A 57,671-nucleotide genomic window follows, 5' to 3' on the forward strand; every position below is an offset into this window, starting at 1 on the left:
ATCGAAATTAGGAATTGCGGCCAGCAGGCCGCTGCTATCGGAAAGCTGGAGATGCTGGGGATACCAGAGATCCCGCAGGCAGAAGGTAGAATTAAAGCCCCGGAGGATACAGGTTTTGGCCGCCCAAAAGCAGAGCAATTTTAAGGTAGAAGTGCGACAATGAAGTTTGGCACATCTGCGGTGGCGGTAGCGGACAAGTCGCAGCATAAAATTCGATCGACCAAAAACTATATTAAGCAAATCTACCTAATTAAACGTAAAATACGGAGCGCTAAAAAAATTTCTGTGTAGATATTTTTCCTTCTTCCTTCTTCCTTCTTCCTGATGACCAATGACGGCAGGACCAATGACCTGTTTGACCAATGACCTGCGCAGGCCAATGACCTGTTTGACCAATGACCTGCGCAGGCCAATGCCCAATGACGGCCCGACGGCAGGACCAATGACGGCAGGACCAATGACTAATGACTTCTACTTAATCTTGCTTTTAATATTTAACTGGTGAACTGCTCAAATGCTGGCCATACTAAACAAAATCGGAGAAATTATTGCCCGCTGGTGGTCGGATTTTACCCTCCAGACTCGCCTCATGGCCGGTGCTACTCTCGTAGTGTCGTTAATTATGAGCGGCCTGACATTCTGGGCTGTGAATACTATTCAGCTAGACGCCCGACTTAACGATACTCGCTACGGCCGCGACCTCGGCCTGCTGTTAGCGGCAAATGTGGCGCCACTGATTGCGAACAACGATCGCTCCGAAGTGGCCCGTTTTTCCCGCCAATTTTACAGCAGCACCTCCAGCGTCCGCTATATGCTGTACGCCGACGATGCAGGGGATATTTTCCTGGGGATACCCTTCTCGGAATCGGAGGTGCGCACTTCCCTGACACTGCGCCGCCAAATTAAACTCCCGGATAATTTTATCGCCGACATTGAGGCGAGAAATTTAACTTCTTTACCTTTGGTGCGGCAGCATTTGACGCCAGACGGAGAAGTTACTGACGTATTTGTGCCGCTAATTCACGAAGACAAATATTTGGGGGTGCTGGCGATCGGCATTAACCCCAATCCCGCAGCAGTTATCTCTTCAAATCTAACCAGGGATGTCACTTTAGCAGTATTTGTCACCATTTGGGTGATGGTGATTTTGGGCGCTGTATTTAATGCGCTGACAATTACTCACCCGATCAAACAATTAGTATTTGGGGTCAAAAATATCGCGGGCGGGAATTTTAAGCAGCGAGTTGACCTGCCTTTAGGGGGAGAATTGGGCGAGTTGATTGGCAGTTTTAACGAGATGGCCGAGAAATTAGAAAGTTATGAAGAACAAAATATTGAAGAGTTGACAGCGGAAAAAGCGAAGTTAGAAACTTTAGTTTCCACAATTGCTGATGGTGCACTTTTGCTGGATGCAAATTTGCAGGTGATTTTAGTTAATCCGACTGGGCGACGAATTTTTGGATGGGAAGGTAAAAATGCGATCGGCATTAACGTCGTAAATATTTTACCAGCCGAAGTGCAGCGCGAGTTGGCAAGACCCCTGCACGAAATAGCTGCGGGCGATCGCGAAGGAGGCGAATTTCGCATTACTCTGAGCGAACCTGTCAACCGTACAATTCGGATTCTGCTAACCACCGTAATTCTCCACAAAGCCCCGGGCGCCGAACCTCTGTGCAAAAGCTGCGTGCGCGACGAGGAAGATACCTGCACCGAGTCGCAACGCCCGATCGCGATCGAGTGTACTTTCTACGAGCAAACCTCAAAGCATCAAGGTTCTGAACAGTATCGAGAAAGTCTCAAAGGCATTGCAATGACAGTGCAGGACATCACTCGCGAAGTAGAACTAAATGAGGCTAAAAGTAATTTTATCAGCAATGTTTCTCACGAATTGAGAACCCCTTTATTTAATATCAAATCTTTTATCGAGACTCTCCACGAATACGGAGAAGACCTTCTAGAAAGCGAACGCCGGGAATTCCTAGAAATTGCCAATCGAGAAACCGATCGCCTCACCCGTTTAGTCAACGATGTATTAGACTTATCGCGCCTAGAATCCTGCCGAATTTATCAATTAGACGCGGTTGACCTCCCACAAGCAGTGGAACAAACCCTGCGGACTTATCAGTTGAATGCCAAGGATAAAGGCATCGAATTAGAGCAAGAAGTTGACCCCTGTTTGCCGCCTGCATTAGGTCATTACGATTTGCTGCTGCAAGTATTTGCAAATTTAGTAGGAAATGCCTTAAAATTTACGGAGTCCGGCGGTAAGGTGGCAATTCGAGCCTATTTGCTAGAGTCGGATGCTCATCCACGCAAAGACGGCGCATCCGGAACCCACAAATTTCCACCAAATACCAGCCATTTTCCGGTGGTGCGGATCGAAATTTCTGATACTGGGATTGGCATAGATCCCGAAGATCAGCAGGCAATTTTCGATCGCTTTTTCCGGGTAGAAAACCGAGTCCACACTCTAGAAGGCACGGGATTAGGTCTTTCGATTGTCAGAAACATTATTGACAAGCACCACACTAAAATTAATTTAGTTAGCGAAGTTAATGTGGGCACCACTTTCTGGTTTGACTTACCAGTTTATCAGCACAAACAATCATTAGATATGGAAAATGCTTGGCTGGTGGAAGCACAGGTGGAGACTGAAACAAGTTCGACGGCGGCTAAAACTGTTTAATGAAAATGATGGTTTGTAGTAAAGGCGAATATTCCTAAATCCCCGAAATTATCAGGACTGAAGTCCGAACGATCGAACCTGGGAGAAGGACGCTTTGTCCTCACTACGAACTTATATAACCCATTTTTCCCTCGTTTACTCGTTTCCAGAATTGCGTGAAAACGAGTAAACGAGTAAAATTGTCAAGGTCTAAGAAAGAGTTTTTCGAGCACGTTCCGATCGCTCTTCTGCGGTATCCATGACATCCGCCATTTTCTCCACCATTTCCCCTGGATAATTTTCGAGTACCCGAGTAGAAAGCGAAATCCGGCCGCGACTTTGATCGAGGTCAAGCACCACGGCTTTCAGGGGTTGGCCAGGGGCAAAAACTTGTCCGAGGTTCTCAATATATTTTTGGCTGACTTGCTTGATGTGTAGCAAACCGCTAACTCCTTCCAAGTCCACAAACACGCCAAAAGGCTTGATGCTGCTGACTTTTCCTTCAACTAACTGACCGATTTGTAACTGAGTGAAGGCATTCGATTGAGTCGCCATCCGCTGGGAAAGCACGAGTTTTTCTCGTTCGCGATCGACTTCCAAGAAATTCACGGTCAAAGATTGACCGATCAGCGATTCTATGTTATCGCGTTGGGCTAAGTGCGATCGGGGAATAAAACCGCGCATCCCCTCAACATCCACCGTCACGCCGCCCTTATTCGCCCCAGAAACCCGCACCTGAAGCACTTTACCAGTTTCCTGCAAAGCAACCAAATCTTCCCAAGCTTGCTGAATTTGTAACTGTTTCAGAGACAGAGTAACTTGACCGTCTGCATCTTGTTCGCGGATAATTAAAAATTCCCGTTCCTCGTCTAGCGGAACCACTTGCGACAAATCCGTTACGGTTCTCAAAGCAGCTTCTTCGATCGGCAAAAAAGCCGAAGACTTGCCGCCGATATCAACATACGCGCCATTTGAGTCGTACTCGAACACTTTGCCGCGCACTACTTGTCCCTTCTGGAACTCATAATTGTGCTGTTCGAGGGCTTTAGCAAAATCATCCATTGAAAAGGATGGTTTTGCGCTTTGAGAACCTGTAGATTTGGAATTCATGTCAGTTTATTTGTCAGTTGTCAGTTGTCAGTTGTCAGTTGTCAGTTGTCAGTTGTTAGTTGACAGTTGACAGTTTATTTGTCAGTTGTCAGTTGTTAGTTGTCAGTTGACAGTTGTCATATGTTGAAGGAAGATGTTCCCCCACTCTCCCACTCTCCCACTCTCCCCCTCTACGCCTCTTCCACTCTCTAAGTTGGTTGAAGTTCGTGTTGAAATAGCTGCTTCACCTGCACCCACGATTCGGCTGCTGCGGTAGCGTTGTAACTGCCGCGATGGTCGCAGAAGAAGCCATGGTCGGCATTGTAACCGAAAATTTGGTGGGGAATTCTGTGTTTTTCCAATTCTGCGGCGATTTGGTCAACTTGTTCTTTGGGAATGCTGGCGTCTTGAGTGCCAAAAAAGGCGTAGAGAGTGCCTTTAATGTCTGCTGTGCGGGCGATCGTCCCAGATCCGCCTCCGGGGGTGAGAGTGGCGATACCGGCGCCGTAGAACGAGGCTGTAGCCTTGATTTCGGGCAAAGTAGCGGCGAGGTAGGCGACGTGTCCGCCAAAGCAGAAACCGATGCAGCCAAAACCTTGCGCTTTGACGGATGGTAAGGTTTTGAGGTAATCGATGGCGGCTTGGATGTCGCTGAGGAGTTGGGATGCGGTAGTTTGTTCTTTGTATTCTCTGCCGATTTTGATGGATTCGGGCGTGTAGCCGGTTTCAAAGCCGGGGGCTTGACGTTGGTAGATGGCTGGGGCGATCGCCACATATCCTTCCTTTGCTATTCTGTCAGTAACATCGCGGATGTGTGCGTTGACACCAAAAATTTCTTGAATCACGATAACTGCGGGAAATTGTCCTGCGCCGGCGGGTTGGGCTAGGTAAGCGGCGATTTGCAAATCTCCGTTGGGAATTGTGACGTTAGCTGTGCGAATTTCTGGGTTGGTCATAGTTAGTTTTAGTACAATTATATTTCATATCATGTCCGATAGATTGACCATAACAAAAACGGTTCGTAGTGCGGACTTCAGTCCGCTCTCAAGCTGCGGACTGAAGTCCGCACTACGAACCTTTCTTCGCGGTTCGTTTCACAAATCTATTTTACAACATCACATTCCCCGGAAAATGCTGTTTCAAAACAGGCATCACCGGACAAGGTTTTTGCTCTTGCAAATTCTCCGGCTTGTTCCAAGTAAAAGGCCCTTTCTTCGCCGCCGCCATCCACAGCAAACTTTTGGCTCGCGTCATGGCTACGTAAAGCAAGCGGAACTCTTCTGCTGTTTTCAAATAACCTGCTTGTTCCCACGCTTCTCCCAGATTTGGTAATGGATATTTTTCGTGCAAACTCGCTCGAATTTGTGCTCTGGCTACCTCGGCTAAAGTGAAATCTCCTAGAAATCTAGTTTGTGGCAAAACTCGTAAACTTCCCGGTATGGTTTGGTCGTGCAAAAATGGCAAAAATACGCAATCCCAATCTAAGCCTTTGGCTTTGTGCATGGTAATAATTGTGAGTTGACCTTTGCTGGTGTAGCGTTCTTCTATTTTGTCGTCTGCATCTACAGGTTCAAATCTTTCGGAACTCACAATTTCGCTCAGCACTCCCAAAATATTACTCATTGAATTGTTGCCGGCGGTTTGGATTGCTACTCGTTCTGCTAATTTGTCCGCAGTGGCTAATTCTGTTTGGTCGTATTGCAGCGCTAAGGCTAAAAATGAGATAATTTGGTATGGTGGCAGTTCTAAGCGTGCTTGCAGCAAACCGCAGCAAAAATAACGGCATTTGCGAACTGGTTCTGACTGCTGGGGGTCTAGCGGGCCTGGGTACAGGAATTGTTCGGGGCTGGTGGCAAAGGTATTGTAGTCTTGTTTGGGGATGAGTTGCCGATCGCTCAAAATCTTTAACGCTGCTTTCAGGTAGTCTGGTGAGTGTGGGCGATCGAGAAATTGCAGCAGTGTTAAAATTTCCCAAGGAACCTGAGAATGTCTGTCTCGTTCCCCGACATCCTCAATTTTAATCCCGTATTTGCGCAAATCACAGCTCAATCCGTGTTTTTGCGGATTTTCGAGGACTTCTTTGATAAATTTGCCTTGTTTGTTTTCCCGCACCAAAACTGCCATCGATTTTAGATTTTCTAAGGGCAATTTGGGGCGATTTTCTTCATCCTTCGATTCTCCACCGGATTCAATATTTTGAGCCTGACTTCCCCATTCAAAATCCGCAGGTAAAAATTCCTCGACTAACTCAATTACCCGCTTACCAATTAACTCTACTGTATGGTAAATGTCGCGGGGAGTATGCAATTCTAAGCCGCGACCGATGGGAGCTGGATTGGCATTTTTTTGCGGGTCATCGCTGGGGACAGGTTTAATAGTTTGGTCGCGAAAAGGCTGTTCGGTTCCTGCTAATTCCGAGCTATTTACCCATTGCAACATAAAGTTAGCTGCATCGATTATCACCTGAGTGCTGCGGCCTGCGCCGTCCATTGTTGCTAACTTATTTTCAATTTGGCAATCTTCGCAAAATTTCCGAAAATAAATCGGATCGGCGGGAGTGAAAGTTGAATTAATCGCTTGATTTGGGTCGCCAACTCTGATAAAATTTTCAAGTGAGTTAGGACTGTCGGTTTCGCTAGCTAATATTTTCAAAAGCTTAGTCTGCAAAGGTGTAGAATCCTGGGCTTCGTCCTCAAAGACGGCAAATACTTGCTTTTGCTCGATCGCCTTCGCCGCTGGATTGTCTAGCACCCGCAAAGCTCCTAAAATCATCTCGTCATAATCGATAAATTCCCGACTCCTCAACAAAGCTTGATATTTTTGATATAAACCGCCAGCTACCGCTAAAATTTCATAACCGTCTCCCGAATCAAGGGCGCTCATTTCTAACAACTGTTCGGGCGACAAACCCGAAGATTTTGCCTCGTGAATCACAGTTTTAGCTAACTGTGGCAAAATCTCCGTCCTCAAAACCGATTGGCGCCGCAATCTCTCCGTTTCTTCTCCATCAAATTGCTGTCCTTCTAACAAAACTTGATATCTGCGCGGATTTTCCGCGATCCAAAGTTCTACACAAGTGCGAATTAAGCGGTGACTTTGAGTGGGAGTGACTAAGGTCGAATTTTCGAGATTTAAACCTGACAAATCGGGATGGCGCATCGCAATATTCAAGGCTAAACCGTGCAAAGTGTGCACGGCAAAACCGCCTTGGGATAAAGACAATTGTGCCAATCTTTCCCGAATTTTAGCTTTAATATTAGCAGCAGCCGATCGCGTAAACGTCACCACAATTAACTGGCGGCGGTTGTGCAGTCGGTTGCGGGCGATCGCAATTGCGGACGCAGCAGCCATTCCTGTAGACTTCCCGGCCCCTGGAACCGCCGAAACCGCAAGGGGCCCGCCCGCCCAATCTGCCATCTCGTGCTGGCCCTTACGCAAGCTGTCGCGAATTTTACCGCAAGCAGCAGCCAAAAGGGCGGCTGGCTCTAACTCCGAGAAAGTGCTCTTCGGGCGATCGACGGAGGCAGTCGATCGACTAAAATCAGTATCAAATTCATCAGTCATGATTCCATCCGCGTTTATCTGCGTTCATCTGCGGTTAAAAATAAAAAAAAATTAACCTCTACCGTTTCCATTTTGGTATCGACTCAACTAACGCTATCTATCCGAGCTTAAATTAAAACCAGCATAAAATTCAATACCCAAACCTTTTTACAGGAAAAAGCCCCAATGAAAACTTACCTCAAAACCAATTTTGAGCCACACCAGACAAACCCAGCCACCAACAGCAAAATTCGATTTGCGGTGGTAGCATTATTAACTATATCTTCCGCGATTGCTTTACCAAGCTGCGGAGCCCCACCACCGGGAAGCACCAGCGGAGGAGCTCCCGCCCCTGGCTCCACGCGCGGCTTTGCTTCACCCCGCAGTGCTGAAAACCAAATTGCCGCATCTGCTCCCCAATCCGCACCCGCACCTGTAAGCACACCCCCAGGCGCAGCCTCAAAAGTTGCTGCTGACACCGCAAAAAAACCAGCCGCAGAAACTCCAGCAACTGCTCCCCAACTGATTAAAAAAGCCGAACTCAGTGTAGTTGTCAAATCTATTGACAGCAGCACTAAATCTGTTACCGATATTGTGAAAAAACAGCGAGGCGATATCTTGGCTTTCCAAAACCAAAAGCCGCCGGATTCTAGTGTACGCCAAACCGCAACCGTGCAGATTCGCGTCCCTCAAGAAAAGTTAGAAACTACTTTAGATGCTTTAGCAAAACTTGGAAGTGTGGAAAACCGAGGTCTTACGGCTGAGGATGTTAGCGAGCAATTAGTTGACAGCGAGGCGAGGCTGCGCAACCTCCGCAAATCCGAGGAAGTTGTGTTAAAAATTATGGAGCGCTCCGGCTCTGTTGGCGACGTACTCAAGGCTTCTCAAGAGTTGAGCAATATTCGGGAGTCGATCGAGCGCATCGACGCTCAGTTAAAAAGTTTGCGCAATCAAGTAGCCTATTCTACCATTAGCTTAACCCTAGAAGCAGCAGTTTCTGCCCAGCAAGAACCCGAACCTTCTCTCGGCTTGCGGATGCAGGAAACTTGGGGAAAAGCCACTCATTCTGTGGGCGAATTAACGCTCGGTTTGTTTGCTTTGGCTATTTGGCTGTTGGCTTACAGTCCTTATTTCCTAGTAATTGGGGCTGCAACTTACGGTTTTATTCGATTTAAGAAACAGCATTCTGTTCCGAAAATTCAAGAACCGAAACCGCCTGCTGCAAATTAGTCAGTAGTCATTAGTCATTAGATGTCGTAGCCTACTGACAACTGTTCGTAGTGCGTCCTGGTGTCCGCTTGCTGGGCTGCGGACCCCAGGACGCACTACGAACCAATTTTAGATCGATCGCACGTGATATCATTCCCAATTGCAAATCGAAAATGGCATAAGGTGCGTCGCGATGAGATTGTCGATCTTTGTTTAGGAATTTTCCCTCGCGACGCACCCTACTAATGACTAATGACTAATGACTCTTGACTAATCATCAATTTGCCATCCATCTTTGGTATAATCTTCATCCACAATCTTCTTGGGACGCATCACCAAAACAACTCGCCCCAACACCGACAACTGCGGAGATGTTTCAAACCAGTGCATTTCTAAATTGCCAGCGTTATCGGCGAGGAAATAACTCTCAGCATCCCACTGTCTTTGGGCGCGATCGGCAATAATCAAAACTTCTTCAACTTTACCTTGCAGCGGTACCGGCAGTCGATCGCTCATATCCAAAACTGCCACCGGATCTTCCGCGTTCAAAATTACCTGCCATCCCGGAATCGCCACCCAAGCTCCGGCTCCGGAAAATTTTACCATCCGGAACGGTTCTATTTCCTCCGGCAAAGGCACTGCTAGCAAATCTGACGTAGAAAGCGGCAGTTTGCCTACAACCGGCACAATCCGGGGCAGTTGTTCCTCGGTATCGAGCCTGTAAACTGGTAAGCGGGGAGCTTCCCGCCTCGGAACGACGGTAAAATCGACCAGCAACTGCTCGATTTGCGCCCTAGCGGTTTGGCTGCTAGCTAATTTTAAACCGCGAGCAATTAAGCGCGATCGCTCTTGCAAATCGCTTTTCTGTCTCGCCAATTGCCAGCACTGATAAGCTACAGCATCCCCGGGAGTGTCTGTGAATCCCTGCGGCAGACTCCCGAAGTGCGAAAACTCTTTCATCGCTTTAGCAACTTGGCGGGCATCGTCAACATCCAAATTGTGGGCCAGCATCAAAGCTGCCGCTCCGGCCCGCTCTGCTTGCGAGAGTATCCGAAACTCGTATAAAATATCACTACCTTTGCGCAGAAAGTGCGATCGAACTTCTTCCGAGGCCCCAGCATTGACCATGCTGGTGTAAACTTGGGCTGCCACGCTGACCTGATTTTGCTGAATAGGCTCAAAACCAGTTTGTTCAAAAATCTGCTGGGAGTTGCAGCCAGCTTGCAGCAGCGCCGTGCAGGCTTGTCCCCACTCTACCCAGGTGCCTTCCTTGCGGCGGAGCGATCGAATTAACTTTTCGACATCCACAGTATTAGGCGAGGGTGCAGGTGCAGTAGGGGAGGAATCTTGCGGTGTATCAGTCATAGTTGAATCAAAAACCAGCGTTGAGTTATGTGTAATTGGATACCAGCAAGGCTCGTGTCGCGGCAGAGCGATAGATTGATAGTAAGGGAGTTATGAGACTATTGTTACAGAATAGTTGCTCGCCTAAATTTACAAAGGGGAGTTTATCGTATTGTTATGGATAATGCCATTCCAGAGCTCGATCAAATTAAAAGCCAGCTCATGACCCTACACCGCCCGAAAAAACCAAAAATGCTGGTAGTAGACGATGAACCAGATAATCTGGATTTACTCTACCGCACTTTCCGACGAGATTTTAACGTGCTCAAAGCTGAGAGCGGGATTCGTGCCTTGGAAGTCCTCGGCATAGAGGGCGAAGTCGCCGTCATCATTTCCGATCAGCGAATGCCAGAAATGAAGGGAACTGAGTTTCTCAGCAAAACTGTGCCCCAGTTTCCGAATACGGTCAGAATTATCTTGACTGGTTTTACGGATATTGAAGACTTGGTAGATGCGATTAACTCCGGACAGGTTTACAAGTATATCACCAAGCCTTGGGACCCGAACGAATTAAAAATGGTGGTGCAAAAGGCGGCTGAGACTTATGAAGTTCTCAAGCAGCGGACTGAGGAATTGCACCGCGCCCAAAATCAAATACAACTGTTAGCAACCATCATGCAAACGGCTGTAGATTATCCGAGTTTGGAAGCAACTTTAGACCCAATTACTAATGCTGTGAGCGATAATTTTTTGGCTGATACTTGCATTTTGCAACTGGTGGAAGGAAACGTTTTAATGCCGGCCCAAGGCACTCATACCAGCGGTAAAACTGTGGAAAATTGGCTGGCCGATGACCCTCTGGTTGTAGAGGCGATCTCCTCTCAAGCTATTCAGGGTGCTGTGAATATTGCCAGCGACGCAGCCCTAGCGAGTCTGCCACACTACCAAAAATCGGGCATTCAAGCTCACTTGGCTGTTCCGGTGATTCACAAAGGTCGATCGATCGCCCTGATGTCCATCCAGTGGAACCAACCTTGTTCCCTGCGCCCCGACGAACTCACAACAGTTCACCTCGCCGCTCAACAAGTTGCTTTGGTACTGACGAGTTTTCAGGGTGATTAGTCATTAGTCAGTAGTCAGTAGTCATTAGTCAGTAGTCATTAGTCATTAGTCATTAGTCATTAGTCAGCTATATGTCTTGAGTTGAAAATAATCGCCAATCAATGATTCAAGACAAAAGATAACCGATCGCTAATAAATAAAAAAGCATTAACGACTGGCGACAGAATGACATGAATCGACGGATTAATAATTTTTGCCTGGTAAGTAATGACTAATGACCAATGACCAGCCTTCGGCTTCGCGAGCGGCTAAAATGACCAATGACTAATGACCAATGACCAATGCCCCAATGCCCCACTGCCCTGCGCGGGCCCATGCCCACCCTTCGACTTCGCGAGCGGGCAAGATGCCCCATGCCCCATGCCCCATGCCCAATGCCCCATGCCCAATGCCCCATGCCCAATGCCCCATGCCCAATGCCCAATGCCCCATGCCCACCCTTCGACTTCGCGAGCGGGCAAGATGCCCCATGCCCCATGCCCCATGCCCCATGCCCAATGCCCCATGCCCAATGCCCCATGCCCAATGCCCAATGCCCAATGCCCCATGCCCAATTAATTACTAATGACTAATAACTCAGAAGAAATTAAAACTATATTTAATCGAATTGCACCAGTTTACAACCAAATGAATGACTGGTTGAGCTTTGGGCAGCACCGGATTTGGAAGCAAATGGCAGTGAAATGGAGCGGTGCGGGCCCGGGAAATACTTGTTTAGATTTGTGCTGCGGCAGCGGAGATATAGCATTGTTGCTGGCAAAACAAGCAGGGCCTACCGGTTGTGTATTTGGAGTCGATTTTTCTGCCGAACAATTGGCCGTTGCAGCTAAGCGCGATCGACCTTTTCTCACCCCTGCAAGTCCCATTACCTGGGTAGAAGCTGACGCCCTAAACTTGCCTTTTGCCGACAATTACTTCGACTGCGCCACCATGGGTTACGGCTTGCGTAACGTTACGGACATCCCCCGCAGTCTTCAGGAATTGCACCGCGTCCTCAAACCGGGCGCAAAAGCCGCGATTCTCGACCTCCACCGCCCCAGCAATTCAGTCATGCGGAGCTTTCAGCAGTTTTATCTAGATACTCTCGTAGTGCCGATCGCTCAGCAATTTGGCATGACTCAAGAATATGCCTACATTAATCCTAGTTTAGAAAAATTCCCGATCGGCGAGCAGCAAGTCGCGATCGCCCGCCAAGCCGGATTTGCCACCGCCACCCACTATCCCATTGCCGGAGCTATGATGGGAGTATTGGTCATTAGTCATTAGTCATTAGTCATTGGGAATTGGGAATTGGGAATTGGGAATTGGGAATTGGGAATTGGGAATTGGTTATTAGAAAAATCACTAACAAGTAACCACTAACTATTACCCATTACCCCATTACCCAATGCCCAATGCCCAATGCCCAATGCCCTGCGAGTGCCCATTCCCAATTCCCAATTCCCCAATTATTGATGAATCCGTCTGACATTTGGCTGTTGTTAGCCCCGCCTGTAGTGGGAGGAATTATTGGCTATTTCACTAACGATATAGCTATCAAAATGCTGTTTCGCCCCTATCGAGCGATTTACATCAAAGGGCGGAAGTTGCCTTTCACTCCCGGCTTGATCCCCCGCAACCAAGAGCGCTTGGCCAAGCGCATTTCCGACACAATTATGGGTTCGCTGCTGACACCAGAAGAACTGCAAAATTTGGCGCGACGCCTCCTCCAAACCGAGCGGATGCAGTCGGTAATTCTCTGGTTGTTGCAGTTGGCTCTGGATCAGGTAAAAGCAGACACAGAGCAAAAAACGGCTAAAATTCTTGCTAACATTCTGCGAGACTTGCTGGGGGAATCTGTGCCCCGAATTCTCAAAGTTTTGGCGCGCCGGGAAGATTTTTTAGAAGCTCAGCTCAATCAAATTTTTGACCAAGTTTTGCTGGAAATTCAGTTAACAGAAGCTCAAGCGGGCCAGTTGGCTGATTGGCTGTTGCAGGTAGTAATACCGCCGGAAGTGCTGCGACAGGCTCTGATTGACTTTTTGACCGATCGCAATATTTCGATCATCGATGAAGGGTTTCGAGAAAAAACCAGCGGCACTTATTGGGTAGTAGCAAATTTGTTTGGTTTGCGCAACACTTTAACTCGGCTGCGGACTTTTTGTCTGGATGACAGACAAGTCACAAATCAGCGGTTAGCAGAATTAACTGTTTCTTTGGGAATTCGCGGGCGCCTTCAAGAATGGCTGCAAAATTTGTCGATGCAAAACTTACCGGTTTCGACGGTGAGACAGTTGCGAAAAACTATGCGCGACAGCGTTCGCAGCTACGTTCAACAGCGCGGTACCGAGGTACTTGACGGGTTGAGCAAATCTATTGACTGGGAAAATATTTCGCGGTTGATTCTCAATCGATTGCAAACTTCAGCGGTGATGAGCGCTTCCCTAGAAATTGTTAGCAAAGAACTGGCTTTGGTGTTAGATCGTTATCTGGAGCGGGATTTAGAAAATATTGTAGCTCAGGCTATCCCGATTTTGAATATCGACCAGGTGATTGTCGATCGAGTAAAAGGTACTTCTCCCGAAGAGTTGGAGTTAGCAATTCAGGGAATTGTCAAAAGCGAGTTGCAGGGAATTGTCAATTTAGGAGGCATTTTGGGCGTTTTGGTCGGCTGTTTGCAGACAGTTGTGATGTTGATTCAGCGATGATTTATTTTGGCAGTTGTCAGATATTTGTTGTAGCATAATATTCACTCTCTCTGACACACATAGTACCAAAAATCCGGTTTCTGGGCATTATTTGGCGACCCAGACGATTTAGTTCACAAACCGATCTTTTTGTCAAGTTCCCTAATTCACCTATTCTCTAAATCTATGCCACTTCCAAATTCGGACGATCGCACTTTACTCCCAAAAAACCCCCGCAACCTCAGCCGCCAACAATACGAGCGTTTAACCGCAGAAATGGCCACTCCCTACCGGCCTCTGCGACAGTTTGTTTACGTAGCTTGCGGCGCTTCGGGCTTGATCGGCGGCGTAGTTTTCCTCGCTAAAATTGCCTCGGGCCGAGAAATTGGCACTGCTTTGCCCAATTTTGCCCTGCAAGTCGGAGTCGTGGCTTTGATGGTGTTCCTGTTTCGCTGGGAGCAGCGCGCCAAAGCCCGATCGCCCAAGTCGAAGTAACAAAGCTTTACAAATCTACACAAAAAGATATCTGAAGCAAGGAAAAGTTATAAATATAAAGAAATTATTACGAAACCCTGGTTTGCGATCGATCCCTGTCATTATATGAAGGTGGGTTCAATTGGGGTCAGCAAATTTAAAGACCCTAATCATAAACCGCTTCTAACTCGTTCAATTGGGGTCAGCTTTCATAAAGACCCTAAACATATTAAATAAATTTAAGCCGATCGCCAGCCTTCACTTATAGAAGAGCTGGTGTTCGGCTTTGTGCTATGGGCGAGAAATCGAGAAATATGTCAAAGTCAAAGTAGAAAAAGATGTTGGGAGATTTTACCATGGGCAAGTCATTTTGCAAAGGGCGGTGGACGTTATTTTTAGCCGCAGGTGCGGGAATCGTATTTTACAGCAGCGCGGCGGCGGCGGCCGAGAAGGTAGTGCTCAAATACAGTGCGATCCGAATGACTTTACCAGTCAGCGAATTAGAAATTTTTGCAGAAACTGGGAAAATGTCGCCCGGGTTAGAAATGCTGCTGGGAAAGGCAAAAAAAGAACCGGAAACGGTTCGCCGCAGTCTGATGAGACCGGTGAAAGTCAGTCAAAGCTTGTTGGATCGGACGCTCAACAGTAAAGTTGGGGAAATAATTCTCGATGAAGTGGGTCAGGTAATTCGCACTCCTTCTGGGAAAGCAAATCGAGAAGCTTTGCGCGAGGCCTTGGTGCTGTCGGCAACTAATGATAACGAGATTACGCTACTGGAAACGATGAAGAATTATCCTGCTCCAGAGGTTAATGTTGAGGGCGATCGCTTAGTTGAAGCTTACGGCAAACTTGTAGCTCTGTCTGAACAATTTGGTGGCGCTTCAGAACGGCTGCAAGATATTTTGAACAAGATTCGCCTGCCTAGACTGTAGGAAATTTTGTCAGCAGCGGTTGATTTGTGCGATCGATCGCACAATGTTTCTGAACCTGCATAAATTACAGCGGAGTCACATTTTATTTGTGCAAAATTTGCCGGATTTTAATACCAGTTTGATGTACCGCCACCACCGCACTGTTAATTTTTTTTACCTCCCTCCTATTATCAAGAGTTTCGGCAACACGCACATCACTAGATAGTAGCGGCAGTCGCTTTTTATCGTGGGTTTCAGGCTAATTTGAGCGGGATTTTTCTGAGAGGGCGTGCAACGCCGGATGCGGGAATTAATCCCCATTCAGTAAGCAAAAATAGTGTCCCCTGCAATTTGATGCCCGAAGTTGCGCTCTGCACTTACTTTCGGCACTCACTTAGCATATTGGAGGGGATGCCTGCTAAATTTGCCTTGAAAATTCACAAACCATTACAATCTCTGGTCTTGCTACGCTCAGTAAGCCAAAGTTTCTAAAGTTTCCCGCAGATAGGAGCGAACCTGCTGGTCGATGGTGGCATTTTGCTGCTGATTCTCAAAATTGAGTTCTAGCTGCCAGCGTTGAAATCCTGAACTTGCGCCGATCGCGGATTTGAGACTGCCCCAGATTTCAGAATCTTCGCACAGCTCGATCGGCTCTGCGGTGCGAGGTTCTTGTGCGATCGGTAGATAATTCGCCATATTGTTATACCTCTGTTTTAATCCCCTGTAAGGATTGAAAGCTTACCTTGACACTCTCTATTATAGATTCTTCTCTCCCAATAGCCAATATAAAATATCCACAACCTGCGATTTAAAATTAAATATTAAGACTATTAATAATCTCAATCAGAGCAGGGGCATTACCTATTTTTTTGACTGCATACATCTGTCCCAAGTAAAGTAGCTTAAACTACAATTCAGTCCATCTTAATTTTTTATTTCACTTTTCGAGCGACTGTTGGGGTAGGGATGTAGCGCCGTTGGTGTCCGCAGGTTCTGGGTTGAAAATACTGCTGGCTGACGAATTCCTTATCCCTTCTGCTGGTGGGATTGACTCTGCGGGTGCAGCCTGAGTGACAGTTGTCTCGCCCGCCTCATCCGGCAAAAGTCGATCGACTTCCCAAGGTGCGATCGTAAAATCCTGCCTAATTTTTTCTAAAACATGAGGCTTTGTCGCTGCAAATTCTGATTCCGGCGTCAGCAAAACCGCCACAACACTAGCAGACACCTGCAAAAACAAATTGCTAGCTAAAAAAGCCGAAGCTGCCAACAACAATCCAGCCCAGCGCCAGGAAGGAGGAAACGGAACTACTCCAGCAGCGAGGGGAGCAAATCGATATAGCTGCCACAAAATTACTGCCAGCAAAACAGCTATAAAAAGAGCGATTCCTTGATTTAATTTAGTTTTAAACCGAGTCAGCATCTGCTGCTGCACAGAAGTTAAATTCTGCGGTTTCACCGCCACAACTAAAATACTAAAAATGTAAAAAGGGCGGAACCATTGCATCCACAGCACAGGAGCAATACCTGCTACAGCCACTAAAAACACTTCTAACCAGACAGGGAGCATAGGAGAACCCACGGCGAGTCCCAGCAAGCACAGTCCGAGGAAAATCGGCAATGCAGCGGCTCCAGAAAGGTGAATCCATAAGAAAGGCTCTGACCAAAAAGAACGCACTTTAATTAATTATTAGTTATGAATTATGTGTTTTGAATTTTGAATATTGAGATTTTTGGATGCACTCTTGACCCAGAAACCGGATGCGAGGAGTAAATATTTAGCGGTCAAACCAAGGGCTTACGAGCAGAAATCGGGTTTGTTTCAGAAATTATTATGGGAGTGAGCGAATTTTGAATTTTAAGCAAGAGAAAAGACGATTAGGAAGTTCCTTCTGCCAACTGCCAACTGCCAACTGTCAACTGCCAACTGCCAACTGCCAACTGCCAACTGCCAACTGCCAACTGCCAACTGTCAACTGCCAACTGCCAACTGCCAACTGTCAACTGCCAACTGTCAACTGTCAACTGTCAGATGAGTTTGGGAGTATTGAGTGAAGAGAATAGTTTCGAGCGATCGGCAATTTAGTTGCCTTCACTCAAAACTTCTCTTCCAACTCAACACTCACAACTCAACACTATTGAGATAGAGTCCGGCGCTTAGTAACCATGCGGTAGGCTTCAATAATATCGCCATCCGCCCAGTCGCTAAACCCGCTCAAGGAAATACCGCATTCGTAGCCAGTATTGACTTCCTTGGCATCTTCCTTCATCCGTTTGAGGGAGTCGAGGACACCTTCGTAAACGACATTGTTGCCCCGGCGCACCCGCACCTTACAGTTGCGGATGACCTTGCCTTCGAGTACGTAACATCCAGCCACAGCCCCGCGACCGATCGCAAAGATAGCGCGCACTTCCACCTTACCCAGGGGTTCTTCCACCAGTTCGGGTTCCAGCAGACCTTCCATTGCCCCTTGAATGTCATCCAAGAGGTTGTAGATGATGCTGTATTCCCGCACGTCTACGCCCGCTTGGTCGGCCGCTTGGCGAGCGCCGCTGGCGAGAGTAGTATTGAACCCGACAATCACAGCATTACTAGCTGCGGCGAGGTCAATATCCGTTTCTGTGATTTCTCCAGGAGCAGATAGCAGCAGTCGGAGTTGAACTTCTTTTTGAGGAAGTTGAGTCAGAGCGCCGACAATTGCTTCGAGGGAGCCTTGGACATCTGCCTTCAAGATCAAGTTTAGTTCCTTAAGAACGCCTTCCTTAGCTTGTTGAGAGAAGCCGCTGAGGCTGATCCGACCGCCTTGCAGCAGGCGGGAATCTCGTTGAGATGTAGCTCTTCCGCTTGCGATCGCCGCTGCTTCTTTTTCGTTGGCGAAGACATCAAACTCGTCTCCGGCGCGAGGAACTTCCCGCAAGCCCAGCACTTCCACCGCGAAGGATGGAGTTGCTTGCTCTACGCGATCGCCGCGATCGTCGATCATTGCCCGCACCTTACCCAGAGCCGAGCCTGCGACCACAATATCGCCCACTCGCAGAGTGCCGTTTTGCACCAGCAGAGTTGCCACAGGCCCCCTTGCCTTGTCGAGGTGAGCTTCAATCACAGTACCCTTAGCAGGTCGGTTCGGGTTAGCGTTGAGGTCTTCCATTTCTGCGACTGTCAGAATCATTTCCAACAGCGTATCCAGGTTTTCCCCTCGAATAGCGCTGACTGGAACCATCGTGATATCGCCGCCCCAGTCATCTGCGACCAAGCCGTACTCAGTCAGCTCTTGCTTCACCCGTTCCGGCTGAGCGCCCTCTTTGTCTACTTTATTAATAGCCACGACAATTGGCACTTTCGCCGCTTTCGCGTGGCTGATAGCTTCAATTGTCTGAGGACGCACACCGTCGTCCGCCGCCACCACCAAGATGGCGATGTCCGTAACCCGCGTTCCCCGAGCCCGCATTGCTGTAAAGGCTTCGTGGCCGGGCGTATCCAAAAATACCACCTGCTGGCTCTTGCCTTCGTGTACCACATCCACGTGGTAAGCGCCGATATGCTGGGTAATCCCCCCAGCTTCTCCCTGAGCCACCTTTGTTTTGCGGATCGAGTCGAGCAACGTAGTTTTGCCGTGATCCACGTGGCCCATAATCGTTACCACTGGCGGACGGCGCTGGAGGTATTCCAAATCTGCTTCGTCCAGCATCTCGATCACTTTGATCGCTGGGGCTACTTTTTCGGGAGTTTCTACCTCTACGCCCATTTCTTCGGCTACCATTCTCACCGCTGGAATGTCCAGGGTTTCGGTAATGTTTACCGCAATGCCTTTAGAGAACAGCCGCTTAATAATTTCGGTTTCGGGAACAGCCAAAGTAACTGCTAGTTCTTGAACGGTCATCGGTCTGCTCAGCAGCAGCTTTTCTGGACGTTCTACCTTAGCTTCGGCTGTTTTGCCCCGGTTGCCGCGTCCCCCGGTCGAACCAGAAGAGCTTTTATCGTGAGAAGGGCCTGGTCTCTTGTTTTTTCCGCTGTTTCCGGGTGCGCCCGGAGCTGGTGTTGACTTGGGTGCTGCTTGTCCCTTCGCTTTAGCTGGGCGGGCTAGGGACAGGCTTACCGTGACTGGTGCTGGCAGATCCAAGCCGTTTTCTAAGTCATCGTCATCCTCGTCTATGGGTTTGAGGCGAGAACGTTTGACCTTGCCTGCTTTGGCGGCTTTGGCAGCGTCTGAGTTTTCCTCGTCATCTTCTTCCCAAATGACCTGTGTCTTTTTGGCTGGACGAGGCAGTGTCGGCCTGCTGAGGAGAGGAATCTCCAGCAACGGCGTATCTTCTTCGAGATCGTCTCCGTCTTCTCCTGCGGGTGCGGTGTCACCGCCCCGGCTGCGCAGCCCGGCGGCTGAAGTTGCCGGGGCCAGGCTCCGGCGCGGGCCAGGCTGGGGTCGATCTGCAAGTTGAGTTTTGACTGGGCCGCCAGCGCCTTCCCGGCGCGGTCTTTGCGCGTCGCGAGATTCGGTACCACCCGGTGCAGGTCTGCTGGGGCGGCTCGGTTTTGCCGGCGCTTCCAGAGTTTCTGACTGTTCTGATTGCTCTTGCTCGGTTCTGGCAAGTTTCAGTACCGGCTTGTTTCCCTGATTTTGCGGGGAGCGCGTCGCCGACTCGGACGCTGCTCTGACTGGCGGGGACGTGAGTTTGGCCCCGGGCGGCGCTGGAGGGGCGACCGGCGGGCGCTGGGTGCGTTCGGGAGCCTTGGACGACGGCGGTTGAAGTCCCGCAGGTGCCGCAGGTGCTTGAGCCTGGGCGGTTGTTTCCGCTGTCTCGGCGATCGCACCTACAGTTTCCGACACTGTTTCTGACGGAGCCGCCGAGCCAGCGACATTTGGTTTCGACAGTACAGGTCGATTGATATTTGGTTTCGCTGGAGGCTGGAGTTGTTGAGCGGGCGATTTGGGAGGAGTTGCCACGGTTGCCCCAGGCTGGTTTTTTTTCTCCTCGTTGCCCGCCGGCTGGGAGGAAGCACCAGCCGGCCGTACTTTTGGACTGCGTATTTCTAAAATTTGCTGCTTTTTTTGTTGGTCGTTAGGGTGAGGGCCAGATTCTCTAGATGGCGCTGCTGCTCTGTCGGGGGGAGCTGGCTTGCCGGAGGAAGAGTGGCTGGCTACGTATTTTTCCGCCGTTTTGCGAATGCGTTCTGCTTCGGATTCTGTAATTGTGCTGCTGTGGCTCTTGACTGAAATATTGAGCCGCTCGCAAACTGCCAAGATGTCTTTATTATCCAAATTTAGTTCCCGTGATAATTCGTAAATTCTTACTTTGCCGTTGTTCATCCACTCTGCCCTCTTTTGTGCCAACCAGTTTTTACATTTTGATTTTTTGTTCTAATGACGACATCATTCGCTGTGATTGATTCAGTGTCAGGAATCGGGGTTTTGGTACTCGCTCAGCAATTTTATCTAAAAGATGTAACTCGCTGAAGTCTGCGGTTGGAGAATTCTCAAGTCTTTTTGGGAACTTGGAACTCTGAAGTCTGAATTTTGGCAACTGCCACAAATCTAGCTTCAAAGTTTGCCTTTCCACCTTGAGGATACCTCTGCTAGTACCCTACCCTTATCTAATCTGACACAAATCTTTCCAGACTGGTGGGCAGATCGGATTGGGGTTTGAGAGCTGGCGCTACCAATAATTACTGGTAGGGCTGCCAAGAGGGTTTATACAGTCGAGGCCGAACTATTGTCGGTTTGGCGCCCGGTTGAGGCACTGTCAGATGTACAGTTAGATGTGGCTAAACGCTGCCAAAGTGTTTGGTACAGTTCGTCAGACACAGGTGCTTTGAGCGATCGCCCAAGTCGATTTTTTTTCTGAGCTGCTTTGAGGCATTCGCTCGCCGGACAAAGGTAAGCGGAACGACCGAGGCCACGATCTAATTGTACCTGATGAGAAGGATAGAGCCTGACTACTCGCCAAAAAGCTTCCTTAGGAGCTATTTTTCGACAACTTGCACAACACCGGTAGTTCGGTTTCATCGGAGTGAGAAGGAGAGAGTGTCCGAGTGGGAGAGGGGGGAATAGCGGACTTTTCCTCCTTGTCTCCCGTGCGGGAAAAAGTGAGTGAATGTCGCAGTTTTTAGACTGTGGCTGGGGTTTCCTCCGTGGCTGCCTCCTCTTCCTCAAATTCTGCGGTTTCCTCGTCGCCGTCGTAGCCGGATGCTTCGTCTTCGTCGTAGTCATCGCCTGCTAGTTCTTCGAGCCTGCTTGCTTCTGCTGCCAATTTGGTGTCTTCGGCGTCGCGATCGTACTTAGCAATATCTTTGATATCGATTTTCCAACCTGTCAGGCGGGCTGCGAGGCGGACGTTCTGACCTTCTTTACCAATGGCAAGACTCAGTTGGTCTTCAGCGACCAAAATGTGAGCGCGTCTGCCTTCTGGGGCAACCAAACGCACTTCGTCTACTCTAGCAGGACTCAGAGCGTTAGCAATATAGGTGGCAGGGTCTGGAGACCAGCGGATCACGTCTATTTTTTCGCCGCGCAATTCGTTGACTACTACCTGAATCCGCGATCCCCGCGCTCCGATGCAGGCTCCTACCGGGTCTACGTCGCGATCGAGAGTATCAACTGCTATTTTAGTCCGGGGGCCGACGTGCCGGGAGGGCGGATTTGCCTCCCTGGCTACGGCGACAATCCTCACCACCCCGTCTTCTATTTCTGGTACTTCGTTAGCAAACAGGTAAACCACCAAACCTGCGTCTGCTCTAGAAACAAGTAACTGCGGCCCTCTAGTAGAGCCTTCGCCTACTTTTTTGAGATAAACCTTGAATGTAGCATTTGCCCGGTAATTATCGTTGGGCAACTGTTCGCGCTTGGGGAGTTCGGCATCTACTTCGGGCTGACCAAAGCTGCTGGTAACTGCCAAAATTACCGACTGCCTCTCAAACCTGAGCACTCTTGCTTGCAGAACGGTTTCTTCTAAATCTTTGAACTCTTCTTGAATCATTTTGCGCTGTTGGTCGCGCAATTTTTGAGCAAGAACTTGTTTGGTCTGGATGGCAGCCATGCGACCAAATTCTTTTTGATTTGGTGTGACATCTACGAGCACGATGCTCCCTGGCTGAGCTTCCGTGGCTACTTCTTGCACTTCGGAAAGTGATATTTCGTGATCGGGATTGACAACTTCTTCGACAATAGTTTTGTTAGCTAAAACGCGGAAACCTTCTTGTTCTGCATCGAGTTCCACATCAAAGTTGTCGAAGTATTCTTCGCTGAAGTGGTCGAGTTTTTGGGTGCGACGGTACCGTTCGTATCCTTTGAGTAGGGCTTCTCGCAAGGCTGCTTGGACGGCGTGTTTGGGTAAATTTCGCTCTTTGCTAATACCTTCGACCATTTCTTTGAGGCCGGGCAGGGGAACCATTGACATATAAAACACTCCTTTTTTGCTGTGACAATACGTAACTGATAATCGGCGCTCTGTAATTGGTGATTTTCGGGAAAAAGTGATGATTGATGAGTGAGAAAGATTGGATTTGGAAATTCGGGTGCAGTAACAATTTATTTGTTATTCCAGTTCTACCCGTTGCTAAAGATGTGATTCTTAAAAATTAACTCGCAGCAAAGCACTTTCAGCTTACTGCGAGGCAATCTCCAATCTCAAATCTCTCGGGCGGACATGGGCACCGCCCCTACAACTCAAAACTCAAAATTCAAGGTTTCCCTTGACTACTCCTTTCCTTCGTCTAGTTCAACTTTGACAATCTGAGGGCGGGGAATTTTAACCTGTCGCCCTTTTTGATTGAGATAAACCGTTGTTTCATCCCGGCCCACAAGTAGTCCTTTCCACTCTTTGACTCGCGAGTCCGGTTCGGTGGCTTTGACTGTGACGGGGAAACCTTTAAAAGTAATGAATTCTCGATCGCTGCTGAGCAATCGGGATATTCCGGGACTGGAAATCTCTAGCACGTAGGCGTCGGGGATGATGTCGGATGCGTCTAACTCGGCTTCGAGAGCTGTGCTCATCCGCTCGCAGTCGGCTAAACCGGTGTCTTGCTGGAGGTTGCGGATGTCTACCCGCAAGACGGGAGGATTTTGGTTGGTGTGAAACACTGCTCCCACTACTTCCAATCCCAGTGTTTCCGCAACGGGGGTAGCTAAGTCAATGATTTGTGGGATTAGGGGATGAGTCATATCGAATACTTAAGTTAACACTCCTGAACTGGGACACGGGCAAGGAAAAATTTGGTGTTGAGATTGCTTGGCTTTGAGGTGGTTTTATTGGGTTGCTGCGACTTTCGTCTTCAACTTTGGGACTTACTCAACATCCCTGCTGGGGAGCTCAAGCGGGGGAATTATCCCTACTGGATCAGTCCTCAACTGGCAAGTCTGACGCCCCGATCTCTTTTCCTGCGACTAATGCAACAAAAAAAGTGGGCTTGACCCACTTCTAGGTAAAACAATTTCTTCCAAGAAGTTTGAGGAATTCTTCCGATCGAAGTGTGCCTCATTTTTCATTTTAGCTCGATCGCCAGCCCAGTGACAAACCTTAACCACCGGGGGAGTGTCGGGGGGAGTGGGGGAGTGTCCGAGTGTCCGATGGACAGAGTGGGAGTGTCCGAGTGTCCGATGGACAGAGTGTCCGAGTGTCCGAGTGTCCGATGGGAAAAAGATTCTATCTTGCTTCTGACGGCCCGACGGCAGGACCAATGACTGCCCGACGGCAGGACTTCTTGCTTCGACATCCGTTAGCTTAACGCGGGCCTATGCGTTGCAACTCCTTGGCTTGTTCTAAAATTTTCTCGAAGTCTTCTTCGCTCAACCGCTGGATGTAGTTAATTTTGAACTCTTCTAGGAAGTCGCACAGCAGCAGTTGTATTTCTTGCCAGGTTTGCTGCTGTTGCAATTCGGCTCCTAAAGCTTGCCCGAAATGTTGGACTAGCTGGCTTGAGAGTTTTGTACCTATGGGGTCTTCGCTGGCGATTTTAAAGGCTTCGTAGGCATCTTGGGGGCCGAGAGTGACTAATTTCGAGAGTTCTGCAACTAATTGCTCTGCTAGCTGTGCTGGCAGGTTTCCCAGTCCGGGTACTTGCTTCCATCCTTGATAGAGGGGGGATTGTTTGAGAAATAATTCTATATTGTAGCGGAGCAGGGCTTCTAGGTCTGGCTGGAGTTGGGGCAGGACTTTGTAGACGGTGATTTGGACTAGATGGGTGGCGATCGCTTCTATTTCATTTACATTGTTGATATCTAGATAGCGTTGTTTTTGGGATTGAAATAGTTGACGGGCTAGTTCGCCTGTGGTAATTGATTTTTGCATCTGGTTGATGAGCTGAATTACTACTACTTCGGTCAATTCTTGGGCGAAGTTGGCGACGAAACCCCGGCTGATTTGGGTGCGTATGGGTTGGAGGTCGGGCATTTTGGCTTGGTGGATGCGAATTGTGACGGGTAATACTCGCAACAGCCGCCAGAATGGGAGGAACAGAAAGATGTCGTACCACCGCCAGAGCATGGCTGCTCGCCAACTGACACTGCGGTGGCGGCGGCTGATGAAGTAGGTGCGGGCTAGAAATTCGATCGCGAATATGGCAATAAATGGCAGGTCGATTTGCCAGAAGTTGTCGGTAAATTCGCCATTTTCTCCGATCGTGCGGTAATAGTTGATGGCGATTAACGGCTTGATTTTGGCGTCAAACCAAGTGATTTCTTGTTGCCAGCCTTGTTTGTTTAAATAGTCAGGGATCCAGAATGTTTTGAATGATTGTTTGGCGGAGTCTTGCGGATTCGGAGCGCGATCGCGCATCCGGTCTTTGATTTTTTCTAGGCTGCCGCTTTTTGATGCTACTCGAAACGGATCTTCGTCGATCATCTTCGCGCTCAGATTGTTTATTTCCTGCAATTTGGCTGCTACTTCGGGAGATGGCAAGCCTGTTTGCACTACTTGATTTTTTAATTCTTCTAAGGTCTTGAGATATTTCTGGGTGTCTCGGTGGGGTTGAATTCCTTTAAACTGGTCGTATATTTGGGTGATAATTGGCACTTGCCGGAAGTAGAAATCTCGCCAGGGGACGTAACTTATGTCAAATAATACTAGGCTGAAATTTCCTAGGGCGACCAGTGCCATGAAGCGCTCGAACCAGGGTACTTTCGGTGATTCTTTGCGGGAGTTGGGATTTTGAGATGGCTGTATTTTTGGTGTCACTGGCAGTTCCTAATTAAGTAGAGGGATCTCAATAAATGTAACTGGTAATAGCTGAAAAAAGGCAACAGCTTAAACATGCTAATTGTCGGGTCGCACTCGGATTGCGATCGAGCAAGCTAGTATTGATTTTAACCAGGGGAAAGTTGGGGTGTTTTGGATTGTTGATTTTGCCGGGTCGGGTAAAATTTTATACTTGTAAAATATTAAGTTCGATCGAACTTAACGGCAGCCGCAGCTCCGGTTAGTCTGATTCTCTCTGTCAATAAAATTATATCTCAGGCGGAATCCTAAGTTTTTTTTCGAGGTTGCAGAGGCAACTGGGCTGGTAATAAATTACTATTTCTGTTTGCTCTGCGGGCTATTTGACCGCTAAATCAAATCTATTGCGCCGATCGCAGTTTAAGGTTAGATTTGGACTTCGAGTTTGAGGTCAAACCCTTAAGAGAGTTATACTTGCTCAGGGGCAGTCTGGCGAGAGCGCCCCCGAGGGAGCGCGACGGTGGCTGCGGCCTCCGTAAGGTTCGGGGTCTCGCCTCAACAAAAACCAGCTTGCGATCGGACTCTTGAATAAAATGACACCATGAGTATAATTTTGTTCGCATTTTTTTAATATATGACATACTGCCTTAATCTCGATTGCCCAAGAGACAAGCGTCAGAACCCACCAGGCACAAAGTATTGTCTTAATTGTGGTTCAAAGCTGCTGCTAAAAGACCTTTATGCAGCAACTGAGCCGCTGCGCGACGGAGGATTTGGCAGGACTTTTAGGGCTGTTAATCATGGAAAATTTGAGGAATTGTGCGTTATTAAACAGTTGTCGCCGCCCCAGGAGTTTCAGCGGAAGCCAGCTCATTTTAAAAAGTATGTCCGACTGTTTGAACAAGAGGCAAGGCGGCTTTACGAACTGAAACACCCACAAATTCCTCAGCTAATTTCTTATTTTGAGGAAGATGGGCGCTTGTATTTGGTGCAAGAGTTTATTGATGGCAATAATTTAAAAGATGAGTTAGACAAGTACGGTGCTTATAGCGAACTTAAAACTAGAGAACTGCTGTTAGATTTGTTGCCTTTGCTGAATTTTGTTCACGAGCGCAATGTAATTCACCGGGATATTAAACCGGAAAATGTGATCCGCCGCAATCGCGATCGCAAGTTGGTACTAATAGATTTTGGCGTTTCCAAACAGGTAGTAGCTGATGCTCCGACCAAAACGGGAACTAAGTTGGGAACTCCAGGCTACGCGGCTCTAGAACAGCGGCACGGTAGGGCTGTTCCTGCTAGCGACCTTTACAGTTTGGGGGTGACTTGCATTCGCTTGCTGACTTCTGTTATGCCTTATTTGGATATCTACGGGGACATTCACGATGACCTTTACGACCCGCTCGAAGGTCGCTGGCTTTGGAGGGAGGCTTTGCCGAAAGGAACAAAGATTAGCCAGGATTTAGGTCAGATTTTGGATAAGTTGATTCAGGAATATGTCAAAGACCGCTACAAGTCTTCTCAGGAAGTTTTGGAGGTGTTAAAACCTGCTGTTGTTGTTATCCCACCAGCGCAATTTTTGCAGCAGGCAACTGTTCTGAGTGCTTCTTTACCGACTCAACCTGTGACTGAGACTCCGCTAGTTTCTGTGAATTTAGAGTCGGAAAAAGGAATTGATTATTCTCAGTTGGAAAGGCTGCTGGCTGCTAAAAATTGGCGGGGTGCTGATGAGGAAACTTCTGTGAAAATGCTGGAAGTGATGCAGCAAGTTTCCAGGGGTTATTTGAGCGAGGAAGATATTAGGAAGTTTCCCGCTAAGGATTTGCAGACTATTGACCAACTTTGGGTGCGGCACAGTCACCGCAGGTTCGGGTTTTCTGTGCAAAAGGGTTTTTGGGTAAAGTCGGGGGGAAAGGCTGGTGTTTATGATGCTACTGTTTGGGAGAAGTTTGGCGAGCGAGTGGGCTGGCGGCTTAACAATCAGTGGGTATACTATTCTGAACTGAATTTTACTTCTAAGGCAAAGCCTGGACATTTGCCGGGAGGGACTGTTTTTGGGTGGGAAGGTGGGGTTTTGTGCGGTGTTTTGGGGTTGGGTGGGATCTGGTTTCTGCTGTCACGGCGAGATTTGTAGGGAGAAGGAAGTTCGGCAACAGATTTTATAACGGATTTAGCGGATTTAACTGATTTAAGGGATGGATTTTGAGGTGCGAGGGAAGAAAGCCCCGAAGGGAAGAAGGCGCTAAAGGGAAGAATTGGGAAATAATGGCAAAGGTGGTAATTATTTAAAGAGTTAACAAATTTTTAATTCATTTTTCAAGAAGCTGTCCCGCATGGGAATTGCCTATTTTAATCAATGGGTCAAAAGCATCAAATTCTATCGCCACCTTCGTTTTTCCCTGGACTTACCTACAGGCGGCTCAGGGAGAAGTCCGATGGAAGTCGGAAGAAGGAAGAAGGAAGAGGGAAGAAAAGCCGACTGGGAAGAAGAGGCGAATCATGGCAAAGGTGGTAATTATTTAAAGAGTTAACAAATTTTTAATTCATTTTTCAAGAAGCTGTCCTGCATGGGAATTGCCTATTTTAATCAATGGGTCAAAAGCATCAAATTCTCTCGCCGCCTTCGTTTTTCCCGGGACTTACCTACAGGCGCTCGATCTATAGCGGTTATCATAAAGATGAGGTATGCCAAATTATGCTACGATCGCCAGGGAGAACACACACACAACAGCGAGCATCTTTACCTTCAAAAACCTCAAAAAGCTGATCGGAACTATCGATTACCTTTTTCCCAATTACCCATTACCATTACCCATTACCATTACCCATTACCCATTACCAGACATACCTCATCTTTTTGAGAAAGGCTATAGGTAGCTACTGAGTACAGTTGGGCGATATGTTCTGTAGAAATTAGGTAGAAAAAGAACAGAAAATTCGATCTAGTCCCAAACCATTTTTTTGTGATATGTTGTGAGTGAAGGGCAAGTTTACCAAGCTACAGACCAGTCCTTACCCGTAGAAAAGTATGAGGACGGGCTTTGGCTCCAATTTACCAAGGATATATATCTACTATGTTGCAAGAAAAACGTCTCAAGCCGTGGACTGTAGTTCGATCGCTTCCGAATGTGGAAAAGGTGGTTGTGGGTCAGTTTCGTAGTTGGTCTGATGCAGACGGTCACTTGCAAATTCTTAAGCGGATGGTTCCGGCCGATCGATTGACTGTTGTGTTCGATCCGGTAGTTCCAGTGTAATATTGCTGCTAAATTGAGCAGCGTGCGATCGCTCGCGTGAACTCAGCGGTCGCCTCTTTTTTTACATAAAAATTTATATTTAAAAATGGCGATCGCACGCGCGGGCGATCGCAACTAAAATCATTAGATATATTGCAAAAATACATAGGACGGGCTTTCTGGCCCATCCCACAAATTTTTTTCTTGTGGGATGGGCCAGAAAGCCCGTCCGAAAATTTGATTAAAAGGACTCAGGCAATCTTATCTATTGTCCTTAACTGCGGCGAATTTCAGTAACTTGGTCGGCAACTTCCAAAATTGCTGGGGGCATAGAAGGCCCAGTCAAAATAATATCCAAATCCTGCGGCTTGCTGTCAATCAATGCCAGCACTTCTGCTTCGGGAATCAAGCCTAAATTCACGGCTAAACTCAATTCATCGAGAATAACTAAGGCGTAACTGCCGGAACGTACCGCATTTTGAACGTACTCCCACAATTGTGCGATCGATCGCGTTTCGATCTCATTTAAATCGGCCTTGTCAATGCAGCGCGGCAAATCGCACCGCACCCAATCTAAATTTTGCCCCAGCCGCACCGGATGCTGATGCCCTTGATTGATTCCCCCTTTGAGGAACTGTACCGCCAACACCGGAGATCCCTGTCCAGCAATTCGGAGCGCTTGAGCCATGACACTGGTAAAAAAGCAGCGGTGCGGGCTTGTAAAAACTTGCACCAGCCCTTCAACTGTGTAGGGCAAGCTGTGGGTTAAATTGAGTTTAGGGGTTTGTAACTGAGCAACCATAGGGCAATATCTAATCAGCAACTAAGTCTTGAGTGCGGCTCCGACCGAAGAGCGCGGCTGAAGCCTGCTTAACAATATATAGTGTACGGGGCCGAGTACACATCCGATCAAACGCTAGATATACAAATTGTCAAAAGCTAGCGGCAGTGCGATTCGCAGTCGTTTGTGAGATTTTTTGAACTCAAGCAAGCACTTACGCAGAAACCGTTTTTTTACCCAACTACGGCGTGGAACCCGAGAATTATACAGTTATAGGCGCAAAAACCCAGCCTATGAGAGTCTTGCGGAGTCCAGGACTTTCAATAAAAGGTACACATCGCGTAGAATTTGAATGTCGCGGCACTAGGAGCAAGCACTGTGAGATTGGTGATTCTGGGAGGGCCGGGAGCGGGAAAGGGAACTCAGGCACAGCAATTGTGCAGCAATTTGAGCATTCCTTTAATTTCTGTGGGGGACATTCTGCGAGAAGCCATCGCATCTCAAACAGATTTGGGCAAGTTGTCCGCACCTTATGTGCAATCCGGGGAGCTAGTTCCCGATCCAACTATGATTCAATTCATTCGCCACCGACTACTAATGTCGGATGTGACTAAGGGTTGGCTGTTGGATGGCTATCCGCGAACGGCTTTTCAAGCTGAGGAGTTGGATTTTTTGCTGGACGATTTGGCTCAGCAGCTAGATTGGGCGATTTGGTTGAAAGTGCCGATCGAGCTTTTGTTGAGTCGATCGAGCGATCGGGCGCGATCGGACGATCGTCCAGAAATTTTACAGCGCCGGCTCGATTTGTTCCACGAACGCACTATCCCGATCCTAGATTATTATCAGTATCGCAACAGGCTGTTAACTGTCAATGGCGATCGATCTCCCGAACAAGTCCAACAGGATCTGCTCAAATTGATCGACGCTAATGGGAAATAGTCAATAGTCATTAGCCAGAAGGAAGATTAATTCCCAATTCCCAATTCCCAATTCCCAATTCCCAATTCCCAATTCCCAATTCCCAATTCTCAATTCCCTAAATATTATGTCTTTCCAGCGTCCCGACGGCCGACTACCAAACCAACTTCGTTCGATTAGTTTCGATCGCGAATTCAACAAATTTGCTAGCGGTTCCGTGCTAGCCAAAAGTGGCGATACTCAGGTACTTTGCAGCGTTACAATCAAGCCGGGAGTGCCTAGGTTTCTGGAGAATACCGGACAAGGCTGGCTGACAGCCGAGTATAGAATGTTACCGGGAGCTACGCCGCAGCGACAAGAGCGGGAATTTATGAAATTATCGGGACGCACTCAGGAGATTCAGCGGTTAATTGGACGGAGTTTGCGATCGTGCTTGGATATGCAACTGTTGGGGGAACGCACGATACTTGTCGATGCGGATGTTTTGCAAGCAGACGCGGGGACTCGCACTACTTCAATTAATGGCGGGTTTGTGGCTGTGGCTGATGCTTTGAACAAGTTGGTAAAAAAAGGTGATTTAGAGCGATCGCCCATTATGCGTCAAGTAGCGGCCGTATCCGTCGGACTTTTGGAAGGGGAACCCTTTTTAGATTTGAATTATCTGGAAGATGTGGCGGCAGAAATTGACTGTAATGTGGTAATGAATGGAGATTTGAACATCATCGAAATTCAGGGAACTGCCGAAGCCGGAAGTTTCAGCCGGAGTCAGTTAAATCAAATTTTGGATTTGGCAGAAACAGGAATTCAGGAATTGTTGGAGGCTCAACGGCAAGCTTTTTAACACAACACGGAAAATTTTTATTCATCCCCATCGAACTCAGCTAAGATGCTACAAATCTCATTAGGACTGATATCTTCTCGGTCTGATTTAGCATAAATGGTTAATAGAAGTACGCTAGTCGGTGACTCAACTTGATAGATCAGTCGATAACCAGCGCTTTTCCCTTTTTGGATATTGCTATTTCTGACTCTCACTTTCAAAATGACATAATCTTCACCCATTCCGGGGATGCGATCGCCAGTAAAATTCCCCCCTTGGAATTGTTGAATAATTGGCTGAACATCCGAGCGAATCTGTCGATATTTTTTTGACAATCTATATAAGTTTTCCTCAAATTCATCTGAGAATCTGATAGAAACTGAATTGGGTTCATTCAGCATCGATCCTCTCCCACAGCTCATAAATTGGTCGGGTTTGTCCTGCTTTTGCTTGCTGTAATGCTCTCCTGAGACTTGCTTTCACTTCGGAAATGGGAGTATCATCAGGATCGGTTTCGGCTTCCTCTGCTACTTCGGCAAAAAGTACGATAACTCGCACGCGGCTGGGGGGAAAGTCTTCGATCGCGCGATCGAGCACTAATTGACCTTTTTCATCAATTGTTCCCAATACTTCAACAGCTTTCATCTGTTTCTCCTGAAGGTATTTTTAATCAATTATATCATATTTTATGAGGGTAAAACAAAGTTGATATTAGAGAGCGATCGCTTACCAAAGCTCAATTAAAACTCAACCACCCAAACACTGTTTCTACGGTCAATTCTAACTCGATGCCCTTGAGTATTGGCAACTGAGTTGCACCTGTATACAATTCCACTTTCTGCCCTAGGAATATAGCTAAAATACTTTCTTCTTCAGGAGCGAGCGACCACTGCAATTGAGTGCCATGATTTGGCAATTTGAGTCCAGCACTCAAGGGTAGCTAGAAACCGGGTTTTTTCGCGAAAATACTCGGTTGAAACCCTCAATCTCCAAAAAACCCGGTTTCTGGGCGAGGATTGGGGAAAAAAAAGCTTGACAAAAATTCCTTAACGCGCTATGTATGGTAGATATCGCTGAAAGCGAAAGCGTCAATCGCAGTTGATCACTTTGCCCTCCGAGTAGTGAAAGCTACGCAATTAATGCAGGGACGCGAACAGCCATTGCTTTCAACTCCCCAAACCTTTGATGCCGTCAGGCGATAAACTCATCACTCCAGAGAAAGTTAGTGAATACTACCGATCTCCCAAATAAAATGTCTGTACTCCGAGTTAAAGACTCAACCGACATTTCTTTCAGAGTGCACGGCTTAGAACTCCCAGCAGACCACGGTTACGGGCTGTTTGCGGCGATTTGCGAACTGGTGCCGATTTTGCGGGCCGATCGCACAATTCGGCTGCTGACGGTGGCGGGACATCCTGACAAACACGGGAAAATCACTCTCAAGCGCGACAGCCCCAGGGATTTGTCGCGAATGCGGATCAGGGTGGCCGAGGAAAACGCGCACCATTTCTTTAAACTTGGTGGCCGCCAACTGTCTGTAGACATCCATCAAATTGTGCTGGGAGTACCGACAATATTGCCGTTAAAGCCCGCTGCTGAGTTGTTGGCGATTGTGGTGATTGCTGGCTACCAACAGCCGGAAATTGACTGTAATGTGGTAATGAATGGAGATTTGAACATCATCGAAATTCAGGGAACTGCCGAAGCCGGAAGTTTCAGCCGGAGTCAGTTAAATCAAATTTTGGATTTGGCAGAAACAGGAATTCAGGAATTGTTGGAGGCTCAGCGGCAAGCTTTAGTTGAGTAGTTAAATCTAATTCCTGATATATATAGAAATACAGTAAATCCGGTATAGTCTCACTATTCCACGGTCAAAAGATTGTCTTTGACAGCAATTTTTCCTTAAAAATAGCAGCTCGCTCCCGTACAGAGGTAATTTCAGTACCAGCAACATTCTCGGCTTCACCTGCAAGTTTTATAGCCTCTTCCTTGTTGCCCTCTACCTCTTCTAACTCAGCTAAACTTAGTAGTGTACTAGCGATTGTATCATTGCGACTAATTTCTCTGCTGAGTAGGAGACAGTCTTCATAGTAACGTCTAGCTTGCTCGTAATCTCCTTGTAGAAAGTGACATTTTCCCAAATTCATTATTAGCTCGGTTTGATAGTAGCGATATCGAATTCTCTTATGAGGGTAATCTTCTAGCAAAATTTGATAGTTTTTTAGAGATAGATTAAACTGCTGATGACTCGCAGAAAAATCTCTCAACTCAAGATACACGCATCCAATAACATTTGGTAACTCTGCTTCATGAAGAGCTAATCGATCGTCAATAGGTATTTGACTGCGCTTGGTCTTCAAAATTTCCCAAGCTTGATGATAATGCTCTAAAGCAAGTTCATACTGCTTTTGCCGATTTGCCAAATTTCCCAAATAGCGTAGCAACTTACATTCTTGTGAAAATTCTTTAAGCAGTTGATACTTCTGTAGCGATTCCTGGAAATTTTTATCAGCCTGGACAAAATCTTCACCTTCCATACAAGCGTAGCCCAGTTCACCTAATAGCTGTGCTTGAATCTTGACATCATTTATATGTCTAGCAGCTTTAAGAACGATCTTACCGCAGCGAAAATAATCGTTCCAGTAACATTCAAACCATAGTTTTCCACTGACTTTTTCCCACACCTCAAATAGTAATTTGAATAAATCCTCACTTTCATCATTTTGTGATAAACACATCTCGTCGGCGAACCCGTTCAAATCACTAAATAGATTTGCTCTCTCTTCTTGTAATGTTAAATCTATATTCATAATTACCGTTCCGTTTAATTGTCTGGATTAGTCAATATCGTACTTCCATTTTGTTATCTGTTTCCATTCCTGAAGTGACCGTTGCCACTTATCCACCAATCCTCTTCGCAGGCTGCGTCTTACCCAAGGATGCAAGTTATATCGCAATTTACCTTTGGCATCTGTTTCCTTTTCAATCAAATACCACCGCCCCAGTTCGCGCTGCGTTACGATCCAGTCAGACTCCTGTACCTGTCTCGTACCAGACAATTCTTCCCAAGTCACACCTGCATCAGACTCCCCCATGTAACGGAGTACGTTCTTACTTACATCGCTAATTCGCTGCCAAGCTGTCTTTAGGGAAAACTCGTAAATTTTTTCAACATCTCCGCCGGCTTGTTCTAGTGCCGACAACACTGGCTCCAATGTACCATCGTCAAAGACACGCCCAACGATGAAATGTAATGCAAGCGGAGCACCGCAAGATAAATGATAGACTCGTTGAAGTTGCTTTGTGTTTGCTTGTAGTATTGCAGGTACATTTTTGTATTTAGCTTCATCTTGCAACAACTTGTAAGAGCAGTTCTCTTCCAAGGGCGGAATATTAATCAGTCCAACATAAGAAGCATTGGTTTGGAAGCGACTGGTTAGTAATACCCGACTGGGGTTAAGCATTTCATTAAGTTTGGGTAAAATCTCCTCAAGTTGTGCGGTTTCAGCATTGTCTAGTACGATCAGCCTCTTTTCTTCTTTAATGCGTTGGTAAACTCGCTTTACCGAACAGCCATCTAGTTGGTGGGCAATCTCTTGAAGTAACTGATTCCAACTAAGCGCCTCATCTCGTTGTGACTGGCTGATTTTACCATCTAAAAATTCGGTGTCTCTTGCTTTAACCCATAGCACATCAGCAAAGAGATTGTTACGCACTGCTGCCGTAGCAACTTTACAGGCTACTTCTGTCTTGCCGTACCCTGCACTACCACATAGAGAAAGGATAGGCGCTTCTTGCGGGTCGTTTAGTCGGTGTAACACTTCTTCGCTGAAACTCTCTCTTCCCCACACCTTTCGGCATCGTAAATTGGGAATCCATACCCCACGCTGGTTTTTGCTGTAACCGTCAGTTGGTTGTAGTGGTAATACGTTAATTTGATCTGCTAGTGAAGGTGTTTTGCTTGTAACAGATAATACCAGAGGCAACTCTATTGCCTGAATTTCGCTGGGTTCAGCAACTTCTTCCCAGTTAACACCTACGGCTTGACAAATTGCAATAAAGGCATATCGCTCGATCCGGTCCCCCTTCAAAAACCTCTTCAATGTTGAGATTGAGGTAAAAGCAGCTTGCCGCCACTTTTCTTGAGTCCAGCGTTTCTTGCGTCTAGCTTCGTCAACGATTTTTAGTCCTTGTTCTGATGCCTTCAGAGAATCAACCATTCTGCATTACCCCTACGGTGGTCTCATCCGATTATAGCTCACCTTGGTTCCGTAAGTAAGAGAAGCAGTGAGCTATTTAGTGAACTCAAAAATGAACCGAACTGAGCCTTCAATCCAATTTGGATCTGAGATATTAAAAATGTGGGCAGCAAATTAAACTCGAAACTTCCCACATGAATAGATATAAAAAGGTGAAAATCACCTCGTTCAGATCGCCCAACCACAGGTATACTATGTTTGAATTGAACAACACTAATCCTAACCAAAGTTTAACAATTTCTGCGAATCCCGCCTCTACTAATATCCTAAATTCTCAGGTAATACCAACGGTTAATCAAGACCTTCAACGCTTTGCTGCCGATCCCAACTTAAACGAAAAACTTAAGCTTAGCTTTGGCTCCGATTACAATGTTCAAACCGCACAAGCAATTTTTGCAGACTGGCTAATTGGTGATTTTAGTAGCATTCCACCTATAGAATTAGTGGAGCGTGATGACATTGCCGGAGCGAATGGTGCATTTGCGGTAGCAACAAATAAGATTTATTTGTCAAAGGATACGTTAACGGGAGATATTACCAGCACCGCAGCCTTAGAAGACGTTATTCTTGAAGAAATTGGACACTCAATTGATGCTCTGGTGAATCCTGTTGATGCACCGGGAGATGAAGGTGCGATTTTTGCTGCTACTGTGCAAGGGAAAGTATTAAGTTCGGAAGAATTAGCTGCGTTAAAAGCCGAGGATGATAGTGCTGTTGTCATAATGGGAGGACAACCAATCATCATTGAACAAAACACAATGAGTAATCCTCAGACTATCAATAATGCCACTGGCTATTTTACAGGACGACAATTGTACTCAAATCAGTCCGTTAGCACGAATAACGATCAATACTATCGTTTCACTATCGGACAATCTGCGGGACGTTTAAGCGTTGGCTTGAAAGATATATATGGTAGTGCTGATGTTTCTCTAATTCGGGATGCTAATAACAATGGCAGGGTTGACTCTGGGGAAGTATTAGCCAGTTCAGTAGGAAGTTCCAATAAATTAATCTCCGGGAATCAGTTGGACAACTTATCGGTTGGCACCTATTTTTTACGGGTTCAAGGGACTGCCAGTTACGGTATTGCTGTGAACCTAGATCAAGCTGGAAACTCTCCTTCTGAGGGAATTCCAGGGGGGTTCAGTATAAATAAAGCCCGCAATTTAGGAACTTTGACCGATCGCGCAGCCTTAGAAGATTATCAATTCAGCGATTTTGTCGGTTCTGGTTTGGGAGATGCAGTTGACTACTATAGTTTCCGGTTAGACAAACCCCGGAGTTTATCTTTTGCCCTCAGAAATATGACTGGCAATGCTAATGTTTACCTTGAAGATGGTAACCGCACAGTTTTAGCAAAAAGCGAGAATGGGGGTAGTAATGATGAACTTGCTTCTTGGAATTTGGCAGGAAATACAACTTACTATCTTCGTGTAGTTCCCGTTGGAAGTGAATCTACAAACTATCGATTAGTGTTGAATCCCGGGCAAGTAATACCTCAGTCTAACCCTAGTATAAATAGTGGGTTTAAAATGCCTTTACCAGGAGGTAAAGAATGGCTCATTAATCAGGGGACACATAATAATAATACAAAACCAGCCTTAGACTTTGGTGCTACTTTTAAAGAAAATGGCAAATCCTCCACTAAGTCTGATATACCCGTGTTAGCATCGGCTACCGGTAAGGTGATCCGATCAGAGTACATAGCACCTCCTCCGGGGGGTCATGAATGGGGTAACGTTGTTTGGATAGATCACGATCAACCTTATAATGGTAGTGGGTATGTCACAATATATGCTCATTTGAACACAAAGAATGTTCAAGAAGGATCGTTGGTGAATCAAGGAGATCAAATAGGAACGATGGGAACAAGTGGAAATGTGCCTTTACATCTACATTTTGAGGTGATGTACAACGATAAAGCCATAGGAAAAAACTACACTCCTACCTCTGTCTCAAATAAACAAATACAAAACTTTCGTCTGGATGGTCAACCTTTAACCTCTTACTCTAATGTTGGAGAAAGATACGATACTTACAAACCATCGACAAATAAATATATGGATCTCTCGACCTTACCCTCCTTCCCCAAAAAATAGCGATCGCCCTGAAGCTTGGTAAGAAGAACTTGAAGAACGGGAAGCTTGGGATATCACTTTAGATATCTCGAAACAATCATCTTAAGCAATCCCAGAAATGTAGGGGTGAAGCATTATGCTTCACCCTCTTGCGAATCGAAGATTACAATTTGGGCTTGCGCCATTTTCCGATCGAGATTTGAAACTCAACCTTTAAGCTAGGCGAATTAATAAATCGGAGTGGCGAGATTTGAACCCACGACCGCCACTACCCCAAAGAAACCGCAAAAAACCCGGTTTCTTGGATTTTGATGCGTAAGTCCCAGCAAAACTCAGCTTAATTTCCGATCGCACTTTTTCAACTTTTTCTATGAAATGCGATCGCCATCTTGGAGTTATCCTAGAAATATACTTCATTTCCCGATCGCATTATGGTTGCTTTACCCGATCGCCTATCGATGAGCGCAGAAGCATACCTGACTTGGGAACCCACCCAAGAGGAACGCTACGAGTATTGGGATGCCGAAGTTGTCGCCATGAGTGGGGGAACCCGCAATCACAATCGAATTACCTTCAACTTCTCCAAGCTATTAGACGATCGCCTTAATCAGCCCTACGAAATTTACATTTTAGCTGTGAAACTACGGGTAGAACCAGGACAAAACTATTTTTATCCTGATGTTGTCGTAACTTGCGACGAGCGCGATAACGATCCGCAATTGGTGCAATTTCCTGCGTTGATTGTCGAAGTTTTATCACCTTCGACGGAAGCTTTGGATCGGGGCGCAAAATTTGCTAAATATCGCCAATTTTCAACGCTGCAAGAGTATGTCTTGGTGCAAGTCGAACAGCCCGGAGTCGAGGTGTTTCGGCGCAACGAACAAGGGCTGTGGGTGCTGTCAGAGTATGGTTTGGGCGATACTTTGCGATTGGAATCAGTAGATGTCGAAATTGCGATCGGCTAATTGTACCGCCAAGTACAGTATCTTCTTTAGTCCGCTTGGCATGGACATCGTTTGTGTAGACGCGGTTTCAACCGCCGTCTAATCTTTACTTCGTTTGTCTAGAGGCGGTTGAAACCGCCGTCTTATCCTACAAAACTTGCCGTGGGGCGATCGGAATTTCAATCATAAACTCAGTCCCCTCTCCCGGTGCAGAAACGCAAGTCAACTTTCCGCCGTGAGAACTCACAACAATCGAGTGAGAAATCGACAATCCCAAACCAGTACCCGAACCCACAGGCTTAGTTGTAAAAAACGGATCGAATATTTTGTGCAGCACTTCAATGCTCATTCCCGGGCCGCTGTCAGCAATTCTAATTATCGCAGAATTCCTGTCAGTCACCTCTGTAGAAATTGTAATAGTAGGCTGTCTTTGAGAGCTTTCCGGGCAATCTCTTGCCAAAAGTAGCGCATCGATCCCATTTGTCAAAATATTCATAAAAACCTGATTCAACTGCGACGCATAACAAGTAATTAAAGGCAGCTTGCTGTAATTTTTCATCACATCAATACCCAAACGCCCGCCCTCTTTTCTCAAACGCGGTTGCAGCAGCATCACTGTACTGTCGATGCCTTCATGGATATCAACCGACTTCATTTGCGCTTCGTCAAGGCGCGAGAAATTCCGCAAGCTCAACACGATATCCCGGATTCTTTCCGCTCCGACTTTCATAGAATCCAGCAGCTTTTGCAAATCTTCGATCAAAAATTCCAGTTCGATAGTTTCTATTTCATCGATAATTTCATCAGCCGGTTCTGGGTAGTGGTGCTGGTAAAGATCGATTAATTTTAGCAAATCTTTAACGTATTCGCTAGCAGGGTTGAGATTACCGTAGATGAAACTTACAGGATTGTTGATTTCGTGAGCTACGCCAGCCACCATTTGCCCCAAACTCGACATTTTTTCTGTTTGAATTAACTGAGCTTGCGTTAATTTCAGCTCGCGCAACGTTTGTTCTAAACGCTCGTTCTTTTCATTTAACTCCTGCGTCCGCTCTTGCACTTTCTGCTCCACAGAATTGTAAAGCAGAGCATTTTCCAAAGAAATAGCAACTTGGGAAGAAAGCAGCCTTAAAACTTCCAATCTGTGGGCAGTAAACGCCCCGATGGTTAAATTGTTTTCTAAATAAAGAATCCCAATTAGTTTGCCTTGATTGATAATCGGCGTACACAAAAGAGATTTGAGCTGGTGTTTTGCGACGTAAGGATCGGCAGTAAATCGCCCCTCAGCCGCCGCATTGCTCAACACCAAGTCCGAGCGAGTCCTTTCCACATAATTAATCGCAGTCACAGGTAAATCATGACATTCTTCAACAGGCGTAAATTGCAGCACCGCTACATCTTCAGCAACTACAGAGGCTTTAGCTGAAATTAACAGTTTTCCATCTCTAAGCAAGATTAAAAAACCGGATTGTGCGCCCGCGTTTTCCAGCGATATCCTCATCAAAGAAGCCAGCAACTTGTCTAGGACAATTTCGCTGGAAATCGCCAGAGATGCTTTCATTACAGTTGCTAAATCCAGCACTCTCGCATCGCTACCAGTAGAAGTATGAATAGTTGTTGTAGTTTGATTGTTGTGAAAACTTCCGTTGAGCGGCGTCATTTCCCGCAACTGCGGATACTTCTGTTCTAAATCTTCAACTTTGCGGAGTGCACCCCAGCGCAAGTAGCACGAGTGAGCTTCGCGCAAGTGGATTTTGGCATATTGATATTTGCCTTTACTCAACCAAAATTTGGCGGCTAGTTCATTGGCGAGGGCTTCATTTTGGACAAACTCATTGTCTTGAGCTAAATTTATAGATAAATCGTACAGCTCTACAGCTTCTGAATCTCTCTTAGAAATTCGGGCTATTTCTGCTTGTACTAAAAGGTACTTGTGCAGAAAATTTTCGCGACAGTTGTCTGCCCAAATTTTCATCTGTTTTTGATTCGCTTCTAACTTTTCTAAGTATTGTTTTTGCAGGCTTTTTGAAACTTTTGGAAAAACTGCCGCTAAAACTAGAGAAAAGAAAAAGTTCCATTCGGTAGCGGGGATGGCTCCGGTAATAAAAGATAGCTGCTTTTCTACTTCCAAAGCTAGTTGCAGCGCTTCGTTGAAGTTGCCGTACCAGTACATTACTTGGCACTTGCGAATCTGATACAGACAGAGCGAGTACAAATTTTGATGAGCTTGACAGTTGTGTACGTATTCAGCCTCGGTGAGCTCTTCGCTTTCAAATACAAACTTTTCGACAGTGAGCTGGCTCAAGTTGCGCAGGATTAACTCTACTCCTAATAATGTATCGGTTACGAGCTGATTTTTGGTTTTTTGGCTGAACTGCAAATACCTACTGGTATCTGCCAGAATTTGCGAGATTTCTTTGCCTTGAAAAAAGGAATTAGCTATGCGGTTGGAGAGAATATAACCTGCGTATTCTAAGTCGCCTGATTCTAAGGCGGCTTGATATCCTTCATTGCTAATTGTGTGAGAATCTTTGATGTGATTGAACCAGTAATAAAAAATACTGACTAGGGAGGAACAAGCTCTGCATTTCAAGCCGATGTTGCCGGATTTTTCGCTCAAATTCAGCGACAGCATGGCAAATTGATATGCTGCTTTGTAATCTCCCGAAACTGCGTTTAAGAACATACCGTAGCCCGCGTAGCACAGGGATGCTTCGGGAACTAAACCGTAGGTGAGAGAGAGATTGACTCCTTTTAATACGCTGACTTTCCACAAGTCAGGATTGTTGAGGTAGGCCGATGTCAGCAAGTTGGTGATTAATTTGACTGCGACTTTTTTGTCGGGTACTGTCATTTCGGGTGCGTCAATCAGGGAAGCTATTTCTCTACCTGCTAAAAAGTTTGTGGCTGCTGCTGATTCTTCGGAGATCACTGTTTGCAGCCCGTCTAGCGGCAAGTCAATTCCCAGCAAGTTCAAAGCTTGGATTCCGGCTTTAACGGCTTCTTCGTACTTGGCGCGGAGGGTGTACTGCACGATCAGCAGGTTGTAAATTTCAACTTTTTCTAAAGGCGATCGCGCTTTTTCCAAAGTTATGTTGATAAATTCTTCAGAATGCTCGAAATAGCCGTTGAGATACTCAACATTTGCCCGCTCCATGTGCAGAGCAAAGGCTAAATCGTAGTGGGAATCCCAGATATCGGCGGTTAAACCGTCCATACCTGCGGTTAAATACTGCAAGGCAGCAACATAAGCAGTGGCATCTTTGGCTCTGCGGGCGGCGTCTAAATTGAGCGTTGCCAGTTCAATTAGTTCTCGATCTTCTCGAATTAGCGATCGCGCGACATTCAAGTGATCGACTAACTCAAAGATTCTATCAGCTCGATATTCAGCCGGAGTGTTTTCGAGGATTTGCCTGCCAATTTTCAGGTGAACGTCTTTTTTTTGCGAGTCGTCAATTAAAGCGTAAGCTGCTTGTTGTACGCGATCGTGCAAAAATTTATAATTGAGAATCAACAGCGGAAACATCACGTAATCTAAGGACTTGCTTTCCAATTCCGAAGTTGGGAGAATCAGTCCCGACTTAATCGCCGGCAACAGGTGAGAAAAAGTTTCCGAAGCTTCTTTTTCATTAATTAAAGAAAGAGTATTTAAGTCAAATTCGTTGCCCAAACAAGCCACTAAACGCAAAACCTGCTGCGTAGAACTTGGCAGTTTTCTCAATTTTTGGACCATCAAATCTACTACATTGTCAGTGATAGCGCACTGCTCAATTTGAGTCATATCCCAATGCCAGCCGCCCTTGCTACCCAACTGTGGCGGGTGAAAAACCAGCAGATTTTCTTGATACAATGTTTGTAGGAATTGATTCACAAAAAAAGGATTGCCGTCTGTTTTGGCGACCACCAGTTCAGCTAAGGGTTTGACAGATTCGCGATCGCTGTGCAAAGTCTCGGCAATCAAATGAGTGATGTTGTCCACGCCCAGCGGCGACAGAGCAATCTCATTAATGATGGCTTCCTGATTCCGCAGTGTCTCCACAGTCATCATTAAAGGATGAGTGGGACTGACTTCATTATCCCGGTAAGCGCCAATTAAAAACAGATATTGTGTCGCTTCATCTGTCATCATCAACTCGATCAATTTGAGTGTGGCAGAATCAGCCCACTGCAAATCGTCAAGAAAAATGACCAGCGGATGTTCGGGCTGGCAAAATACGCGAATGAAATTTTGAAAGACTAAATTAAAGCGGTTCAGAGATTCCGTCGGCCCCAATTCCGCTACAGGAGACTGAGCTCCGACAATTAGTTCAACTTCGGGAATTACATCAATAATAATTTGCCCGTTTTGACCGAAGGAAGTGCGGAGTTTTTCGCGCCAAACGGCTAATTGAGCTTCGCTTTCAGTTAACAGTTGCCGCACCAATTCCGAAAAAGCGCTAACCACGGCTGAGTAAGGAATAGTCCGCTTGTACTGGTCAAACTTTCCCCAGATAAAATAGCCGCGCCTGCGAGTAATAGGTTTGTCTAAAATCTTGACCATTGCAGATTTGCCAATGCCGGAATAACCAGCAATCAGCATCATCTCGCTACGAGATTTATGCTGTCCTCTCGCGATCACTGACAGGGCACTTTCTGTTTTTGATTTGCTCTCTTTTTTGATGACAGAAATTTGGGAGTGTTCGATGCGGTAGGCTCGATTATTTGTTGCTGCTACCCGTTCAAATGCCGCTAAAAGAGTTTCAACTTCTCGCTGTCTGCCGTAAAGTTTTTGAGGGATTTGAAATTTGTCGGAAATATCTTGGCTGCCGAGAGCAAACTCGGAAATCACCCCAGAGGTTTGCAACTGAAACAGACAGGATTCCAAGTCTGCTTTCAGTCCCCAAGCACTTTGATAGCGATCCTCTGCCGCTTTTGCTAGCAATTTCATCACAATGTCTGAAATAGCTTGAGGAATTTCTGGTGAAAGTTCAGCGAGAGGTACTGGCTGTTTGGCGATGTGACAGTGAACTAACTCCATGGGATCGGTAGTGGTAAAAGGGAGCTGTCCTGCCAGGACTTCATAGAAGGTGACGCCGAGGGAATAAAAGTCCGTGCGGTAATCGATTACCCGGTTCATTCTGCCAGTTTGTTCCGGCGACATATAGGCTAAAGTGCCTTCTAAAAAATTCGGATTTTTATTGGGAATGTTTTCCTGGTTTGATGCCGTTGAGATGCTAAAATCTATGAGTTTAACTTGTCCAGTCGCGGGATTAAAAACTATATTAGAGGGGTTTATATCTTTATGAATTACATTTTTTGCGTGAATTTCTCCCAAAGTTTCAGCAACTTTGATGGCTGTCGTCAGAAATCCTAAAGTGGTAAACTTTTGGGTAGCCATAAAGATTTTCAAAGATTCGCCACCAAAATCTTCTAAAATCATTGCCAGACTATTTCTAACCTGCTGCAACTTGTACACTTTAACAACTCCGTCGAGCAGGTCTAAGTTGGCAGTAATGTCATATTCGCGTTTGTATCTGTTCAGTTCTTCAGGAGTCGGATAGTCTTCTTTGAGAATTTTGATAATAACAGGTTGGTTGTCTTGCTCGTTGCGGCCGCGGTAAACCAGGGAAGTGCTGCTTTCATAAATGAGAGCGAGAACTGCAACGCCGGGAATTGCCATCATAGTTGGGTTCTCTCAAATTAGGTGTGCTTGGTCAATGTTACAGGACTTACGCGCGGCGGGCTAGAAACCCGGTTTCTTGGTTGCTAGTGGTTGACAAACCCAAGATTTTTGCGTATGAGCCGGGTTTCTTTTCGTAAATCCTATGTTATTCTTCATTATCACTCAAGAGCTATGTTTTGGGATGTGTGGGAAGACACGCCGTATCCAGGACAGAGCTGCTGCTGAGGAAAGCGCGCTGGGGCTTTCGTGACCTCAGCAGTTAGGTAAACCAAAGCACAAATACAGGATTTGTGCAAGGATTTGCTGTCACGCCGCCCAAAGACAGATACTTGCTTTCGGCAGGACTGTGGTGGAGAGATCAAAATTTTAGACTCAAGTTCGGGCTCCGGTGATTCACGGAGCTGCAAGTAAATCGAAAAATGGAAAATCGAAAAATGGAAAATCGACTGATTCTCGATCGCCCCTGACGACTAAATCATCTCAGTTTCCAAGCAATTGCTTGATTTTAGCCGATCGCCCACCACATCCGGTTAAAAAATGCAAGTGCGGAAAGATTTATTTTTTTTGGTGACAAGGCGCGAATTGCCGGTGCTAAAAAAACCAGGCGGTGCAAGTCTTAACTGCTATTCGCGGCCCTGGTGCAAAAGGAAGTAAGTGTTGCTTCGGGAGCCGGAATTTTCCTCAATTCTGTCTGTTCGGGCCGATGGATTAACAATTATAACTGACGCTTAGAGCCGACTAAATTTGACAAAGAATCCAGAATTATTGCACCTTGTCTGCTGCGCCGCAGCGCACCCGACATTAATCAAATTTGCCTGACTCTTAACAAATTGTGACAAAAAAATTATAATTGTGATGCTGACCAGACTTACGCACCGACGACCAAAGAAACCGGATTTTTTAAGTGTGTTTTTGGACTGCAACGAAATTTTTTGCTAAAAAACCCAGTTTGTGCGCAACTGCAAGCTGAGGAAGATGCTTTCAGGCGAACCCTAGGGTGATTCCTGCTCGGGATAGCTACCCTTTGGGAAGGCGAGAGCGAACGCCGCGCCTACTTGCCTAAGTATACAAGAAAATGTGAGGAAAGATTAAGAATTATTGCCATAAAACCAAGGTGAAGTTATTTGAAGTGCGAGTCAAATCCCAAGCAGCAAAAGCGTTTGAGCATTTTTCAATTCTGTAAATCCTCAGAAAGTTACTATTTCTAAAGGATTCGTCCGGTGAGAAGATCTGAAACAACCTTAAAATTTAGCAGTAATCGCCCGATCGGGCAAATCTCAACCAGCACCAGGAAAAATACCTATGAAATTGGCTTATTGGATGTACGCAGGCCCAGCCCACATCGGCACTTTGCGCGTGGCGAGTTCCTTCAAAAACGTCCACGCAATCATGCACGCACCGATTGGAGACGATTATTTTAACGTCATGCGCTCCATGCTGGAGAGGGAACGGGACTTCACTCCGGTAACTACCAGCGTCGTTGACAGACACGTACTGGCGCGCGGCTCGCAGGAACGGGTGGTGGACAATATCACCCGCAAAGATAGAGAAGAACACCCCGATTTAATTGTACTTACCCCGACTTGCACCTCTAGCATTCTGCAAGAAGACTTGGAAAACTTTGTTAACCGAGCTCAATTGGATGCAAAAGGCGATGTCATGCTGGCGGATGTTAACCATTACCGGGTAAATGAGATCCAAGCTGCCGATCGCACTTTAGATCAAATAGTGCAATTTTACATTTCCAAAGCCCGCAAAAAAGGTGATTTAGAAGCTAAAAGCGAAAAACCATCGGTGAATATTATCGGTATGTCAACGCTGGGTTTCCACAACCAGCACGACTGCACCGAGTTGAAGCGTTTGATGGCAGATTTGGGAATTGAAGTCAACGAAGTTATTCCCGAAGGTGCTTCGGTTCATAACTTGAAAAGACTGCCGCGCGCTTGGTTTAACTTGGTTCCTTATCGGGAATTGGGGATGATGTCTGCGAGTTATTTGGAGCAAGAATTCGGCACTCCTTGCGTGGATATTACGCCGATGGGTGTGGTGGAAACGGCGCGCTGCATCCGCAAGATTCAGGAAGTGCTGAATGCTCAAGGTGCGGATGTTGATTATGAAGATTTTATCGACCAACAAACGCGGTTTGTGTCTCAGGCTGCTTGGTTCTCAAGGTCGATCGACTGCCAAAACTTAACAGGCAAAAAAGCGGTCGTATTTGGCGACAACACGCACGCGGCGGCGATGACGAAGATTTTGGCTCGCGAGATGGGAATCCACGTTGTGTGGGCAGGAACCTACTGCAAACACGATGCTGATTGGTTCCGGGAGCAGGTTAGCGAGTATTGCGATGAGGTGATTGTAACTGACGATCACGGTGCGATCGGAGATGCGATCGCCAAAGCGGAACCTTCCGCGATTTTCGGCACGCAAATGGAACGCCACGTGGGTAAAAGGCTTGATATTCCGTGCGGTGTGATTGCTGCACCGATTCACGTGCAAAATTTCCCGATCGGCTACAAGCCATTTTTGGGTTATGAAGGCACAAATCAGTGCGTAGATTTGGTCTACAATTCCTTTACTTTGGGAATGGAAGACCACTTGCTGGAAATCTTCGGTGGCCACGATACGAAGGAAGTGATTACCAAAGGTATTTCGGCTGATTCTGATATGAATTGGACGAAAGATGGACAGGCAGAATTGAATAAAATCCCTGGTTTTGTGCGGGGTAAAGTCAAGCGGAATACTGAGAAATTCGCGCGGGAACGAGGGATTGCTCTAATTAATGCTGAGGTGTTGTACGCGGCCAAGGAAGCTGTCGGCGCATAGTTTGGATTGTGGAGTGCCCAGACGAGTCCAGAAACCCGGTTTTTGACGACAATATCTGGTAGGGTGCGTCGCTATGAGATTTTCGATTTAGTTCGGAGATTTTCGATAGCGACGCACCCTACGGTATCTGACTGCTTTCAGTGCAGCTTGAGCAATTAACCCATCGTAAATCCCTCCGCCTGGTAGGTTTAAACTGACCATTTTGCTTACTGTTGCTTGGTAATCCTCAGTTCGTAGGGTGCGTCGCCACCCAAAATCTCTGACTTGCATATCGACAATCTAATAGCGACGCACCTGTGCGATCCAATATAAACAAACCAACACAAATTTTGTACTAAAATTATGTAAAAATGATATTAAAATACAACCAGATCGGAACTGCCAAATTGATTAACTTTCCCATACAATTTGACAAATCCACCGCACAATTGCTCCAATCAAATCAGATTGACTGGGTGAAAAAGCTGTCAGCGAATCCGCATTATCGTCGCCAACAATCGCAATATTGCCGTCAAACTTGCTTAAATCCTTGACAAATGTCTCGCTAAATCGTGTCGCCTCTTCCCCCCGCGAGTTGTAGAATACTAAGATGAAAGATTTCTCGCTATCCATCAGCAGCAAATCCCAATAAGTTTGTAAATCTGCCATTGTTTTCGGTGTGCCATCCTCACATTTGGGACAGCCTTGTTTCAGCATTTGGGTGTAAATCTTAGTGGCGGGGTTGTCGGGGTTGATGAAGTTTTTGCTGTCGATGCACAAAAGTTGAATTTGATTAGATAATTCGGCTTGATTATTGATTTCTCTGGCAATGTCTTGGGGGAAAGTTTGCCAGTTGAGGGTTGATGTGGTTGAGGTGAAACCGACTGCGGTTGTATCGGGAACTTCGGGATGGGGTGTGGTGGATGGATGGTGCCATGCGTCATAGAAGGTGGGGTAAGGGAGATTTTGGGCACAGTGCCAGATGACTTTGTAAGATTTTTCGTATCTATCAAAGTCATTTTCGTAAGTTGTATCAGATAGACAGTGCTGTAAAGCTGAGATAACAGAAGGCATCCGGTCATTTTTTATGATTTTTGTCAAAACATAGGCAACTCTTTCGCTACTGTCTTCATCTTCTGTAGTTTCCAATATCTCAATTAATGCACCGATAGCTTGGGGATCATCTGTAGGAAATTCCCAAAAATTATCTGGGGCAATATCCCACAATATCTTACTAACTATCCGATTAATATCCTTATAGTCATTGGTTTTTCTAACCTTAATTAATTCATCTACCATTTGAGGATTATCTGGAGCTAATGTCCACAATATTTCTTCTATAATACCGCGAGTATACTCAGATTGAGTTTCTTCTAAGGTTCTAATTAATTTAGCGAATATTTGTGGATCGTCTAGATCACTTCTTCGCAAAGCATCTGCGATAATTACTTTTTTATTATCTATTTTAGTGGTTTCTAGAATAAAAAATAATTGGTCTATGGCATCGGAATTTTCTGAAGTTATTTCATATAATATTTCCTCAAAAATTTTGCGACTCTCGTCAGATCGAGTAGTTTCTAATATTTCGATTAGCTTATCAATTAACTGTAAAATATCTAGCTCGATTTCTGGGGTAAATTCTGATAAAATATCAGGTGATATATCCCATAATATGTTGGTAATTTTAGCACGAACATCCTCGGACTTAGTGGTTTGTATTGTTGCAATTAATTGCTCGATTGCCTCTAAATTATTAGGGGAAATATTATTCAAAATGTTAGATGCGATTAAACCTAAGCTTTCGGATTCATTTGTTTTTATAATTCTGATTAATTTATCAATAGCTTTGGGGCTTTCTATGGGGATTCCTTCTAAGATTCCAGCTAATGCCGAACGAGTAGAATCAGATTTAGTTGTTTCTATAATTCTGATAAATTCATCAATAGCTTGAGGGTTGTTTAAAACAATTTCCTCTAAGCGATCCTCGATGCTCCAGCGTTTTTGGGAAGATTGAGTTTTTTCTAAAGTTTTAATTAATTTGGCTATATCCTCTAAGTTGTATGAATTAAATTGTTCTGATTTATCAAAATTTTCTTCGATAATACAATCAACGTCCTCTGAATCACGAAATTTCATCATCCTCATGGATTCTGGAAACCCTTCTAGATTGTCAAAAGTTATCTCAATTAAACGCTTAGGGTTTATTGCTGATAATATCTCAACCAATAAAGTTTTAATATGCTCAGAATTAGATGCTTCTATGGTTGTCATTAGTTCGTCAATCACCTGAGAATTTAAGATAGCAAGTTCTGCTAAAATATTAGCAACTCTATTACGAATTTTGTTGAAACTGGGATTTATAAAAAAATTAATTAATTTGTTAAAAACAGTTTTGTAATTAATCTGTAACAGTGCTTCTATTGCTCCCTTAGTAATCGGATCAAGATAGGTCTGCTTTTCTTGTTTTGTAATCCAATAACCAACGCCCCACCGGATAATTTGTGCAACGATCGCATCAGCCAAAGAACAATCCTTAAACTCATCAATTAAGACAGCAGCTAGAAAATAAGCTCGATACCAATAAAATTCATGTTCAATTCCATCATTAAGCTCGACCAACGCCTTAATAAACGCTTCCTTCTCCTCCCTATCCACATCCTTTCGCCCCATCCACAGCAACATCACCTCTTTCCACTGCCGATCAAAAATCCGATAAATCCCCTGCTGCGGATTCTGCGGCACATGATTCAAGAAAAAGTGCCAATCCTCAATCTCGCACGCTGCAAAATATTCCTGAAAAGAAGGATGATAGAAAGCATAAACAGATTTCAGTGGGTTTTGGGTATCAACTCCGACTCGATTCAACCAACCTAATTCAATTGCTTTTTCAAATAACTCTGGATGCGGTGCAGCCAGGTGTTTGCTCACAAACCAATCGGGCAATATCGATTTATATCCAGCTTCAATTGCTTTCAGTGCAAACTTTCCCAAGGCAGCATTTAAGTCTCTTCTCTGTGCTGCTGTTGTCGGAAAAGCTTGTTTCTTGAAATCATAAAGCGCTGCGACAAATACTTCATAAAGTTCGGCTTTAGTATCCGGTAATTTTTGCTGTCCGAATTCCCAAGTTAAACACAGCAGGAATAACCGCAGGGGATTGCGTGCTAAATCTTTGATTCGCTCTTTTCCTGGTTCGTCTAAGGCGGCGCGGAGATCCGCTGCGCGAAGAACCCCCCCCAGCCCCCCCTTGGTAAGGGGGGGAGCAAGAGTGGAGGTGGTTTCTTTGGGGGGAAGAACTCCCGCCAGCCCCCCCTTGGTAAGGGGGGGAGCAAGAGTGGAGGTCGTTTCTACGCTTGATAAGGGATTAGGAATTGGGTCAGTTTCCCCGCTTGGTAAGGGGGGATTAAGGGGGGTAAACCATTTATCGATAAACAATTTCACTTGATCGCAATTCTCGCCATCTCCATAGCTGAAATCGAGCATTCTATAAGTATCAAAATCAGATAGGGAATTCCCCGCAGCCTCCCAAATATTCAGGCGACAACTGATTACTATCCGTACCTTATCGAATACCTGTTCTCTCAACTGTGGCGATAGAGTTCCCAGGGAATCGGCTATTCCCATTTCATCCGCGCCGTCCAACAGCAACCAGATTTTACCTTGACTCAGTAATTCATTAAATTCTTTCACCCATTCCGCAGGTGCAGCATCCAATTTTCCCGCCGCTATTCGCAGCCAATCTTCGATTAAATATTGGCACAAAGGTTTTTTCACCTCTGCTAAGGATATCCATACCGGCAAATATTCAGTTTCCGCCAATATGCGATCGCCAATTTTCAACAATTGAGTGGTTTTTCCCGCACCCGGTTCGCCGATGACAGCAAGGCGTTTCCCTTTGCTTTTAGGGCTGTCGCTGTTAGCGAGGACTTTTTCGCAAAATTCGTCGTAACTGAGGGGAGTGAGTTTTTCGGCGGCTTCCTGATAAGCTTGGGAACCTGTTTGAGGGGAAAAATCATCACGGGGCTGGGGCTTTTGCTGGCGTTCGATTAATCCCAAGGGCACGTGAATCTCGTTGAGGTCGATTTTTCGCCCTAAGTCGTTGACAAAAAAAGTGTTGGCTGCTTGTCGCTTGGCTTGGGCTGCGGCGCGGCAGGTTTCGCGCCAGTCGATTTGGGTTGCTGGCGGTGAGGGTGGGCTCCATTCGTGGCGATCGACAATTTCGGTTATTTCTAAATTTAAAGCTTGACAAATTGCGTAAGCATTACCTTTATCAACTCCTTCACCATCGAAAAACCGAGTAACTGTCTTGTGACTTTGAATACCAGCCTTTTCGGCAATACTGGGAAATGTCCAACGTTTACCATTATCATCTTTTCCAGTATTTTTGGCGTTTTTGAGTTTGGCAATTCCGTCTGGAGTCGCTGGAATTCCGCGATCGCGCGTTTCGCCCATAGGTATCAGATTGATGTTATTGCGGATATTATAGCGGTTCTCACGCTAGTGGAATACACATCAGTCCTTGACGTTAAGACCAAAGAAACCGGGTTTTTTACCTAATCTGGGGACTGCGACGAAGGATTTTCGTAAAAAACCCGGTTTCTGACCACCCGCTTCTGATGTGCTAACACATATTCGGTAGGGACACAGCATTGCTGTGTCCCTACTCTGTCTCAGTTACAGGATGTGCGATCGGGACAGAAAGGGGAACTTAATATCTGTCCTCGATTGGCCTGGTACTACCGCAGATATTCGGTTATTTATGAATAACGCATTCATAATACCCGCCATGACTACACAACAATTCAAAATCATCTTGGCTCAAAATCCGAAAATTCAATTATTAACTTTGCTGGCTTTCATCGAGGACACAGAACTAGAAAACCTCGAAGAGAAAGAAGAATCAATCTCGAACTCGCTAACAGATATTGTGAGAACTCCCAAATTCACCTGCGTTGCTGGACAAGTTACCGAGTTTGGTATCGTCAATTTCATCTCGTGGTTAGATCCAGTTTCAGGATTTTGCATTGGTATGGTTTGCTTGGCTTGGCACATTTTCCAGGATATTAGGGAAGACGAGGAAGACAGCGATAGTCCCTCGAAATAGGTTCGTAGTCAGGACTTTAGTCCTCCATTGGATCGTCGCAGCAGATTTTTGGTCGATCGCGCGCGGGAACTTTTAGCACCGGCCCTACAAACCAGAAATCTGCTGTATTAGCATCGGAAAGGGCGATCGCACTTCCAATCCCTGATTCGCCCGCACAAAACAACAAGAAACCCTCCCCAACAAGGAGAAGGGAGGGCGAAAAAGACAGTTAGAAATTAAAGTTGTTGGGGAATTAACAATAGGTAGTCACATCGACACCGCACTCGTCAGCCAAGTAACACAAAGCACGAAAGCGCAGCCCAACCACTTGCTCGTAAAGCGGATTTAACTTGCACAGCGGCGGAATGTGGAACAATGTGCGATCCAAAATTTTGACTTCGCGTTCAAACGGACACTGGCTGGGAATAAATTTGCACAGCAACCGGGCTAACTTTGGATTTTTAATTGCAGTGTTATCAAGCCATTGCTTTAGCGGGTGCAACAAATCAAAACGCGACTTTTGACTGTAAGGTTGAGGATTTGTAGCGACACTAACGGGGGTTTCTTGTTTGGCAAGCCAAACCCAAGTTGGCAGAATTCGACGGGACACTGTATGCTCAAATACGTTCATATTTCTCTGTTCCTCTTTTACAACGAGGTGCCAAGGACTCTGTGTAGAGCTTGTGCGAGATTTTGTCTACAATGAGTACCTACAGCAGCTCGTTTAGCTTTACCGGATGAAACTTCTTGAATTAATGACTCGATCCGAGAAAAGTAGTTCCTGATTTTTTTTCTAGACACAGTGTGCGATCGCAAAAGTGTCCTCCTTGCAAGAGCCAGGATTTATGGATAGGGTAAAAACAGGGTAAAAACTCTGCCTTTTACTTCTAACCTTCAACCTTTTGTTGACTCTCCTTTTGTAGTTCCTCTACGATAATGACGCATTAAGCTAAATAATTCCATACGTGAATATGCGGAATTTTCAATCACAGTTATAATAGTTTCAAATAAGCTCTGCTGCAAAAAACCCCGAAACCTACCGCCAAGTGTCGGTTTTGGCGATCGCCCAGAAACTCCTACAATTAAAAATAATCGGCATTACCGCCCTCACAACCCATGAGCAACCCAGAAACCAAATCTATCACCCACGAATTGCAGAGCCACGCAGCCATTCTCGGCGGCTTCGTCTCCCTCCTGTGGGCGATCGAGATTCTCGACGTATTCGTGTTTGGAGGCGCACTGAATGCCTACGGAATCCGCCCCCGCAGCATTGACGGACTTGAAGGCATCCTGTTGATGCCTTTTTTGCACGGCAGTTTTGCTCACTTAGCCGCCAACACTCTGCCTTTTTTAACATTTGGTTGGCTGATTATGCTGCGAGAAATTAGCGACTTTTTTATCGTCAGTGCTGTCACTGTTTTAGTCAGCGGATTGGGAGTTTGGCTGACAGGCGCGCCCAATTCAGTACACATTGGCGCCAGCGGATTAATCTTTGGTTACTTCGGATTTTTGTTGCTGCGGGGCTATTTTGAACGCAGCTTTACATCTATCATGATATCTTTAATTGTCGGATTCTTCTACGGCGGTTTAATTTGGGGAGTTTTGCCCTCGCAGCCCGGAGTTTCCTGGCAAGCGCATTTCTTTGGCTTTGTCGGCGGAGTATTAGCAGCTCAACTTTTGGGGCGGCAGAAACGGAAAGTATAGCATTGAGAAGTTCGGCAACGGGCAATGTACGAGGTGTCACAGAAATCTCAAAGTATTCGTAGAGTGCAGATACATCGACAATCCCTAAAAATAGAGGAACTTTTCGAGCCGCGACGCACCTAATATCTTATCCCGTCGAGTAACTCAAGTAAAATTCGTTTGTAGTGCGGACTTCAGTCCGTAGCATTTTCGGCGCGCCAGGGCGAACTACAAACCATTTTTGCGAGCCCCACCGACCGGAATTGATATTACATAATCGTTCAGGAAACAAGCCCAATACTTGTTTTGTCGCCAAAATTTTTATAAATCGTATCTGAAAGCGTAGGTTTTTTGTCAAAAAAACGGGTAGATTTGCTAATAATTACCTCCCCGAAAGTAGGACTAACTGCTTACTAATAATTCAACTTGCGCGGGCAAGCACATTGTAAAAACCGCACCGCTACCTAATTGGCTTTGAACTTGCATATCGCCGCCCATCATCAAGCAAAAGTGACGGCTAATCGTCAATCCCAAACCCGTGCCACCGTACTTGCGCGTAGTTGAGGCGTCGCCCTGCATAAAAGCTTGAAATAAATGCCGCATTTGTTCGGGGGGAATCCCAATGCCAGTATCAGCTACGCGAAAAATCATTAAGTCGGAAGATTCTACTATTTCTTGAGTTGTTAATAAGCTGTCATGTTTCACTCTTTCAACGGAAAGGGTAATAGTGCCACCTTCGGTAAATTTGGCTGCATTGCTCAGCAAATTGAGCAATATTTGACGAGTTTTGGTCATGTCAGCATACATCATTCCCAAGTCGCTAGCACAATTAACTTCAAACTTATTAGAATTTTTTTCTACCAAGGGTTCTACAGTCGAAACTACTTCGTCAATTAAATTAACCGGGTTGAAAGTTTCTAAATAAAGTTCCATCCGCCCCGCTTCAATCTTAGAAATATCGAGAATATCGCTAATTAAAGATAGCAAGTGTTTGCCCGCAGTTTTAATTTTATCCAAGTCGGGGATAAAATCTTCGTGGCCTAAATCCTCCGCGTCTTCTTTGAGCATCTCGCTGTAACCGATAATGGCGTTGAGGGGAGTCCGCAATTCGTGGCTCATATTGGCTAAGAATGAGCTTTTGGCTTGGCTGGCTGCTTGAGCGGTTTGAGCGACTTGTTGGAATTCTTCTGCTAATTTGCGCTGGGTAATGTCTTCAGCAATGCCGACGATGCGGTAAATTTCTCCTGTTTCATTGCGGACTGGAAAAGCCCGATCGCGCACCCAGCAAACTGAACCGTCCAATCGCACTACCCGATACTCCTCATCATAATCCCCCCGCACCTGTTTTTCAAAAGCAGCCTTGACGCGATCGCGATCCTCCGGGTGAATAGCATCCCAAAAAGCCTCCGGTTTTGACAGCAAACTCCGATAGCTTAAATTCCATATTTTCTCGCAAGCAGGGCTGACATAAACTATGTGCTGTTGATTGGGTTCTCTAATCCAAAATACCTCATGAATATTTTCTGCCAACTGGCGAAACCGCTCCTCGCTGGCGCGCAACTGCTCCACAGCACTGTGAAACTCTGTCACATCTTGAACCAGCGATGCCACCCCAATTATACAGCCGTCAGCATCAACCAAAGTCGTATTGTACCACTGGCAAAGAATAATTTTGCCGTCCTTTCTAACGTTCTGGTTAAGGCTGGTAACTCCTCCTTGATTAGTTAGCAAAGTTATAGATAGTTGCCTGACATACTCCTTAGCACTTTCAGGAACTATGATATCGACTCCGTGGCGTCCCATTGCTTCCAAGCGGTTGTATCCAAAAATTCTTTCTGCTGACAAATTCCAGTCTGCCACTTCAAAATTTAGATTCCATTCTATTGCCCCCAAAGGAGTTTGATAGAGGTGAAGAGCGAGTTTTTGTTGAGATTGTTTCAGAGAGCGAATTAATTTATTTTTATCAGCAATTGCAGCTTCCACGCGCTCTTCGAGAGTAGTAAATGACTCTTCCAATTGATCGGCCATAGTATTAAAAGAGCGAGCCAGGACACCGACTTCATCTTGTCGCTCTACAGACGCCATCAAGCGCGGATCTACCGCCATCGAGTCCCATTCTCCCCGCGACAAAGCCTCCGCACCCTTGCTCAGACGCTGAATTGGCATGACAATCCACCTCGAAGTCACACACCCTAGAGCCGTCGCCACTACCAAAGCACCGAAACAAAGCAAAATTGTGTAACGAGTGTTAGCGTTAATCGCTTCCATAAAATCGGCTTCGGGAACCGCCACCACAATCAACCAGTCGAGGCCCCTGCTGTCTGAGAGCGGCGTCACCTGTATAAATTGTCGTTTTCCGTCGATCGTAAAATCTAACTGCTGAGAGCTGTCTATTTGGCTCAAATCCCCGAAGCGTTCTTTCAAATACCGGGCAGTCGATCGAATCAGAACATTATTGCTACTCAGTGCCGCAATCCGTTTCGGAATGCCGTTGCTAATTATAAACGGCGGTTCTGGAGTAGAATTTGCCACCAATTCTCCCGACCTTTCTACAATAAAAGTCTGTCCTGATTTACCAATCGTCAGGCTTCCCAAGAATTGATGGATATAGGAAAGTGTCAAGTCAGAACCGACGATTCCGAGCAGTTTGTTATCCTTGCTGTACACTGGTTGAGCAGCCGTAATCGCTAGTTTGGGAGTGTCAAAATAAGTATAAATTTTAGTCCATGTCGGCTTTCCTGCTTGCACCGGAGCTATGTACCAAGGTCGGGTTCGGGGGTCGTAGTTAGGAGTAGTTTTTACTAGCTTGGTTGATTCGCCGAGTTCGGAGGGTTTGTAGCTGTGAAAGTTATAGCCAGTAGATTTATTAGAAATCCTAACTTGCAACTTGCCGTCGTCGAGCCGTTCAACTCCAATAAAATTTTTCTGTTCGGAGCCGAATTGAATGTAGCTAATTTTCTCAAAGGTTTGGAGTTGTTTGGAGAAGTAGCTGCGCAAACTAACTTCATCCTGGACGTTCAAAATGCCGAGATTGATGGCATCGAGATTGAGCTGATTGATTTGGTGAGGGGTTTCGATATAACTGTAAATGTGTTGCTGGATGCGCGATGTGACTTCGGCCCGCAGTTGGGCGGCAACATCGTTGACTGCGATGCGCCCGTTCCGCAGCGACAGCCACCCCGTCAGCCCTACCGCAGCGAAAGTCTGGATGGCAAAAGGCACCACAAGGACGATGCGAATTGGCACTTGGCGCGACATTTTGAAAATCTGGTCGCTCAGATATCTAATTGGCATGATGAAGCAGAACTATGACGAACCCGCAACGTTTTGGTAAAGTACAACCTGATGAGCGCAGATTTTGAAGTTGAGATCGTTTTCTCTGGCAAAGTGCTGTTAACAACTCAGAATCTGCCGCTGGTAATTGAATTGTTAACCACTGCCACCGCCATCTTAGCGCGATCGTGCGCTTTGTCAGGGCGATCGAGATTAATACAGTTCTATTTTTGCCGATCGCGCGATCGCCAGTTATAAATTTTTACAATAAATTTAATTGATATCTCCACAACCAGCTACTTTTGATAGAGCGCAACTTAATGCCGGCTGGGTACACTAAGTCTAGTAGGATGCAACGCCGCGGAGGCATGGATGATGAACGCAGTTATTGCTAGTCTTGGCACTGCTCTGGGACTGAGCTCAATTTTTATCGGTTTTACCCCGGCGGTGATAGCCCAACAAAGACCGCAACCAACGCCCCAAACTTCGGAAACGACTTTATCCGGGGACTCCCTCAGGACTGTGGAGGACAGAAGTGTAGACTCGGACTACCAAAACTTGATTGGTGAATCAGAAACGGCGGCTAATGCTGCTATTCGGGAGCGCAGCTTGGGGGATACATTTCGGCTCAAAATCGGTCCGGAATTGGAATTTATCACCACTCCTTCCGACGCCCAGCGCCAAGGAAATCCCGTTCCTCTCAAACCCAGCGACAGCGGCACAGAAGCCGGAGTTCAGCTTCAGCTAGGACTTTAGCAATTTTAAATGAATTTATGTCAAGCAAACGAGCGATCGCCGATCCCCATTTTTTGAGGCTCTAAGCTGTTGTGACTGCGATCGCTCGTTTCTCTGAATTTTATCACAAGTTTTGTGCGGCTTCCATCACAGGAGAGTCTTTATTCTCAACCTACAATTGGGGCTATCAAACATCAGATGCATCCCAATTAGATACGTATCTTTACAATA

The 57,671-nt window shown here is 46.2% G+C and carries 45 protein-coding genes and 1 pseudogene; 21 read left to right on the forward strand and 25 right to left on the reverse strand.

The window, feature by feature from the left end:
- Positions 1-514: 514 nt before the first annotated feature.
- Positions 515-2,686, forward strand: coding sequence for an ATP-binding protein (locus QUB64_RS06170; RefSeq protein ID WP_333269362.1), 2,172 nt, complete (start codon positions 515-517; stop codon positions 2,684-2,686).
- 189 nt (positions 2,687-2,875) lie between these two features.
- On the opposite strand, the gene QUB64_RS06175 is transcribed toward QUB64_RS06170, so the two are convergent.
- From QUB64_RS06175 to QUB64_RS06185, 3 genes are all read right to left on the reverse strand, one after another.
- Entirely contained in the window at positions 2,876-3,775 is a 900-nt protein-coding gene (locus tag QUB64_RS06175) for a S1 RNA-binding domain-containing protein (RefSeq protein ID WP_333269361.1), read from the reverse strand.
- 188 nt (positions 3,776-3,963) lie between these two features.
- Positions 3,964-4,710: a dienelactone hydrolase family protein gene (locus QUB64_RS06180; protein ID WP_333269360.1), complete on the reverse strand. Its 747-nt coding sequence runs from the start codon at positions 4,708-4,710 to the stop codon at positions 3,964-3,966.
- Positions 4,711-4,861: 151 nt separating this feature from the next.
- Entirely contained in the window at positions 4,862-7,318 is a 2,457-nt protein-coding gene (locus QUB64_RS06185; protein ID WP_333269359.1) for an ATP-dependent helicase, read from the reverse strand.
- A 165-nt stretch (positions 7,319-7,483) separates the two neighbouring features.
- On the opposite strand from QUB64_RS06185, the gene QUB64_RS06190 reads away from it, so the two are divergent.
- Positions 7,484-8,527 (forward strand): DUF4349 domain-containing protein, encoded by a 1,044-nt coding sequence (locus QUB64_RS06190; RefSeq protein ID WP_333269358.1) that lies wholly within the window; start codon positions 7,484-7,486, stop codon positions 8,525-8,527.
- A 249-nt stretch (positions 8,528-8,776) separates the two neighbouring features.
- Here QUB64_RS06190 and QUB64_RS06195 read toward each other — a convergent pair whose 3' ends face one another.
- Complete coding sequence (locus QUB64_RS06195) at positions 8,777-9,871, reverse strand: RuBisCO accumulation factor 1 (protein ID WP_333269357.1); 1,095 nt, start codon at positions 9,869-9,871, stop codon at positions 8,777-8,779.
- Positions 9,872-10,027: 156 nt separating this feature from the next.
- Between QUB64_RS06195 and QUB64_RS06200 the strand changes: the two genes are divergently transcribed.
- A complete protein-coding gene (locus QUB64_RS06200; RefSeq protein WP_333269356.1) occupies positions 10,028-10,972 on the forward strand; it encodes a response regulator in 945 nt (314 codons plus the stop codon).
- A gap of 248 nt (positions 10,973-11,220) precedes the next feature.
- On the opposite strand, the gene QUB64_RS06205 is transcribed toward QUB64_RS06200, so the two are convergent.
- Positions 11,221-11,520 carry a hypothetical protein gene (locus tag QUB64_RS06205; protein ID WP_333269355.1) on the reverse strand — a complete coding sequence of 100 codons (300 nt, stop codon included), beginning with the start codon at positions 11,518-11,520 and terminating at the stop codon, positions 11,221-11,223.
- A gap of 16 nt (positions 11,521-11,536) precedes the next feature.
- Here QUB64_RS06205 and ubiE point away from each other — a divergent pair, with 16 nt between their 5' ends.
- The 4 genes from ubiE (at position 11,537) to QUB64_RS06225 (ending at position 15,044) form a co-directional block, all read left to right on the forward strand.
- Positions 11,537-12,238: a bifunctional demethylmenaquinone methyltransferase/2-methoxy-6-polyprenyl-1,4-benzoquinol methylase UbiE gene (ubiE, locus tag QUB64_RS06210; protein ID WP_333269354.1), complete on the forward strand. Its 702-nt coding sequence runs from the start codon at positions 11,537-11,539 to the stop codon at positions 12,236-12,238.
- A gap of 188 nt (positions 12,239-12,426) precedes the next feature.
- Positions 12,427-13,659, forward strand: a complete 1,233-nt coding sequence (locus tag QUB64_RS06215) for a DUF445 domain-containing protein (RefSeq protein WP_333269353.1) — start codon at positions 12,427-12,429, stop codon at positions 13,657-13,659.
- 165 nt (positions 13,660-13,824) lie between these two features.
- Complete coding sequence (locus tag QUB64_RS06220; protein WP_333269352.1) at positions 13,825-14,133, forward strand: DUF3493 domain-containing protein; 309 nt, start codon at positions 13,825-13,827, stop codon at positions 14,131-14,133.
- A gap of 335 nt (positions 14,134-14,468) precedes the next feature.
- On the forward strand, positions 14,469-15,044 hold the full coding sequence (locus tag QUB64_RS06225; protein ID WP_333269351.1) for an alpha/beta hydrolase: 576 nt from the start codon (positions 14,469-14,471) through the stop codon (positions 15,042-15,044).
- Between the two features lie 450 nt (positions 15,045-15,494).
- On the opposite strand, the gene QUB64_RS06230 is transcribed toward QUB64_RS06225, so the two are convergent.
- The 8 genes from QUB64_RS06230 to QUB64_RS06265 all read right to left on the reverse strand — a co-directional run bounded on the left by QUB64_RS06230 (position 15,495) and on the right by QUB64_RS06265 (position 25,187).
- Positions 15,495-15,719, reverse strand: coding sequence for a hypothetical protein (locus QUB64_RS06230; protein WP_333269350.1), 225 nt, complete (start codon positions 15,717-15,719; stop codon positions 15,495-15,497).
- A gap of 241 nt (positions 15,720-15,960) precedes the next feature.
- On the reverse strand, positions 15,961-16,698 hold the full coding sequence (locus QUB64_RS06235) for a low-complexity tail membrane protein (RefSeq protein ID WP_333269349.1): 738 nt from the start codon (positions 16,696-16,698) through the stop codon (positions 15,961-15,963).
- Positions 16,699-16,898: 200 nt separating this feature from the next.
- Positions 16,899-17,045, reverse strand: a complete 147-nt coding sequence (locus QUB64_RS06240) for a hypothetical protein (protein ID WP_333269348.1) — start codon at positions 17,043-17,045, stop codon at positions 16,899-16,901.
- 110 nt (positions 17,046-17,155) lie between these two features.
- A complete protein-coding gene (gene infB / locus QUB64_RS06245) occupies positions 17,156-20,326 on the reverse strand; it encodes a translation initiation factor IF-2 (RefSeq protein ID WP_333269347.1) in 3,171 nt (1,056 codons plus the stop codon).
- Between the two features lie 381 nt (positions 20,327-20,707).
- Positions 20,708-21,022, reverse strand: coding sequence for a YlxR family protein (locus QUB64_RS06250; RefSeq protein WP_333269346.1), 315 nt, complete (start codon positions 21,020-21,022; stop codon positions 20,708-20,710).
- A 100-nt stretch (positions 21,023-21,122) separates the two neighbouring features.
- The gene (gene nusA, locus QUB64_RS06255; protein ID WP_333269345.1) at positions 21,123-22,412 is read right to left on the reverse strand and encodes a transcription termination factor NusA; all 1,290 of its coding nucleotides are present in this window, start codon (positions 22,410-22,412) and stop codon (positions 21,123-21,125) included.
- A 299-nt stretch (positions 22,413-22,711) separates the two neighbouring features.
- On the reverse strand, positions 22,712-23,176 hold the full coding sequence (gene rimP, locus QUB64_RS06260; RefSeq protein WP_333269344.1) for a ribosome maturation factor RimP: 465 nt from the start codon (positions 23,174-23,176) through the stop codon (positions 22,712-22,714).
- Positions 23,177-23,735: 559 nt separating this feature from the next.
- On the reverse strand, positions 23,736-25,187 hold the full coding sequence (locus tag QUB64_RS06265) for a hypothetical protein (protein WP_333269343.1): 1,452 nt from the start codon (positions 25,185-25,187) through the stop codon (positions 23,736-23,738).
- A gap of 613 nt (positions 25,188-25,800) precedes the next feature.
- Between QUB64_RS06265 and QUB64_RS06270 the strand changes: the two genes are divergently transcribed.
- The 3 genes from QUB64_RS06270 to QUB64_RS06280 all read left to right on the forward strand — a co-directional run bounded on the left by QUB64_RS06270 (position 25,801) and on the right by QUB64_RS06280 (position 28,420).
- Positions 25,801-27,300, forward strand: coding sequence for a GUN4 domain-containing protein (locus QUB64_RS06270; RefSeq protein ID WP_333269342.1), 1,500 nt, complete (start codon positions 25,801-25,803; stop codon positions 27,298-27,300).
- Between the two features lie 199 nt (positions 27,301-27,499).
- On the forward strand, positions 27,500-27,697 hold the full coding sequence (locus tag QUB64_RS06275) for a hypothetical protein (RefSeq protein ID WP_333269341.1): 198 nt from the start codon (positions 27,500-27,502) through the stop codon (positions 27,695-27,697).
- A 510-nt stretch (positions 27,698-28,207) separates the two neighbouring features.
- Positions 28,208-28,420, forward strand: coding sequence for a hypothetical protein (locus tag QUB64_RS06280; protein WP_333269340.1), 213 nt, complete (start codon positions 28,208-28,210; stop codon positions 28,418-28,420).
- 253 nt (positions 28,421-28,673) lie between these two features.
- Here the strand turns inward: QUB64_RS06280 and QUB64_RS06285 are convergent, their stop codons facing one another.
- The gene (locus QUB64_RS06285; RefSeq protein WP_333269339.1) at positions 28,674-29,201 is read right to left on the reverse strand and encodes a P-loop NTPase family protein; all 528 of its coding nucleotides are present in this window, start codon (positions 29,199-29,201) and stop codon (positions 28,674-28,676) included.
- Positions 29,202-29,558: 357 nt separating this feature from the next.
- Here QUB64_RS06285 and QUB64_RS06290 point away from each other — a divergent pair, with 357 nt between their 5' ends.
- Positions 29,559-30,119, forward strand: coding sequence for an adenylate kinase family protein (locus QUB64_RS06290; protein WP_333269367.1), 561 nt, complete (start codon positions 29,559-29,561; stop codon positions 30,117-30,119).
- 106 nt (positions 30,120-30,225) lie between these two features.
- The gene (gene rph, locus QUB64_RS06295) at positions 30,226-30,939 is read left to right on the forward strand and encodes a ribonuclease PH (protein WP_333269338.1); all 714 of its coding nucleotides are present in this window, start codon (positions 30,226-30,228) and stop codon (positions 30,937-30,939) included.
- Between the two features lie 17 nt (positions 30,940-30,956).
- Here rph and QUB64_RS06300 read toward each other — a convergent pair whose 3' ends face one another.
- The 3 genes from QUB64_RS06300 to QUB64_RS06310 form a co-directional block, all read right to left on the reverse strand.
- Positions 30,957-31,319 carry a type II toxin-antitoxin system RelE/ParE family toxin gene (locus tag QUB64_RS06300; protein ID WP_333269337.1) on the reverse strand — a complete coding sequence of 121 codons (363 nt, stop codon included), beginning with the start codon at positions 31,317-31,319 and terminating at the stop codon, positions 30,957-30,959.
- Positions 31,309-31,563: a type II toxin-antitoxin system RelN family antitoxin gene (locus tag QUB64_RS06305; RefSeq protein WP_333269336.1), complete on the reverse strand. Its 255-nt coding sequence runs from the start codon at positions 31,561-31,563 to the stop codon at positions 31,309-31,311. Before QUB64_RS06305 ends, QUB64_RS06300 begins: the two co-directional genes overlap by 11 nt.
- Before the next feature lie 91 nt (positions 31,564-31,654).
- Positions 31,655-31,852 carry a hypothetical protein gene (locus QUB64_RS06310; protein ID WP_333393990.1) on the reverse strand — a complete coding sequence of 66 codons (198 nt, stop codon included), beginning with the start codon at positions 31,850-31,852 and terminating at the stop codon, positions 31,655-31,657.
- A 318-nt stretch (positions 31,853-32,170) separates the two neighbouring features.
- On the opposite strand from QUB64_RS06310, the gene QUB64_RS06315 reads away from it, so the two are divergent.
- A complete protein-coding gene (locus tag QUB64_RS06315) occupies positions 32,171-32,725 on the forward strand; it encodes a type I-MYXAN CRISPR-associated protein Cas6/Cmx6 (RefSeq protein WP_333269334.1) in 555 nt (184 codons plus the stop codon).
- 64 nt (positions 32,726-32,789) lie between these two features.
- Here QUB64_RS06315 and QUB64_RS06320 read toward each other — a convergent pair whose 3' ends face one another.
- Positions 32,790-33,728, reverse strand: coding sequence for a tetratricopeptide repeat protein (locus QUB64_RS06320; protein ID WP_333269333.1), 939 nt, complete (start codon positions 33,726-33,728; stop codon positions 32,790-32,792).
- 27 nt (positions 33,729-33,755) lie between these two features.
- Positions 33,756-35,138, reverse strand: a complete 1,383-nt coding sequence (locus QUB64_RS06325) for an NB-ARC domain-containing protein (RefSeq protein ID WP_333269332.1) — start codon at positions 35,136-35,138, stop codon at positions 33,756-33,758.
- Positions 35,139-35,935: 797 nt separating this feature from the next.
- On the opposite strand from QUB64_RS06325, the pseudogene QUB64_RS32900 reads away from it, so the two are divergent.
- Positions 35,936-36,604: pseudogene (locus QUB64_RS32900) on the forward strand (hypothetical protein); the annotation flags it as partial.
- A gap of 48 nt (positions 36,605-36,652) precedes the next feature.
- Entirely contained in the window at positions 36,653-37,279 is a 627-nt protein-coding gene (locus tag QUB64_RS32905) for a M23 family metallopeptidase (RefSeq protein WP_442921634.1), read from the forward strand.
- A gap of 192 nt (positions 37,280-37,471) precedes the next feature.
- Here QUB64_RS32905 and QUB64_RS06335 read toward each other — a convergent pair whose 3' ends face one another.
- Positions 37,472-37,675 (reverse strand): hypothetical protein, encoded by a 204-nt coding sequence (locus tag QUB64_RS06335; protein ID WP_333269330.1) that lies wholly within the window; start codon positions 37,673-37,675, stop codon positions 37,472-37,474.
- A 14-nt stretch (positions 37,676-37,689) separates the two neighbouring features.
- On the opposite strand from QUB64_RS06335, the gene QUB64_RS06340 reads away from it, so the two are divergent.
- Entirely contained in the window at positions 37,690-38,223 is a 534-nt protein-coding gene (locus tag QUB64_RS06340) for a Uma2 family endonuclease (protein WP_333269329.1), read from the forward strand.
- 127 nt (positions 38,224-38,350) lie between these two features.
- Here the strand turns inward: QUB64_RS06340 and QUB64_RS06345 are convergent, their stop codons facing one another.
- A complete protein-coding gene (locus QUB64_RS06345; protein ID WP_333269328.1) occupies positions 38,351-43,864 on the reverse strand; it encodes a trifunctional serine/threonine-protein kinase/ATP-binding protein/sensor histidine kinase in 5,514 nt (1,837 codons plus the stop codon).
- A gap of 1,302 nt (positions 43,865-45,166) precedes the next feature.
- Between QUB64_RS06345 and bchB the strand changes: the two genes are divergently transcribed.
- Positions 45,167-46,690 (forward strand): ferredoxin:protochlorophyllide reductase (ATP-dependent) subunit B, encoded by a 1,524-nt coding sequence (gene bchB / locus QUB64_RS06350; protein ID WP_333269327.1) that lies wholly within the window; start codon positions 45,167-45,169, stop codon positions 46,688-46,690.
- Positions 46,691-47,080: 390 nt separating this feature from the next.
- Here the strand turns inward: bchB and QUB64_RS06355 are convergent, their stop codons facing one another.
- Positions 47,081-51,118: an NACHT domain-containing protein gene (locus QUB64_RS06355; protein WP_333269326.1), complete on the reverse strand. Its 4,038-nt coding sequence runs from the start codon at positions 51,116-51,118 to the stop codon at positions 47,081-47,083.
- Between the two features lie 334 nt (positions 51,119-51,452).
- Here QUB64_RS06355 and QUB64_RS06360 point away from each other — a divergent pair, with 334 nt between their 5' ends.
- Positions 51,453-51,770, forward strand: a complete 318-nt coding sequence (locus QUB64_RS06360) for a hypothetical protein (protein WP_333325093.1) — start codon at positions 51,453-51,455, stop codon at positions 51,768-51,770.
- Positions 51,771-51,786: 16 nt separating this feature from the next.
- Here QUB64_RS06360 and QUB64_RS06365 read toward each other — a convergent pair whose 3' ends face one another.
- Together QUB64_RS06365 and QUB64_RS06370 are read right to left on the reverse strand one after the other, a co-directional pair.
- The gene (locus QUB64_RS06365) at positions 51,787-51,936 is read right to left on the reverse strand and encodes a hypothetical protein (RefSeq protein ID WP_333269324.1); all 150 of its coding nucleotides are present in this window, start codon (positions 51,934-51,936) and stop codon (positions 51,787-51,789) included.
- Positions 51,937-52,002: 66 nt separating this feature from the next.
- On the reverse strand, positions 52,003-52,380 hold the full coding sequence (locus QUB64_RS06370; protein WP_333269323.1) for a Mo-dependent nitrogenase C-terminal domain-containing protein: 378 nt from the start codon (positions 52,378-52,380) through the stop codon (positions 52,003-52,005).
- Between the two features lie 485 nt (positions 52,381-52,865).
- Here QUB64_RS06370 and QUB64_RS06375 point away from each other — a divergent pair, with 485 nt between their 5' ends.
- A complete protein-coding gene (locus QUB64_RS06375) occupies positions 52,866-53,453 on the forward strand; it encodes a rhomboid family intramembrane serine protease (protein ID WP_333269322.1) in 588 nt (195 codons plus the stop codon).
- A gap of 381 nt (positions 53,454-53,834) precedes the next feature.
- Here QUB64_RS06375 and QUB64_RS06380 read toward each other — a convergent pair whose 3' ends face one another.
- Positions 53,835-56,726, reverse strand: coding sequence for a PAS domain S-box protein (locus QUB64_RS06380; RefSeq protein WP_442921632.1), 2,892 nt, complete (start codon positions 56,724-56,726; stop codon positions 53,835-53,837).
- A 51-nt stretch (positions 56,727-56,777) separates the two neighbouring features.
- Between QUB64_RS06380 and QUB64_RS06385 the strand changes: the two genes are divergently transcribed.
- Positions 56,778-56,963, forward strand: a complete 186-nt coding sequence (locus QUB64_RS06385) for a hypothetical protein (RefSeq protein WP_333269320.1) — start codon at positions 56,778-56,780, stop codon at positions 56,961-56,963.
- A 114-nt stretch (positions 56,964-57,077) separates the two neighbouring features.
- The gene (locus QUB64_RS06390) at positions 57,078-57,461 is read left to right on the forward strand and encodes a hypothetical protein (protein ID WP_333269319.1); all 384 of its coding nucleotides are present in this window, start codon (positions 57,078-57,080) and stop codon (positions 57,459-57,461) included.
- The last annotated feature ends 210 nt before the right edge of the window (positions 57,462-57,671 follow it).

This window comes from Microcoleus sp. Aus8_D2, assembly GCF_036702665.1.
GTDB lineage: Bacteria > Cyanobacteriota > Cyanobacteriia > Cyanobacteriales > Microcoleaceae > Microcoleus.

Excerpts from the sequence above, each read along its gene's own strand:
- QUB64_RS06270 (WP_333269342.1), top strand. The coding sequence starts at position 25,801 with ATGACATACTGCCTTAATCTCGATTGCCCAAGAGACAAGCGTCAGAAC.
- bchB (WP_333269327.1), top strand. The coding sequence starts at position 45,167 with ATGAAATTGGCTTATTGGATGTACGCAGGCCCAGCCCACATCGGCACT.
- ubiE (WP_333269354.1), top strand. The coding sequence starts at position 11,537 with ATGACTAATAACTCAGAAGAAATTAAAACTATATTTAATCGAATTGCA.
- infB (WP_333269347.1), bottom strand. The coding sequence starts at position 20,326 with ATGAACAACGGCAAAGTAAGAATTTACGAATTATCACGGGAACTAAAT.
- QUB64_RS06225 (WP_333269351.1), top strand. The coding sequence starts at position 14,469 with ATGGGCAAGTCATTTTGCAAAGGGCGGTGGACGTTATTTTTAGCCGCA.
- QUB64_RS06190 (WP_333269358.1), top strand. The coding sequence starts at position 7,484 with ATGAAAACTTACCTCAAAACCAATTTTGAGCCACACCAGACAAACCCA.
- QUB64_RS06250 (WP_333269346.1), bottom strand. The coding sequence starts at position 21,022 with ATGAAACCGAACTACCGGTGTTGTGCAAGTTGTCGAAAAATAGCTCCT.
- QUB64_RS06285 (WP_333269339.1), bottom strand. The coding sequence starts at position 29,201 with ATGGTTGCTCAGTTACAAACCCCTAAACTCAATTTAACCCACAGCTTG.
- QUB64_RS06205 (WP_333269355.1), bottom strand. The coding sequence starts at position 11,520 with ATGGGGCATTGGGCATTGGGCATTGGGCATGGGGCATTGGGCATGGGG.
- QUB64_RS06305 (WP_333269336.1), bottom strand. The coding sequence starts at position 31,563 with ATGAAAGCTGTTGAAGTATTGGGAACAATTGATGAAAAAGGTCAATTA.
- QUB64_RS06385 (WP_333269320.1), top strand. The coding sequence starts at position 56,778 with ATGAGCGCAGATTTTGAAGTTGAGATCGTTTTCTCTGGCAAAGTGCTG.
- QUB64_RS06320 (WP_333269333.1), bottom strand. The coding sequence starts at position 33,728 with ATGAATATAGATTTAACATTACAAGAAGAGAGAGCAAATCTATTTAGT.
- QUB64_RS06340 (WP_333269329.1), top strand. The coding sequence starts at position 37,690 with ATGGTTGCTTTACCCGATCGCCTATCGATGAGCGCAGAAGCATACCTG.
- QUB64_RS06345 (WP_333269328.1), bottom strand. The coding sequence starts at position 43,864 with ATGATGGCAATTCCCGGCGTTGCAGTTCTCGCTCTCATTTATGAAAGC.
- QUB64_RS06275 (WP_333269341.1), top strand. The coding sequence starts at position 27,500 with ATGGGAATTGCCTATTTTAATCAATGGGTCAAAAGCATCAAATTCTAT.
- QUB64_RS06180 (WP_333269360.1), bottom strand. The coding sequence starts at position 4,710 with ATGACCAACCCAGAAATTCGCACAGCTAACGTCACAATTCCCAACGGA.
- QUB64_RS06375 (WP_333269322.1), top strand. The coding sequence starts at position 52,866 with ATGAGCAACCCAGAAACCAAATCTATCACCCACGAATTGCAGAGCCAC.
- QUB64_RS06170 (WP_333269362.1), top strand. The coding sequence starts at position 515 with ATGCTGGCCATACTAAACAAAATCGGAGAAATTATTGCCCGCTGGTGG.
- QUB64_RS06200 (WP_333269356.1), top strand. The coding sequence starts at position 10,028 with ATGGATAATGCCATTCCAGAGCTCGATCAAATTAAAAGCCAGCTCATG.
- QUB64_RS06175 (WP_333269361.1), bottom strand. The coding sequence starts at position 3,775 with ATGAATTCCAAATCTACAGGTTCTCAAAGCGCAAAACCATCCTTTTCA.
- QUB64_RS06315 (WP_333269334.1), top strand. The coding sequence starts at position 32,171 with ATGTCTGTACTCCGAGTTAAAGACTCAACCGACATTTCTTTCAGAGTG.
- QUB64_RS06335 (WP_333269330.1), bottom strand. The coding sequence starts at position 37,675 with ATGAAGTATATTTCTAGGATAACTCCAAGATGGCGATCGCATTTCATA.
- QUB64_RS06355 (WP_333269326.1), bottom strand. The coding sequence starts at position 51,118 with ATGGGCGAAACGCGCGATCGCGGAATTCCAGCGACTCCAGACGGAATT.
- rph (WP_333269338.1), top strand. The coding sequence starts at position 30,226 with ATGTCTTTCCAGCGTCCCGACGGCCGACTACCAAACCAACTTCGTTCG.
- nusA (WP_333269345.1), bottom strand. The coding sequence starts at position 22,412 with ATGTCAATGGTTCCCCTGCCCGGCCTCAAAGAAATGGTCGAAGGTATT.
- QUB64_RS06220 (WP_333269352.1), top strand. The coding sequence starts at position 13,825 with ATGCCACTTCCAAATTCGGACGATCGCACTTTACTCCCAAAAAACCCC.
- QUB64_RS06215 (WP_333269353.1), top strand. The coding sequence starts at position 12,427 with ATGAATCCGTCTGACATTTGGCTGTTGTTAGCCCCGCCTGTAGTGGGA.
- QUB64_RS06300 (WP_333269337.1), bottom strand. The coding sequence starts at position 31,319 with ATGCTGAATGAACCCAATTCAGTTTCTATCAGATTCTCAGATGAATTT.
- QUB64_RS06325 (WP_333269332.1), bottom strand. The coding sequence starts at position 35,138 with ATGGTTGATTCTCTGAAGGCATCAGAACAAGGACTAAAAATCGTTGAC.
- QUB64_RS06390 (WP_333269319.1), top strand. The coding sequence starts at position 57,078 with ATGATGAACGCAGTTATTGCTAGTCTTGGCACTGCTCTGGGACTGAGC.
- QUB64_RS06230 (WP_333269350.1), bottom strand. The coding sequence starts at position 15,719 with ATGGCGAATTATCTACCGATCGCACAAGAACCTCGCACCGCAGAGCCG.
- rimP (WP_333269344.1), bottom strand. The coding sequence starts at position 23,176 with ATGACTCATCCCCTAATCCCACAAATCATTGACTTAGCTACCCCCGTT.
- QUB64_RS06360 (WP_333325093.1), top strand. The coding sequence starts at position 51,453 with ATGACTACACAACAATTCAAAATCATCTTGGCTCAAAATCCGAAAATT.
- QUB64_RS06185 (WP_333269359.1), bottom strand. The coding sequence starts at position 7,318 with ATGACTGATGAATTTGATACTGATTTTAGTCGATCGACTGCCTCCGTC.
- QUB64_RS06380 (WP_442921632.1), bottom strand. The coding sequence starts at position 56,726 with ATGCCAATTAGATATCTGAGCGACCAGATTTTCAAAATGTCGCGCCAA.
- QUB64_RS06195 (WP_333269357.1), bottom strand. The coding sequence starts at position 9,871 with ATGACTGATACACCGCAAGATTCCTCCCCTACTGCACCTGCACCCTCG.
- QUB64_RS06370 (WP_333269323.1), bottom strand. The coding sequence starts at position 52,380 with ATGAACGTATTTGAGCATACAGTGTCCCGTCGAATTCTGCCAACTTGG.